Genomic DNA, 57671 nt, shown 5'->3' on the forward strand with positions numbered 1-57671 from the left:
TGCGTGCAGCTTGCCCGCCCCCGCCTTGCCGACCGCCCGCTCCAGCACCGGCGCCGGCGTGTGCGCGAGATCGAAGACCGTGTGGATGCCGATGCCGCGCAGCTTCGCCTCGCTCTTCTCGCCCACACCCCAGAGCGCGCCGACCGGCAGGTGGTGCAGGAACGGGATCGTCTCCTCGTGCGGGATCACGAGCATGCCGTCCGGTTTGCATTTGCCGGACGCGAGCTTCGCCACGAACTTGGTGGATGCGGCGCCCACCGAACAGGTCAGCCCCGTCTGCGCCTTCACCCGCGCGCGAAGGCTCGCCGCGATCTCACCCGGCGAGCCGAACAGCAGGCTCGCGCCGGACACGTCGAGGAACGCCTCGTCGATCGAGAGAGGCTCGACGAGCGGCGTGAACTCGCGGAAGATCTCCATGACCTGCTGCGAAGCATCACGGTACTTGCCCATATTGCCCTGCAGCACCACCGCCTCCGGGCAGCGGGCGATCGCCTGATGCATCGGCATGGCGCTGCGGACGCCCCTGGCCCGCGCCTCGTAGCTGGCGCTCGACACCACGCCCCGCTCCCGAGTGCCGCCGACGATCACCGGCTTGCCGACGAGATCGGGCCGCTCGAGCAGCTCGACGGCCACGAAGAACGCGTCCATGTCGACATGGAGGATGCTCGCGGACGCGTCGCGGTCGGACGCCGCACCCGTCTGCCGCACCCCCATGTCTTTCCTGGTCATGCATCCATTGTGCGTCGCCCCACCGACATCTGCTGGACGCTCTGCGCGAATAGACTCTGCGCATGCAGCTGAACGAGTCTCGCGCCTGGACCGCCTTCTACGCACCCGGAACCCCGAAGGACATCGAAGTCCCCACAGGATCACTCCCAGACATGCTCGCGGAGATCGCCGAGCGATTCCCGGACAAGCCCGCGATCGAGTTCTTCGGCGCCCAGACGACCTTCTCGGAGCTGCAGGACCAGGTGCTGCGGTTCGCGCAGGGCCTCCGCCGGATCGGGGTGAAGCGAGGCGACAGGGTGGCGCTCATCATGCCGAACGCGCCGCAGCATGTCGTCGCCTTCTACGCGGTGCTGCGGCTCGGCGCCGTCGTCGTGGAGCACAACCCGCTGTACACGCGCGACGAGCTCCGGACTCAGTTCGAAGACCACGGTGCCGAGATCGTCATCGCCTGGGACAAGGCCGCTCCGACCGTGCAGTCCCTGCCCCACAGCCTCGGCATCCGCCACGTCATCGCCGTCGATGTGACGAAGGGCATGCCGCTCAAGACGCAGCTGCTCCTCCGCCTGCCGATCGCCAAGGCGCGCGCGTCGCGCGCCAAGCTCAGCGCCAAGGCTCCGGGAACGGTGCCGTTCGAGAAGCTCGCGAAGCAGCAGCTCCTCGATGCGAGCATCCCGACGCCCGGACCCGAGGATCTCGCGAGCCTGCAGTACACGAGCGGGACGACCGGCAACCCCAAGGGCGCCATGCTCACGCACCGCAACCTGTGGTCCAACGCCCGTCAGGGCGCGGCGTGGATGCCCGAGTTCACGGCAGGCAACGAGACCATCTACGGCGTCCTCCCCATGTTCCACGCGTTCGGCGTGCTGCTGTCGGTCATCTACTCCGTGAGCGTCGGCGCGAAGGCCGTGCTCTTCCCGACGTTCGACCCCGAGCTCGTCATCGAGGCGTCCAAGAAGTCGCCGGCGACGTTCATCCCTGCCGTCCCGCCCATGTACGACCGGCTCGCTCGCGTCGCGAAGGACGGCAAGCTCGACCTCTCCGGCGTCATCTACGCGATCTCCGGCGCGATGACGCTCAACGACGGCATCGTGCACCGGTGGGAGGCCGTCGCAGGCGGACAGCTCGTCGAGGGCTACGGCCTCACGGAGACCTCCCCCGTGGCGCTCGGGAACCCCTTCACCGACAAGCGCAAGACCGGCACCATCGGCATCCCCTTCCCGTCCACGCACATCAAGGTCACCGACCCCAGCGACCCGAGCACGGAGGTAGAGCTCGGCGAGGTCGGCGAGCTGCTCATCCAGGGGCCGCAGACCTTCCAGGGGTACTGGAACCGCCCCCAGGAGACCGCTGAGGTACTCATCGAGGGTGGCTGGGTGCGCTCCGGTGATCTGGTCGTGCAGGACGAGGATGGATTCGTGACGGTCGTCGATCGCAAGAAGGAGCTCATCATCACGGGCGGCTTCAACGTCTCGCCCTCCGAGGTCGAGCGGGTGGTCACCGAGATCCCTGGTATCGCCGAGGTTGCCGTCGTCGGGATCAAGCGCGGCGGGGGTGCTGAGGCGGTCACCGCCGTGGTGGTGCTCGACGCGGGGGCGACGTTCGACGAGGCGGCGGCCCGCGCCTTCGTTCGCGAGCGACTCTCGGAGCACAAGGTGCCTCGCTCCTACGTCGTGTGGGAGGAGCTCCCGAAGTCGCTCATCGGGAAGGTGCTGCGCAAGAAGGTGCGCGATGCGCTCCAGCAGAACCGCAAGGCGACAGCTGCGCCAGCCGATGACAGCGCCGCTCCGGATGCGGATGGCGGAGCTGCGGCCGAGTCAGCCTCCGACACGACCGCAAAGTAGCGGGTGGCCCGCCCCTGCGACGCACGGGGCGGGCCACAGCCTCGGGAGGCGCTCAGCCCCCTGCGACGTACCGTTCGCCGTCTTCACTCAGGCGGGTCCCCGTGGGGCCTTCGAGCTCGATCAGGCCGGCTCGTGCTGCCTGCCGGACCGATGCGGCGAGGTTGACGGGGACACGCCACGTCATGCGCTCGAACGCGTTGGCGATCGCTGCCGCGGAGACCTCACCATCGGCGCTGAGGATGGCGGCGACCGCGATCGCGATGCGCTGCCCGTTGTTCGTCGGCTTGAGGTCGGAAGCGAGGTCGTCGAGACTGCGCCTCGCCTGCGAGGCGGCACGGGATCGGCTCGACGCGGCGCCGCGCGCGCCCGCCCTCGTGCGGGATGCGATGGGGGTGCTGGTGCTCCCACCGAGGCTGTCTGGGGCTGAGTCGTCGGCGCGTCCTGCAGCGGACGCTCGCCCTTGACCAGCACGGACTCGAGTCGACGCGCGCACGGACGAGCCCGGGTTTCGCACCCGGCCGGGCTTCGCCGCTTCATCCTCGACTCGCACCGGCGCACCGGTCGCGGACGCGGGCGAGACGGCTTCCGGGGTCTTGGCGCTGTTGATCCCGGAGGGGCGGCGCGCGCGTCTGGCGCTGGACTGCGCCCCCGAATCGACGCTGGCGGCACCGGAGCCGCTCCGGCCGGACGACCTGGTGGGCGCCTCGTCCACCGTCGGCGCATCGGGAGCCACCGTGCGGATGTCGATGGGAGAGAGATCTGCCGCATCGACGCCGAACTCGACGACGGCGGTCACGTAGGTATCGAAGACCGCACGGTGCACGGAGGTGTCGTGCTGCTCGACAAGCGCAACGATGCCAGGGATGGCGCGGATGAGGCGTGCGAAACCGTGCGCCTCGTCGCCCTCGTCGGAGAGCAGCGCCGCGTCGCGAACGGTGCGCTCACGCGCGCTCGGTTCGGTCTTGCCCGGCTTCTTCTTGCCAGCTGCAGGAGCGAAGCTGCCTGGCGTCTTCGCGCCTGGCTTCCGTACTTCAGGCTGCGGTGTCGTGCTGAGCCCGTCGTCCGGAGCTGACGCGCGAGTCTCGGCAGACGAGTCCTGCTCGAGGGAGCTCTTGCCGATCTGCTTGGCTTCGCGGCCGGGCTTGCCGATCTTGCTCTTCTTGCCCGACTTCGCCTTTTCGTCCGATTTCGCTTTCTTGTCCGACTTGCTCTTCTTGTCTGACTTGCTCTTCTTGTCTGACTTGGCTTTCTTGTCCGACTTGGCCTTCTTGTCCGACTTGCTCTTCGTGGCGGACTCGGCGTGCTGCTTGTTGCCCTTGGGCTCTGCCGCGGCGACGGGCTCGGCAGCTGACGTCGCGGCCACGTCTTCGAGGGAAGCCGGCCGCAGCACCGTCTTGGGCGGCTGCACGCGCTCCTTCTTGACCTTCGCCCGAGGGCCGCCCTGGGTGGCGTCGGGTCGCTCGACCGGCGTGTTCTTGCCTGACTTCTTGTTCGACTTCTTGCCCATACGACTCACTGCTCCGTTCACCGAGGCTCTGTGGCTCTGACGCTAGCGCCAGAGCCACAGAGGCACCTCAGTCGTGCCCGACAATTCCTCGGTGTACGACGTGGGTCCTACGAGTTCTGCGCGCGCTCCAACACGAGCTCGCGCACGCGTGCCGCGTCTGCCTTGCCCTTCATCGCCTTCATGACGGCGCCGATGACGGCGCCTGCGGCCTGCACCTTGCCGTCGCGGATCTTGGCGAGCACGTCGGGCTGCTGCGCGAGGGCAGCGTCGATGGCCTCGATGAGCGGACCGTCATCGCTGACGACGGCGAGTCCACGTGACTCGACGACCTCCGCGGGTGACCCCTCGCCTGCGAGCACACCCTCGAGCACGTCTCGCGCGAGTCGGTCGTTGACGGTGCCCGCGGTGATGAGCCCGTCGAGCTCCGCGATCTGCGCCGGCGTCGCGAGGTCGGTCGCCTGCACGCCGCGGTCGTTGGCGATGCGCGAGAGCTCGCCCATCCACCACTTCTTCGCACCGGCAGCCGTGGCGCCGGCGGCGACGGTCGCGTGGACGACGTCGAGGAGGCCCGCGTTGGCGATGTCCTGGAACTCCTGGTCGGCGAAGCCCCACTCCGCCTTGAGGCGGCGACGGCGAGCGACGGGTGCCTCTGGGAGCGTGGCGCGCAGCTCCTCGACCAGCTCGCGGCTCGGGCGCAGCGGCATGAGGTCGGGCTCCGGGAAGTACCGGTAGTCGTCGGCATCCGACTTCGGACGACCGGACGAGGTGCGTCCCGTGTCCTCGTGCCAGTGCCGAGTCTCCTGCGTGATGCTGCCCCCTGCCGCGAGGAGCGCGGCCTGGCGCTGGATCTCGTAGCGGACGGCTCGCTCGATGGACCGGAAGGAGTTGACGTTCTTCGTCTCCGTGCGGGTGCCGAGCTTCTCCTCACCGCGCGGACGCAGCGAGACGTTCGCGTCACAGCGGAGGTTGCCACGTTCCATGCGGGCCTCGGAGACGCCGAGGGCGCGAACGATGTCGCGGATCGTCGAGACGTAGGCCGCCGCGAGCTGCGGAGTCTGCGCTTCGCCGCCGAAGATGGGCCGCGTCACGATCTCGACGAGTGGGACGCCAGCGCGGTTGTAGTCGACCAGGGAGTACTCGGCGCCCTGGATGCGCCCGGTGGAGCCGCCAACGTGGGTCAGCTTCCCTGCATCCTCTTCCATGTGGGCGCGCTCGATGGGCACGTGGAACACGGTGCCGTCTTCCAGCTCCACCTCGACCTCGCCGTCGAACGCGATGGGGTCGTCGTACTGCGAGATCTGGTAGTTCTTCGGGTTGTCCGGGTAGAAGTAGTTCTTCCGAGCGAAGCCCGAGACCTCCGCGATCTCGCAGCCGAGCGCGAGCCCGAGTGCGATCGAGTAGCGGACTGCCTGCTCGTTGACGACGGGCAGGGTGCCCGGGAGGCCGAGGTCGACGGGCCCGATGTTGGTGTTGGGCTCTCCGCCCACCTCGTTGCCCGAGTGGTTCGGGGTGTCCGAGAACATCTTGGTCTTGGTGCCGAGTTCGACGTGCACCTCGAGACCGATGACGGGCTCGTAGAGTTCGAGTGCGCGGTCGTAGTCCATGAGCTCTGGCTTGGCCATCAGCGTGCACCTGCCTTCAGCTGGGGGGCCTGCGAGAGCAGGGGCCCACCCCAGCGGTCTTCGAGAGTCTGTTCGAGTGCCGCGGCCACCGTGTAGAGGCGCGCGTCGTCACGGGCGGCTGCCATGAACTGGATGCCGACGGGCAGGCCGTTCTCCGGCGCGAGGCCGCCCGGAACGGAGATGCCGGGGACGCCGGCGAGGTTCGCCGGGATCGTCGTGAGGTCGGCCAGGTACATGGCCGTCGGGTCTTCCGCCTTCTCGCCGAGCTTGTAGGCGGTCGTCGGCGAGGTGGGTGCTGCGAGCACGTCGACCTCGGCGAACGCGGCGGCGAAGTCCTGCTGCACGAGTGTGCGCACCTTCTGCGCCGAGCCGTAGAACGCGTCGTAGTAGCCGGCGGAGAGCGCGTACGTGCCGAGGAGGATGCGACGCTTGGCTTCGTCGCCGAAGCCCTTGCTGCGCGTCGCGGACATGACTCGCTCGACGGTGGTCCCCGAGGGGTCGGTGACCCGCAGGCCGAAGCGCACGGAGTCGTAGCGCGCGAGGTTGCTGGAGGCCTCCGCTGGCATGATCAGGTAGTACGCGGCCACGGCGTACTCGAAGTGCGGGGTCTCGATCCAGGAGATGATCGCGCCGCGTTCCTCGAGGGCTGCGAGCGCCTCCTGGAATCGCTGCGTGACGCCGGCCTCGAAGCCGGCTCCGTCGGCGATCTGCTTGGGGACGCCGATGCGGAGGCCACGGACGGAGTCGTCCGCTCGGCCCGCCAGCGCCGCCTGCGTGAACGACGGCCACTCGCCCGTGAGGGAGGTCGAGTCGCGTCGGTCGTGGCCTGCGAGGACGTCGTGCAGTGCGGCGGTGTCGAGCACGCCGCGTGCTGCCGGCCCGATCTGGTCGAGCGACGAGCCGAGCGCAAGCGCGCCGTAGCGGCTCACGCCACCGTAGGTGGGCTTCATGCCGACGGTTCCGGTGACGGATGCGGGCTGACGGATGGACCCGCCCGTGTCGGTGCCGAGCGCGAGCGGCGCCTCGTAGGCGGCGACGGCAGCGGCAGAACCGCCACCGGACCCGCCTGGGATGCGCTCGAGGTCCCACGGGTTGTGGGTCGGCCCGTAGGCGGAGTGCTCCGTGGAGGAGCCCATCGCGAACTCGTCGAGGTTGGTCTTGCCGATGATGACGAGGTCGTTGTCGCGGAGACGCTCGACGACGGTCGCGTCGTACGGAGGCACCCACCCTTCGAGGATGCGCGAGCCTGCGGTCGTCGGGGTGCCCTTGGTCGCGATGTTGTCCTTGACTGCGACGGGGACGCCGGCCAGCGGTGAGAGCTTCTCCCCCGCGTGGCGCTTCGCGTCGACACGTCCGGCAGCGGCGAGCGCGGAGTCGGCGTCGACGTGGAGGAAGGCGTGGACGTCTCCGTCGACCGCCTCGATGCGCTCGAGGTGCGCGGTGGTCGCCTCGATGGAGCTGATGCTGCCGTCGGCGATCGCCGCGGCGAGGTCGGTCGCGCTCAGGCGCGTGATGTCGGTGCTCACTGCTCTTCCCCCAGGATCGCGGTCACGCGGAAGCGAGTTCCGTCGCTGTCCGGCGCACCTGCGAGTGCGGCGTCGCGGTCCAGCGGCTCACCGACCTCGTCGGCTCGCGTCACGTTGTGCATGGCGATGGGGTGGGTCGTCACCTTGACGTCAGGCGTCGCAACCTCCTGCACTTTCTGGATGAGGTGCTGGATCTCGATGAGTTCGCCGGTGACGCGCTCGATCTCGCCTTCGGCGAGGTCTATGCGCGCGAGCTGAGCGAGGTGCTCAACGTCGGCGGCAGTGATGTCGGTCATTCGTCTCCGATAGTGAGTCGGCCAGGGCTGGACAAGTCTAGGCCGCGTGCTGACGCGGCCGTGCTCCATCCGTGGCTACTGGCGTGGTGGCTGCTGCTGGGGAGGCTGGGACGATGGCCCATTGCCCTGCCAGCGGGGGTCGTATCCGGGCTGCCCCGGCTGGGCGGGCTGCTGTCCCGGGTACTGCGGCTGACCCTGGTAGGGCGGCTGCGCAGGGTAAGGCGGCTGGCCTGACTGGCCTGGCTGTTGCCCCGGGTACTGCGGCTGTCCCGGATACTGCGGTTGCCCCTGGTAGGGCGGCTGTCCTGGCTGGGGTTGCGCGTGCGGAGGCTGGCCGTTCCATCCGCCCGGCTGCTGGCTCTGCTGTGGGGCGCGCGTCTGCGGGAACTGCTGCGGGCCGCCCTGCTGGCGGGGATCGAAGCCCCCGGGGCCAGGGTTGGGATTGCCCGGGTACGGCTGGCCCGGCTGCTGCTGTCCGGGGTACGGCTGGCCCGGGTTGGGCTGACCCTGGTTGGGCTGACCCTGGTTGGGCTGACCCTGGTTGGGCTGACCTGGATACTGCGGCTGGCCCTGGCGTGGGTCACGCTGCTGCTGGTACGGCGCCCGGCCGAAGTCGTTGCCGACTGCCGGCTGCTGCCCCTGCTGGCGCTGCCAGGAGCCCCCCTGCTGCGGCGGCTGACCCTGCGGCGGATACCCCTGCTGGCCCTGCGGCCCTGGCTGCTGACCCTGTCCGGCGCTCGCTCCGCCCCAGGGAGCCTGAGGCTGGTAGCCGCCTGCCGAGCCAGGCAGCCCCTGGCCCTGGGATCCCTGATTCTGCTGCCCCGGGAACTGCTGACCTGGAGCCTGCTGACCCGTGAACTGCTGCCCCGGGAACTGCTGTGCGGGCGCCTGCTGGCCCGGGAACTGCCGTCCCGGCGCCTGCTGACCTGGGAATGGCTGCCCTGCCGGGTAGATCTGTCCGGGATTCTGCTGCGGCTGAGGTTGCTGCCACGCTCCCTGGCCTTGGCCAGGCCCGGGCTGGGCGCCTGGCTGCGGCCAGCCCTGACGAGGAGGCTGGCCCGGGTTACTCGGCTGCCCGAACTGCGTCGGCTGAGCCACCTGCGGTGGGTTGGCCAGGTGCGGCGGCAGGAACCCCTGGGCCGCACCCTCACCCGGCGCAGGTGCTGGCACGGGCGGAGGTCCGCCGTTGGGAGGAGCGACGGCGGATGCTGGTGTGCGCTCCCACCGGGGCGAGGCGTCGAAGGGCTGCCAGGGAGCGCTTGGCGCCTGCTGCTGCTCGACTGCCGAGGAGGTTTCTGGCGCTCGCGACGCCGACGCCGCGCTCGGCTGCTCGCGTCGCTGCGGGATGGGCACGTACGGAGCCGAAGCCGGCACGACGGGCGGAGGCGGCGTCGGGAGCCCCGCCGGCGGCACGACCGGGACGGGCGCGGGCTGGTGGGCGTCGAACGACGGCTCCTCGCGAGGCGGCGCCGGCGGCGCATCCGTCGAGGAAGCGGTGGGGCTGGCGGGCAGCTCGACTGGAGCTTGGCTGTCCGGTGACGTCTCGGTCACGGGGCCCTGCTCGACGTCGGTGTGCGAGTCGAGGGTGGTCGATGGAACGGTCAGCGAATGGGAGGCTGCCTCCGCGACTGATTCGGGAGCCGGATCGGGGTCCGCGGCGGTGCTGTGCTCGACACCGGAATCCGGAGCGGGCGCAGGCTCTGAACTGGGCGCGGGCTCACGAGCGTGCTCGGGCTCCAGAAGGGGCTCAGGCTCCGGAATCGGCTCGTGCTCAGAAATGGGTGCAGGCTCGACTGCGGCCTCGGGAGCAGTGTCGTCTCCGGTTGGGACCGTGGCGGCGGGCGCCACGCGCACCACGAGCACCTGCTGGGCGTCGTCGAGTGTGATCTCGACCAGCCCGTCGCCGGTCGCCAACTCGTAGCTGGAGGCTCCCGTGCGCTGGAGCTGCGAGTGCGTCCGCGCCGCGTAGGAGTGCAGAGCACGCACGTGGTCGCCCAGGACACCCGCGTCGACGGCGTCGAGGATGGCGCGCGTCGCGCGTTCTGCTGTTGTGGCCGCGTCGGGCCCCGCCTGCACCATGAGGTGCACCTGAACGCCGGGAGCCGCTTCGACGACGACGCTGTCGCGCGAACGCGTCAGCGCCTTGGCCGCGAGGACAAGGTGAAGCGGAGACGCCTCGTCGGTCTTCACGACCGACGAGGAGAGCTGCTCTGGCCCGCCGTCGAGCACAAACGAACGCACCCGGCCGGCAAGCTCGATGGCCTGCTCCGGGAAGCCGTTGACGTTGTTCCAGCCCCACATCCACGTGCCGGCGCTCTGCGCGACGCTGCCGATGAGCTGCACCGGAAGCACCGTCGCGGCGGGTTGGGTCTGATACGTGATCGACGGGGCGGTGAGGTCGACGTCCCATCCGGCGTCGCCGAGCTGCTCCGTGAGCTGCGCGTGCGCGTCGAAGTGGAGGATGGCGGCGTCGTCCGCCAGATCTTGCAAGCTCACGCTGAGCATGGTTCCCCGTTCCCCCGCGGCGAGCCATTGCCACGGCCTGCACACTGTAGCCGAGCGACCGGTCCGCCGCCTCGGAGTCCGCTTCCTGTCGTCGGTGCGCGCCGAGCTCTCATTCCGCGTCGACTCGCAGGTGCTCGACCGCGCTGGGTCCGCCTTCGAGGAGCAGCCGGAAGCCGTCCGCGTCGAGGATGGGGATGCCGAGCTCCTCGGCCTTCGTCAGCTTCGAGCCCGCTCCGGGCCCTGCCGCGACGAAGTCGGTCTTCTTCGACACGCTGCCAGCGGCCTTCCCACCAGCGGCGATGATCGCCTCCTTGGCCCCGTCCCGCGTGAACCCCTCGAGGGTTCCCGTCGCCACGACGCTCAGGCCAGAGAGCGGCCCCTCGGTGCTGGTCCGCGCGCCGGGGCCCGGATGGTCCGGCGTCGCGAAGCGCACACCGGCAGCCCGCCAGGCCTCGACGATGTCACGGTGCCAGTCTTCCGCGAGCCACTCGACGATCGCGTCCGCGATGGTCGGACCGACGCCCTCGACCTGGGCGAGCTCCTCGGCCGGAGCCGCCTCGATCGCCTCGAGGGAACCGAACCAGTCCGCGAGTGCCCGGGCGGCAACTGGTCCGACGTGGCGGATGTTGAGCGAGACGAGCTGACGCCAGAGGTCTTTCGTCTTGGCGACCTCGAGCTGCTCGAGGAGGGTCGTCGCCTGCTTGGAAGGCTCGACGAGCCTGAAGTCCTTCTTGATTCCGGCCTTGCGTCGTTCGGCCGGCGTCATCTCCTCAGAGCCCGGCGGGTAGACGAGCGAGACCTTCTGGAACGGAGCCCTGCGGATGAGCTCGCCCGTCTCACTGTCGGTCTTCGGCTCTCCCGTCTCGGAGTCGCGGACGACGACCTCGATGGGGACGATCTCCTCGAGGGTGAGCGCGAAGAGACGGGCCTCGGTCTCAAGCGGTGGCAGCTCGGGCACCGTCGGCTGGGTCAGCGCTGCGGCGGTCACCTCACCGAGCGCATCGATGTCGAGCCCCCCGCGCGAGCCGATGTGCTCGACTCGGCCTCGGACCTGGGCCGGACATGAGCGGGCGTTCGGGCAGCGCAGGTCGACGTCGCCCTCCTTCATGGGACGCAGCGGGGTCCCGCACTCCGGGCAATCGCTCGGCATGACGAAGTCGCGCACGTCGTCTCCGCGCAGCTCGAGCACCGGTCCGAGCACCTCCGGGATGACGTCTCCGGCCTTGCGCAGCACGACCGTGTCGCCGATCTTGACGCCCTTGACCCGCACGACGTCCTGGTTGTGGAGGGTTGCCATCCGCACGACGCTGCCCGCCACCTTGACGGGTGCCATGATCGCGAAGGGCGTGACGCGCCCGGTGCGCCCAACGCTCGCCGCGATGTCGAGGAGCTTCGTGTGCACCTCTTCTGGCGGGTACTTGTAGGCGATGGCCCAGCGCGGCGCGCGACTGGTCATGCCGAGCTCGTCGTGCAGCTCGAGCTCGTCGACCTTCACGACGATGCCGTCCAGCTCGTGCTCGACGGAGTGGCGTTCGGCCCCGTAGTGCTCGACGAAGTCGACGACATCGTCGACCGCCTCGGCGACCTTGGCGTACGGGGTGACGGGCAGGCCCCATCCGGCCAGGAGCTCGTAGACCTGACTCTGAGAATCGACTGGTGGTGAGGGCCACGCGCCGATCCCGTGGACGTACATCCGCAGGGAGTGGAGTCGGAGCTCACCGGCCTCGCGCTCGAGGCCGCTCTTCTTCTCGAGCTGCTGCCGCAGGCCTCCGCTGGCCGCGTTGCGCGGGTTCGCGAAGTCGGGGAAACGCTTCGTGGCCCTCTCCAGCTCGGCCTGTTCGTCGAACTCACCGCGCGTGGCGGCGGGCCGGGCTTCCCACCTCGCCCGGTACTCGTCGACGGCACGGGGGCGCAGCGACGCCTGGAACTCGTTGAGCTGCGTGAACGCGGCGACCGGGATGAACACCTCGCCGCGGACCTCGACGATCGGCGGATGCCCCTCCCCCGCGAGCGCTTCGGGGATGCCGTCGATCTGCAGCGCGTTCTGCGTGACTTCCTCGCCCGTTCGGCCGTCACCGCGGGTTGCCGCGGTGACGAGCTTGCCGTGCTCGTAGCGCAGGGCGATGGCGAGCCCGTCGATTTTCAGCTCCGTGAGCCAGGCGACTCGGCGACCCGCGGCCGCCTCCGTCTTGGCGCACCACTCGCGCAGCTCCTCGATCGAGAAGACGTTGTCGAGGGAGAGCATGCGCTCCGCATGCTCGATGGGCCGCAGGCCGTCAGCGACGCCGCCGCCGACCGTCTGTGTCGGGGAGTCCTGCGACTGCAGCTCGGGATGCTCGCGCTCCAGCTCGTCGAGCTCGCGGACGAGGGTGTCGTACTCGGCATCGGAGACGAGCTGCGCGTCGCGCTCGTAGTACGCCGCCTGGTACTCGGCGACGAGCTCCCGCACCTCGGCGACGCGCTCCCGTGCATCGTCGAAGCTCGTCACGCTGTCGCTCCTGCGCGGGAGCTGAGCGTCGCCATCGCGGCCTTGCGGCTCACCGAGAGGAGCCAGTCCTTCTTGCCCGCGAGGCGCTTGGCTGCGCGCCGCTCGCTGGTCGTCTCGAGGTAGCTCTGCACGATGCCGACGACGGCGATGAGCACCGCGAAGACGGCGAACACGATCTGCCAGGTGGGTTCGAGCTGCATGAGGAAGTTCGAGGCGAGGAACACCGTGCCGCCGATGAGGAACCAGAGCACGAGGGCGAGGATCCAGTCCTTCGCTCCGAACGGGCGCGCCTCGAGGGTGCAGCGCTTCGCGAGCTGGAGGGCTGGCGCCTCGAAGTGCTCGTCGTAGTCACTGCGCCAGCGCTCCGAGTCGGAGAGGTTCTTGTACTTCGCCGCCCAGCGTTCTGCTCGGTCGGTGAGCATGTCCATCGCCTCACCGTCTTTCAGGACCGAGCCCTCAGCCTGCTTGCTCATGCCGCCTCCTGCCCGTCTGCGCTGCCTGCAACGCCATCTTGCGCGGTGCTCTCCTGCACGGCGCTCACGGTTCGGTCGATCGTGAACTGGCCGAGCACGCTCGTGCCGACGTAGACCACGGCAGTCTGGCCCGGTGCGACGCCGACAAGCGGCTCGTCGACGACCACGCTCCACTCGACGCCCGGGATGGTGGCGTCGTCGCGCGTGCTCGCAGCGCTCGTGCTCACGCGCGCGGTGGCGGGGACCGGATCGGCGTGGGCGCGGATCTGGACGTCGCAGCGGAACGCGCCGTCGGCCTCCGTCTTCGCGGCGCCCGTCCAGCTCATCCGCTGGCCGGCGATCTCCGCGATGTTGAGCGCCTCCTTCGGCCCCACGACGACCTCGTTGGTCTTCGGCCGGATCTCGAGCACGAACCGCGGCTTCCCGTCCGGGGCTGGAACGCCGAGCCGGAGCCCCTTGCGCTGGCCGACGGTGTACGCCGTCGCTCCGTCGTGCTCGCCGAGCTTCGCCCCGCCGCTGTCGACGACCTCGCCGGTCGCGGTGCCGATGCGGTCACCGAGCCATCCCCTGGTATCACCGTCGGGGATGAAGCAGATGTCGTGCGAGTCGGGCTTCTGCGCGACGCTGATTCCACGCTCGGCGGCCTCCGCACGGACGAGGTCCTTGGAGGGCGTGTCTCCGAGCGGGAAGTAGCAGTGCTCGAGCTGCTGCTGGGTGAGCACGCCGAGCACATACGACTGGTCTTTCGCCCAGGCACTCGCTCGGTGCAGTTCGACGAGTCCGTCCTCGCCCGTCGCGAGGGTGGCATAGTGCCCGGTGCACACGGCATCGAACCCGAGGTCGATGGCCTTCTCCAGGAGCGCTGCGAACTTGATCTTCTCGTTGCAGCGCATGCAGGGATTCGGCGTGCGGCCGGCACTGTACTCCGCGATGAAGTCGTCGACGACGTCGAGCTTGAACCGCTCGGAGAAGTCCCACACGTAGAACGGGATGCCGAGGAGGTCGGCGGCACGACGGGCGTCCATCGAGTCCTCGATGGTGCAGCACCCTCGAGACCCCGTGCGAAGCGTGCCTGGCATTCGGGAGAGCGCGAGGTGCACGCCGATGACTTCGTGCCCGGCCTCGACGGCTCGGGCTGCTGCAACGGCGGAATCGACCCCGCCGCTCATGGCGGCTAGAACTTTCACCGGATAAGTGTACGTCGGGCCTCCGACACCGCCCCGTGTGCGGAACAGGCGGCGTCAGCCGACGTGCGTCGCCGAGGTTGTCGTCGCCGGCTCGGCACCGGTCGCGAGCGGCTTCTCCTTCAGGAAGGACAGCGCGATGATGGAGATGACCGTCAGGGGCACAAGCGCGAGGAAGATCGGGATGAGCGCCTCGTTGTACGAGCCGACGATGATGGCCCTGAGCTGATCGGGCAGCTCAGCGATCGCCGCCGGCGTGAAGGAGCTCGCTCCATCCTCGGCGGCAGCCCCGTCCGGGAGACGGTCGGCCACCATCTGCGTCAGCCGCGCTGCGAAGACCGAGCCCACAACCGCGGAGCCGAGCGTCGCGCCGACCTGGCGGAAGTAGTTGTTGGCCGCCGTCGCGGTGCCCACGATGCGAGCGGGGAACGAGTTCTGCACGATGAGCGTGAGCAGCTGCATGCTCCCGCCGAGTCCGATTCCCATGATGCCGAGCGCGACGCAGATCATCCAGACCGGGCTGTCGACCGTGACGAACGAGAGCACCAGGAGCCCGGCACCGAGCACGGCGGACCCCGCGATGGGCACCCACTTGTAGCGGCCCGTGCGTGAGACGTACTGGCCGCTCAGGATCGACGTGATCAGCAGCGCACCCATCATGGGGGTCATGAGGAGGCCGGACACCGTGGGTCCGGAACCCGTCACCATCTGCAGGTAGGTCGGCATGTAGCCGAGCGTGCCGAACATGATGACGCCCGTGGAGAGGCTGGCGATCGTGGTCAGGATGAAGTTGCGGTCGCGGAACATGCCGAGCGGCATGATCGGGTTTGCGGCGCCGCGCTCCACGAAGACGAAGGCCGTGGCCGAGACGATGGCAAGCGCCGCGAGCAGCAGGATCGTCGGCGACGTCCACGCGTACTGCGACCCGCCCCACGTTCCGACGAGCACGAGCGCCGTCGTGGCGAGGGAGATGAGGGCCATGCCGCTGACATCGATCCGAGTGCGCTCCTGCGCGGGACGCTTGGGGAGCCGAAGGAGGAAGATCGTCGCCAGCAGCGCCAGAGCACCGAGCGGCAGGTTGATCCAGAACACCCAGCGCCATCCTGGCCCTTCCGTGAACCAACCACCGAGCAGCGGGCCCGCCACGGAGGAGAAGGCGAAGACCGCGCCCATGACCCCCATGTACTTGCCACGCTCGCGCGCGGGGACGACGTCGGCGATGGCGGCCTGCGACAGGATCATGAGCCCTCCGCCGCCGAGCCCCTGGACGATGCGCGCGCCGATGAGCAGCTCGATCGAGGGAGCCAGACCGCCGAGCACCGAGCCGGCGATGAACAGCCCGATGGCGATGAGCAGCAGCGGCTTGCGTCCGAACAGGTCGGAGAGGTTGCCGTAGACGGGCATCATGACGGTCGACGCCAGGATGAACGACGTCACGACCCAGCTCATGTGCTCGACTCCGTGGAGCTCCCCCACGATGGTCGGCATGGCGCTGGAGAGGACCGTGTTGTTGAGCGACGCCATGAGCATCGTGACCATCAGGCCAAGGAAGAGCGGAACGATGCTCCGCTTGTGGGACTTGCCGGTCGTCGCGCCAGCCGCGGGCCTCGCTGCGCGCGCGCCGTCGCCCACGCCGGTGCCTGTGCCGGTCTCGGCGTCGGCGCGGGCCTGCGAGTCGATGCTGGGGGGAGTCGTCATAGGGATTCTGAGATCGCTTTCCTGAATACGTCGATAGAGCGGTTGATGGCGGCTTCCCGGTCGACCAAGATGCCGTGGGGGTCGTTCCTGCTGGTGAAGCGAAGGATGGTGGCGGCGAGCGACAGGAGTGCCTTGGCGGACTCGATGCCGTCAGGCAGCGGCTCCGTCGAGCTGTCGCCGTCCTGCTCGGTTAGGATCGCGAGCACGATGTCCTCCGCCGCGCTGATGTGGCGCCTGAGGCGCTCCTCGAGCACTGGGTTCTGATCCGCGAGCGTGCGACGCCGTGGGAAGTCGTCGTGATCGGGGATCGCCGAATCGAGGACAGCCAGCATGAGCCGCATCGTTCGGCCGAACGAGTCACCCGCGCTTGCGCGGAAGTCCTCGAGGGCGCCGTCGGGCAGGGTCGGTGCCTGCATGCCGAGCACCGCATCCTCTTTGCTCGGGAAGTAGTTGAAGAAGGTTCGGCGTGAGACGCCGGCGCGATCGCTGATCGCATCGATCGTCGTCTCGTCGAGGCCCCGCTCGATCGTGAGGTCGGCAGCGGCATCGTGGATGGCGTGCCAGCAGTCGATGCGGTTGCGTTCGCGGAGGGAGAGGGCTGGGTTCGACACCACTCAACAATATGCATGAGTGCAAAGTTTCACAAGTGCAACTTTCCTGTGCAGGTCCTGGGTACAGTGGCACCTCGTGTCGTCTCTCCCCGCTCCAAACCCCTCAGGCAGCGCACGGTCCCCGTGGTTCTGGACGGCACTCGCCGTCCTCGCGCTGGTGCTCCTCGCACTGAACCTGAGGACCGCCGTCACCAACGCCTCGCCGATCTTCGACCTCATCTCCGTCGATCTCCCGCTCCAGGGCGCCACCACCGGGCTCCTCACGATGCTGCCTCCCGTCGCCTTCGCCCTCGCGGGCCTCATCACCCCGTGGCTGCTGCGTCGCGTGCGCCTCGAACTGCTCATCGTCCTCGCCCTGGCCGCCATCATCGCCGGGCACCTGCTCCGAGGATCAGCCCCCAACGTCCCCACCCTCCTCGGCGGCAGCGGCATCGCCCTCCTCGGCATGGGCATCGGCAACATCCTTCTGCCACCGGTCGTCGTCACGTACTTCCGGTCGCGCATCCCGGTCATGACCTCCACCTACGCGATCGTTGTCGCGCTCGGCACGATGCTGCCTCCGCTGCTCGCGGCGCCCGTCGCCCTGGCCTCAGGCTGGCGGACCTCGCTCTCGATGTGGGGCATCGTCGCGGCCTCGGCAGCCGTGCCGTGGCTCATCCTCCTCGTCCGCGCCCAGGTGCGAGCGGCCCGCGGACACGTGCCCCCGACGACGGGCGCCGTGACGCTGCCGAACGGCAGGCCCGCACGGCCCGCACGCTCCATCTGGCGCTCCAAGCGGGCTTGGGCGCTCGCGACGACCTTCGCGATCTCGTCGATGAACGCGTACTGCTGCTTCGGCTGGCTCCCCACGATCCTGCAGGAACGGGCGGGGGCAGACACGGTCGCCGCGGCGGGCTACCTCTCACTGTTCGCGGCCATGGGCATCCCGCTCTCGCTGGCGACCCCGCTTGTCATCAAGCATCTCGGCACCACGTGGCCGCTCATCTCCGCGGCAGCCGGCTTCGCGCTCGGCTACCTGGGCCTCATCCTGGCACCGACGGCAGCCCCCGTCGTCTGGGTGCTGCTCATCGGCTTCGGGCAGCTGATCTTCCCCATCTGCCTCACGCTCATCGGCCTTCGCGCATCGGGCCAGCGCGGTTCGGCGATCCTCAGCGGCTTCGTCCAGCTCGTCGGCTACGCCCTCGCTGCCCTCGCGCCGTTCACGGTCGGCGTGCTGGCAACGGCGACGGGCAACTGGTCGATCTCGCTCGGCCTCCTCGCCGTGCTCACCCTCGGCGTCATCCCACTCGCGCCAGCGCTTGCTGGCAAGTGGAAGATCGAAGACGAGATCCAGCTGGCCCGCTGAATCAGGACTCGAGCTCGGGCTCGACGTCGGTGCGCTGTTCCTCGTGGAGCGCGGCGTAGAGCCCGCCGCCGGCCATGAGCTCTGCGTGGCTGCCACGCTCGACGATGCGGCCCTCGTCGAGGACGCAGATCACATCGGCGTCCTTCACCGTCGAGAGGCGGTGCGCGATGGCAAGCACCGTGCGCCCACGCGATGCGGCGTCCAGCGCACGCTGCACGAATCGCTCGGACCGCGTATCCAGAGCACTGGTCGCCTCGTCGAGGACCAGGACGGCCGGGTCCTTGAGGAGAACTCGCGCGATGGCGACGCGCTGCTTCTCACCTCCGGAGAGCCGATACCCTCGCTCCCCCACCAGTGTCTCGTACCCCTCGGGGAACTTCGAGATGGTCTCGTGGATGTTGGCCTGGCGGCACGCATCCTCGATCTCCGCCTGCGTCGCCTCGGGCTTCGCGAAGCGCAGATTCTCTGCGATCGACGCGTGGAACAGGTAGCTCTCCTGGCTCACGATGCCCGTGTTGGCGATGAGCGCGTCGTGGTCGAGGTCTCGCACGTCGGTGCCGGCGAACCTCACAGCTCCGGATGACGCCTCGTAGAGACGCGGCACCAGATAGCCGATGGTCGTCTTCCCGGCACCGCTCGGCCCGACGAACGCGACGAACTCACCGGGACGGACCGTGAACGAGACGTCGTCGAGCGTCGGGGCTGTGTCGGTCTCGGCGTCCGGGTAGCGGAACGACACGTTCTCGAACGTCACCTCGCCGAGCTTCGACTCGTCGAGAGGCGTTGGCGAGGGCGAGGGCGTGATGGCGGGCGCCAGGTCGAGGTACTCGAAGATTCGGGCGAAGAGCGCCTTCGACGTCTGCACCTCGAGACCGATGCGCATGAGTCCGATAAGCGGCATCGTGAGTCTCGTCTGCACCGTCGTGAAGGCGACGATCGCACCGGCCGTGAGATCGACGCCACCCGTGATGAGGTACGCGGCGACGATGTAGACGGCCGCGGGAACGAGCGAGAACACGATCGACACGAACGCGAAGAAGCTCTGGCCGCTCATGGTCTGCTTGACCTGGAGGCCGATCTGCTTGAGGTTCTCAGCGCGATACCGCTGCCCCTCGGCCTCCTCACGACCGAACGACTTCGCGAGCAGGATGCCGGAGACGCTCAGCGATTCCTGCGTGATCGCGGTCATCTCGGAGAGTGACTCCTGCGTCTTCGTCGCGATCCGGGCACGCACCTGGCCGACCCGACGCTGCGCCCAGACGAGGGCGGGCATGAGCACGAAGGCGATGATCGTGAGCTGCCACGAGAGCAGCGCCATCGCGACGACGGCTGCGAGGACGGTGACGATGTTCCCGACGACGCTCGTGATCATCGACTGCAGCGTGGATGCGACGCCACCGACGTCGTTCTGCAGGCGGGACTGGATGACGCCGGTCTTCGTGCGCGTGAAGAACGCGAGCTCCATGCGCTGGAGGTGCTCGAAGAGCCGCACGCGGAGGTCGCCCATGACCGAGTTGCCGACGCTGGCCGTGAAGTAGGTCTGCACGACCCCGAGCGCGCTCGAGGCGACCCACAGCAGCGCCATGAGCCCGACGATCTTCCACAGCTCGCCGATGTTCGGCCCCGCCCCATCGGGCGGGAACAGGCCGACATCGAACGCCTGCTCCGTGAGGAGCGGAGGCAGCACCGAGATGGCGGCGGTGACGAGAACCAGCGCCAGCGCGATGGCGATCTTCCGCCGGTAGGGCGAGAACAGCCGGATGACCCGCTGCCACAGGTCGTCGATCTGTGGGGCCTGCTCGTTCGCCGCGCGAAGCACGGACTCGTCGCGCACGCGGCCTCCAGCAGGGGGCCCGCCTCCAGCGCCTCGCATCGTCATGGCGCCAGCGTAGGCGCATCCGCCGACACTGAGGCGAGAGCCGAGGCCCGCTCAGCGGAGACGGCTCGAAATCAGACGGCGCGGTCGGAGAAACCGGCCGTGCGCGCCTGCTCCACGATCCTTGGCAGCACTGCGAGGAGGGCGTAGATGTCCGCAGCGGACGTCGAGGCGCCCAGGGTGAAGCGCAGCGCGCTGAGCGCGGCACGCTCGTCGAGGCCCATGCCGAGCAGCACGTGAGACGGCTCCGCGATGCCGGCCTGGCAGGCCGAGCCCGTCGAGACGGAGAACCCTGCCATGTCGAGCAGGAAGAGCAGCGAGTCGCCCTGGCAGCCGTCGAAGGTGACGTGGACGTTCCCGGGCACCCGCGCCCTGACCTCCACGCCGCGGTCGACGAGCACGCCGTCCAGCCGTGCCCCTCGGAGCTGTGCGCCCGGAATGTGCGCGAGGCCCTCCGAGAGCTGCAGCGCGAGGCCGTCGAGGCGAGCCCCCTCCGCAGCCATGCGGGTCATCGCGGCATCGGCGGCCGCTGCGAAGGCGAGCGCCGCCGGCACGTCCTGCGTGCCCGAGCGCACACCCCGCTGCTGCCCTCCCCCGTGGATGAGCGCCTCGACCGTGTGGGCGCGTGCGAGGGCGAGTGCCCCCATCGCGACGGGTCCGCCGATCTTGTGCGCGGAGACGCTGAGCGCCGCGACGCCCAGATCGCGGAGGGAGACGGGAATGTGCCCGAATGCCGCGACTGCGTCGACGTGCACGGGAATGCCCTGCTCGTTCGCGAGCTCGGCGAGCGCACGCACGGGCTGCACCGAGCCCACCTCGTTGTTCGCGAGGATGACCGTGACCAGGGCGATCTCGTCGGCGTGCTCGCGCATCCTCGCGGCCGCGACCTCGAGATTGACGAGGCCTGCTGCATCGACAGGCAGCCAGTCGATGACCGCTCCCTCGTGCGCGGCGAGCCATTCGAGCGCGTCCACCGTCGCATGGTGCTCACCTCGAGGCGCCAGGATGCGCGTTCGGGTCGGCCGCTGCCGCAGCCTGGACCAGTAGAGGCCCTTGACGCCGAGGTTGATGGCCTCGGTCCCGCCAGAGGTGAACACGACCTCGATGGGGTCTGCGCCGAGCGCTGACGCGACGCGCTCTCGTGCCCCTTCGAGCATCCGCTTCGCCGCCTGCCCGTGGCCGTGAATCGACGATGGATTCCCCGTCAGCTCGAGTCCGGCGAGCAGCGCAGCCCTCGCTTCCGGCACCATCGGCGTCGTCGCAGCGTGGTCGAGGTAAACGGCCATTTCGCTCCTCGCCTCACTCTCGACATAGACTTGCGCGATCTGTGCGCACCAGGACGCACGCATGTGACCAGGAAGCCGCCGGACGGTGCCCGGCCGCTCGACTCGAACAGTTTAGGCCTCATGCTCGACTCCCAGACCCGCTCAGACCTCGGCGTGACCCATCGCCAGGGAATCGCGCGCCTCCGCGTGTTCTCGATGCACGCGACCTCGATGACGCTGTGCCTCGTGGCCGCCGACGGCACGGTCACGCGGACCATCGAGATGGCCAGCATGCCCGGCGGCGTCTGGCAGGCAGAATGCGCAGAGCTCGTGAACGGGCAGCGGTACGCCGTGCGCGCCGACGGACCGTCGAGCGGCACCAACGCCTTCGACAAGCACCGGCTGCTCGTCGAGCCATACGCCAGGCAGGTCGCGAACGTCGGCAGCATGGCCGTCCCGGTCTGGACTGCCCAGGTCGTCGAGTCCGAGCCCTTCGACTGGGGTCAGGTGCGAGCTCCGCTGCTCCCCCTCCGCGACGTCGTCGTCTACGAGGCGCACGTCAGGGGATTCACGCAGCTCGCCCCGCACATGCCGGAAGACCTGCGTGGCAGCTACGCCGGCCTCGCGCACGAGGACACGATCGCCCACCTTCAATCGGTCGGCGTCACGGCGGTGGAGCTGCTTCCCGTGCACGCGTTCGCGTCCGAGTCGTTCCTGCGACGCCAGGGCATGGCGAACTACTGGGGCTACAACACGCTCGGCTTCTTCGCCCCGCATGCCGACTACGCCTCCCCCGCCGCCCGTGCTGCGGGCCCGCACGCGATCGCGCGCGAGTTCAAGGGCATGGTCAAGCACCTGCACGCGGCAGGCATCGAGGTGTACCTCGACGTCGTCTACAACCACACCTCGGAGGGTGGGCGTGGCGATGAGACGTCCATGTTCCGCGGCCTCGACAACGCCACCTACTACCGGCACGACATGCACGGCAACCCGGTCGACCAGACCGGCTGCGGCAATTCGCTCGATACGTCGGAGGCGATCGTGCGCGAGCTCATCCTCGACTCGCTCAGGTACTGGGTGGAGGAGTTCCGCATCGATGGCTTCCGCTTCGACCTGGCGGCGACCCTCGGCCGAAATGCGCACCATGCCTTCGAGACGCATCACCCGCTGCTCGAGGCGATCGTCAGCGACGACCGTCTGGCCGACACGAAGCTCATCGCGGAGCCGTGGGACGTCGGCATGGGCGGCTGGCAGACGGGCAACTTCCCGGAGGACTGGTCGGAATGGAACGACAGCTTCCGCGACCACGCACGCTCGTTCTGGGTTCGGGACATCGCCGAGGCGCGCAGCTCCGGCGTGCATCCTGAGGGGGCTGGCGCGTTCAGCACCTCGCTCGCCGGCTCGTCCGACATGTTCAGCGACGATCGCGGGCCCCTCGCCTCCGTCAACTTCGTGACGGCCCACGACGGCTTCACGCTTCGCGATCTCGTCTCCTACAACGTCAAGCACAACCTGCAGAACGCGGAGCTCGGCCGCGACGGCACCGGCGACAACCGCTCCTGGAACTTCGGCGTCGAGGGGCCGAGCGACCGCGGCGACATCGAGGCGCTGCGCAGGCGCTCCATGCGCAACCTCCTCGGCACCCTGCTTCTGAGCGCAGGTGTGCCCATGCTGACGGCGGGCGACGAGGTCGCACGGTCGCAGAAGGGAAACAACAATCCGTACAACCAGGATTCGCCCCTCACCTGGTTCTCCTGGGAGCTGAGCGAGGTCCAGCTGGCCCAGCTCGCGCACACGCGCAGGCTCATCGAGCTGCGTTCCCAGCACCAGGTGCTGCGTCCGAGCAGCTTCAACCACGGGCACGCGCTCAGCGAGCACGGCACCAGGCGCCGGTGGTTCGACGCACTCGGCAACCCCATGGGCGACGGCTCCTGGCAGGGGCCGGGCGGGCGAACCCTCCAGGTGCTGCTCGACGCCTACATCCCGGAAGCCGATGCCGACTTCACGGGCGACGCAGAGCTCGTCGACGGGGTGCGGATGCTCACCGACCGGCTCCTGCTCGTCGTGCACGGCAGCGAGGACGACGCGGCGCTCCGCCCGCCGGCCGTCGACGAGATCACCGGGTACCGGCTCCTCTGGGATTCGACGCACGAGCACCCGGACGAGGCACTCAGCGCCAGTCGCGTGCTCGTCCCCGGTCAGCTCACCGGTCTCGAGGGGCCCTCCGTGCAGGTCTACGCCGTGGACGTCGAGCCGGGACACCACCACTTCTAGCCCACGGCGTGGGGCTCGTTCGCATTCCGTGACACGCGAACAGCCCCGATGCGGGTGGGTGTTGGTAGCGTTCGGATGTGGCAACGACACCAGCGTCAGACGACCAGATTCCACCGAGCCGCCCACGTCGGGCAGCCTCGAAGCGAGCGAGCACCTCGCCGAAGCCTGCCCCAGCGGCGCAGGACGCGCCAGTGAGCGCAGCGGCAGCGCCCGAGCTCGCCTCGGCCAAGGCACCCCGGGCGCGCAAGCCGAAGGCTCCAGCGGCGAAGCCGGCAGCAGCCGCGGCCGTCGCGACGGCGCTCCCGCCGACCGGCGACGCCTTCCCGGGCTCCGGCTACGTCCCGGTGATCGGCCGCATCCCCATCCTCGACCTGCAGCCGCAGCTCGTCGACAACCTGTTCCCGACGAAGGGATACGTAGGCGATGTCGTGCCCTTCTCCTGCGTCGCCTTCCGCGAGGGACACGACATCATCGGCGTCGAGCTCGTGCTCACAGAGCCAGATGCCGAATCCACGCGCATCCGCATGCAGCCTGGTCCCAAGGGCACCGACTCCTGGCTTGCCGAGGCGCAGGTCACCTCCGCGGGGACCCACGAGTGGTGGGTCGAAGCCTGGAACGACGACTTCGCGACCTGGCAGCACAACGCGGAGATCAAGATCCCGGCCGGCATCGATGTCGACGTCATGCTCGAGCTCGGCGCGATGGTCGTCGACCGTGCCGCCAGCAATCCTGAGCTCACCGCGCATCAGAGCGCCGTGCTGCGCGACGCTGCGACCGCGTCGCGCTTCACCTCCCGGTCCGCCTCGTTCCGCCTCGCCTCGCTGCTCGCCGAAGATGTGCTGGAGGTCGTCGAGGCTCACCCCGTCCGCTCCCTCGTGACGCGCTCGGCCAAGCGCAGCATCCAAGTCGACCGCGCGCTCGCCGGAAACGCAGCCTGGTACGAGTTCTTCCCCCGCTCGGAGGGCGCAAGGCAGGCGGCAGACGGCAGCTGGACCTCCGGAACGTTCCGCACCGCCGCCGAGCGAGTGTCTGCGGTCGCAGCCATGAACTTCGACGTGCTCTACGTTCCGCCGATCCACCCGATCGGGCACACCAACCGCAAGGGGCCAAACAACTCCCTCACGACGGAGCCTGGAGACCCGGGCTCCCCGTGGGCGATCGGGTCCGCAGAAGGCGGCCACCGCGACATCCACCCCGACCTGGGCACCGTCGAGGACTTCCGGTACTTTGTCAGCGAGGTCGAGAAGAACGGCATGGAACTCGCCCTCGACCTCGCCCTGCAGGCGACACCCGATCACCCATGGGTGGCCGAGCATCCTGATTGGTTCACGCAGCTGCCAGACGGCAGCATCGCCTACGCCGAGAACCCGCCGAAGAAGTACCAGGACATCTACCCGATCAACTTCGACGGCGACCGCAACGGCCTGTACGCGGAGGTCCTCGACACGGTCGAGTACTGGATCGGCCTCGGCGTCAAGATCTTCCGCGTCGACAACCCGCACACGAAGCCTCTGCAGTTCTGGGAATGGCTGATCCACGAGGTCAACGCCAAGCACCCCGAGGTCATCTTCCTCGCCGAGGCGTTCACCCGGCCTGCCATCATGCACGCGCTCGCGAAGGCCGGCTTCCAGCAGTCGTACACCTACTTCACCTGGCGCAACACGAAGACGGAGCTCGAGGAGTACCTCACCGAGGTGTCGAAGGAGTCAAGCGACTTCCTTCGCCCGAACTTCTTCGTCAACACGCCGGACATCCTCACCGAGTACCTGCAGAAGGGTGGGCGCAACGCAGCGAAGATCCGAGCGATCGTCGCCGCCACCTCTTCCCCGCTGTGGGGGGTGTACGCCGGATTCGAGCTCGCCGAGAACGTGGCCCGCCCCGGCTCGGAGGAGAACATCGACAACGAGAAGTACGAGTTCAAGCAGCGCGACTGGGCGGCCCAGGAAGCGAGCGGCTACTCCCTCGCTCCGCTCCTGACGAAGCTCAACGAGCTGAGGCGCGCCAACCCGGCGCTCCAGCAGCTGCGCAACTTCGAGGTGCAGTTCAGCGACAACGAGAACGTGCTCGTCTTCTCCAAGCACCTGCCCGCCGAGTACGCCCCCGACGGCGTCTCCAACACGGTGATCGTCGCGGTGAACCTCAACCACTCCGGTATCGAGGAGGCGACCGTCTACATCGACCAGACGAAGTTCGGGTTCGCGTCCGACACGGAGTTCGGCGTGGAAGACCTCCTCAGCGGCCACGAATGGGTCTGGGGCGGCGCGAACTACGTGCGCCTCGACCCATCCACCCTCCCCGCGCACATCCTGCGCGTCAGGCATTCGGCACTCTGACCCGTCGTCCGGTCTCGCCAGGCGGCGCGACCGGACGATCTCGAGAACGGAAACACCATGACCGACGAACTCAAGCCCGCCGCTCCCGCACCGATCGGCGTCCCCGAGGGTGAGCTGCGCTCGGTCGCCGAGGGCACGCACTCCGGCCCGCACGCGATCCTCGGACAGCACCTGCAGGAAGACGGGAGCACGCTCATCCGAGCGCGTCGCCCCCTCGCAGAGCGCGTCACCGCGATCCTCGAGTCCAGCGGCGAGCGGGTCGAGCTGCAGCACCTCGCCCACGGCATCTGGCAGGGTGTGCACGATCACGGCCTCGACGACTACCGCATCGAGACGGTCTACAGCGACGGCGTTCCGCACATCGTCGACGACCCCTACCGCTTCCTTCCCGTCGTGGGCGAGGTCGACCAGTTCCTCTTCGGCGAAGGGCGCCACGAGCGCCTCTGGCACGTCTTCGGCGCCCACCACCGCGAGCACTGGGGCACCAACTCCGCCGTCTGGGGCACCTCGTTCGTCGTGTGGGCTCCCCACGCCCAGGCCGTGCGCGTCATCGGCTCGTTCAACGGCTGGGATGGCCGGGCGCACGCCCTGCGCCGCCTCGACGCACTCGGCATCTGGGAGCTCTTCGTGCCAGGCGTCACACCGCACGAGACCTACAAGTTCCAGATCCGCACCGCCTCCGGCGACTGGGTCGAGAAGGCAGACCCCCTCGCGCTGCACGCGGAGCAGCCGCCGCAGACCGCGTCGGTCATCGCGAACCCCAGCACGTACGAGTGGGGCGACGGCGACTGGATGACGTCTCGCGCGCAGAAGGACCCGCACACGGGACCCATGACCACCTACGAGCTCCACGCCATGTCCTGGCGTCCCGGACTCGGCTACCGCGAGCTCGCCGACCAGCTCGTCGAGTACCTCGACGGCCTCGAGTTCACCCACGTGGAGTTCATGCCGCTCTCGGAGCACCCCTTCGGCGGCTCGTGGGGCTACCAGGTCACCGGCTACTACGCGCCGACCTCGCGCCTCGGCTCACCCGACGACCTGCGCTACCTCATCGACCGGCTTCACCAGGCCGGTTACGGCGTCATCATGGACTGGGTGCCCGGCCACTTCCCGAAGGACAGCTTCGGCCTCGCGGAGTTCGATGGTCAGGCGCTTTACGAGCACGCCGACCCTCGCCTCGGCGAGCAGCTCGACTGGGGCACGAAGGTCTTCAACTTCGGTGACTCCCAGGTGCGCAACTTCCTCGTCGCCAACGCGCTGTACTGGCTCGAGGAGTTCCACATCGACGGGCTGCGCGTCGACGCCGTCGCGTCGATCCTCTACCTCGACTACTCGCGCGAGGAGTGGGTGCCGAACATCCACGGCGGGCGCGAGAATCTCGAGGCCATCGCCTTCCTGCAGGAGGTCAACGCGACGGCCTACAAGCTCTACCCCGGTATCGCGATGATCGCCGAGGAGTCCACGAGCTGGGCGGGCGTCACGAAGCCGACCGAATGGGGCGGCCTCGGCTTCGGCCTCAAATGGAACATGGGCTGGATGAACGACAGCCTCAGGTACGTCGAGCGCGACCCCATCTACCGCTCCCACCACCAGGGAGACCTGACGTTCTCGTTCGTGTACGCGTGGAGTGAGCGGTTCCTGCTTCCGATCAGCCACGACGAGGTCGTCCACGGCAAGGGGTCCCTGTACTCGAAGATGCCAGGCGACGAGTGGCAGAAGCTCGCCGGCACGCGCCTCTTCCTGGCGTACCAGTGGGGTCACCCGGGCAAGCAACTGCTCTTCATGGGGCAGGAGTTCGCGCAGCAGACCGAGTGGAGCGAGTCTCGCGGCCTCGACTGGTGGGAGCTCGACAACCCCGGCCACGCTGGCGTCCAGCGTCTCGTTGGAGACCTCAACCGTCTCGCGAAGAACGAGGGCGCGCTCTGGGAGCTCGACGACGACTCGTCCGGCATGGTGTGGCTCAGCGGCGACGACGCAGCGAACAGCGTCCTCGCCTTCGCTCGCCGTGGCTTCGACGGCACTCCAGACGTCGCGATGATCTTCAACTTCTCGAACCAGGCCATCGGTGGCTACCGCCTCGGCCTGCCGCACGCAGGGCGCTGGTCGGAGGTGCTCAACACCGACGCGGAGACCTACGCGGGTTCGGGAGCCGGCAACTACGGATCCGTCACGACCGAGGACGTCGCGTCCCACGGTTTCGCGCAGTCGGCGGCCATCACGCTGCCGCCGCTCGCGGCAGTCTGGCTCAAGTTCGAGGGCTAGGAGACCTGCAGGCCCAACGGAGCGAGGCCCGGATGCGATCAGATCGCATCCGGGCCTCGCTCCGTTCCCCAGCTCAGGTCAGAACAGCAGGTTCGTGAGCCGTGCCCGCGCAACCCCCACGCGGGGGTCCGCGACGCCCACGACGAGGAACAGATCGAGGAGGCGCTCGCGCACCGTCGTCTTGCCCTCGGCGTCGAGCTTCGGGAACAGCGTCAGCAGGCGGTCGAACGCGTCGTCGATGTGACCGCCCGACAGGTCGAGGTCGGCGACGTCGAGCTGCGCATCGAGGTCGTCCGCGTTGGCGGCACCTCGCTGCCGGATCTCTTCGAGCGTCTTGCCCTGGAGCCGGACGAGGAGCTGCACCTGGGCGAGGCCGGCGCGAGCCTCGTCATCGGCGGGGCGCTCAGCGAGGGCGCGCTCATAGGCGTCGATGGCTGCGGGATAGTCCCCGCGCTCGAGCGCCTCGAAGGCTTCAGCGTGCAGCGGCGGGAGCGGCGGTGCGGCAGGCTCGGCCTGGTCCTGGGCCTCGGCCTCAGGTGCTGCATCGACCGCGACGTGGCCTGTGAGCCCCTGCTGGGCGGCGACCTGGAGGATCTCACCGACGATCTGCGTGATCTGCTCCTGGGGCGGGTTGCCGGAGAAGAGCTGCAGCGGCCGACCGCCGATGATCGCGATGACCTGCGGCTGCTGCCCGAGCTGCGGATGCGCATCCAGGTCGACCCGCACGAGCACGATGCGTCCTTCAGCGCTGCGGACGATGTTCGCGAGCACGGGCGAGAGGGCCTGCGCATCGCTCGACCAGGCGGCGTGCATCTCGACGATGACGGGCAGGAACTGCGAGAGCTGCATGAACTGCTCGAGCGTCTGCTCATCAGCGTCGACAACGAGGTCCGGCAGCGTCGCGACCGGCTCTCCGGTCGCTGGCTGGGTGGGCTGTCCTGGTGCGCCGGCCGCCGGAGCTCCGGGCTCCTGACCTGCCGGCGTGTTCGCGCGCTGGACGAGCGAGGAGAGATCGACGGCTCCGTAGAGACTTGCTGGGTTGAGTGGAGGGGTTTCAGCCATAGGTAACCTCGTTGGCGTTGAGCTGGCGTGCGCCGGTCATGGTGTTGGCGTAGCCGAGCAGTTGGACTGCGCCGCCTGTCGCTTCAGACGGCACGTAGAACATGAGCTGGTTCGTGTAGAGCGTCTCGAATCCGAGCGACGAAGAGCTGGCACCTGCAAGAGCGGCGGTGCGCCCCTGGACGCTCAGCGTCGCGAGCTGCGTGCGTGCGCTCAGCTTCTCGACTTCCTCGATGGAGACCGCGATGATCGCTCCCCCGTCGAGCGTCTGCACTCCGAAGGGAGGGTCGTCGCTCTGCCGCGTCTGGAACTCGATCCGCGCCGCGTTCGCGTCGATCTCGCCCGAGACCGTCGCCCTGGCATCCGCGATCTGGGTGCGCAGGGAGTCTCCGTCCGGCGAGAAGAGTGCGGCGAACTGCGAGCCATCCCCGTTGCTGATGACATCGGCGTACGCCGCAGCGAGTTCCTCGGGGGCGATGACGAGCGGCTGCTCGAGACCGTCGATACCGGGGGCCCCGATCTCGACTGGGGCCGCCTCCGGCAGCGTCACGTCGGGAGTGAGCTGCACGATGGACGCGACCTTGAAGCTGTCGCGGGCCGACGACTGCGTGAGCATCATGCCGAACGGTGCCGTCGGCGTCTCTCCGCCGGCTTCACGAACGACGAAGATCGACTTCGGCCATGCCTCGGAGGCTTGCGGAACGGCATAGACGATCTCGCCGGTGGGGAAGGCCACGGGGCCTGGCAGCGCGTTGTCGGCGGCCTTCGCCTGGTACTCGGCAGCGCGCTCCTGGTAGGCGGCCTGGGTGAATCGCGGCGCCAGCCCGTCCGCCTTGTTGGCGGCGTCGGCTTCCTGGGCGAGCTTGGCGGCGTCGTCGAGGATCTCCGTGAGCTGCTGCGCGTTCACCGCGGGGAGTGCCTCGCCTTCGGTGAGCAGCGCTTGGTCGATCGAGGAGGTCGGCGTCGGCGTCGTCGGCGCGCTCGTCGACCCGCCGAACTGCTCTGGCCAGAAATCGGCGGAGCATCCGGAGAGCGCGATCGATCCGACGAGAAGCACCGGGATGAGCCTGAAGAGTCGCTTCGGGGCCTGGCTCCGGTCGCGACCGCGGGGTCGACGCCACTGCTGGGGCTCAGCAGCGGGCGCGTCGCCGGATGGTGCGGTCGCATCGGGCCCGGGTGCACCGCCAGCGGGAGGCTCCCCGCCGCCGTTGGAGTCGTCGTCCGACTTGTCTGCGTCGGGTGTGTCTGTGTCATCGCCCATCGACGGCGCTGCCGACTCAGCCGGGGCGTCGCCCGCATCGGGTGACGTCGCTTCTTCCTGGCCGCTCCAGCTGAACGGGTCGTCGACCGCCGGAGCATCAGGTGCCTGGCCCATTGCGGGTGCCTCAGCGCTCGGGGCCCGGAAGGAGGGGAAGGCGGCAGCCTGGGTCTGCTGATCTGCATCGTCGACGGTGGAGGCCGGCGGTGCCCAGGTGGGCACGGGCTCCTCAACCGGCTTGAAGCGTTCGTGGTCTGCCTCGGCGGCACGCACGTCTTCTTCGGAGAGCCGGACAGATTCGGCCACGACGCTCTGAGACTGCTCGATCGGATCGACGTCAGACGAATCGAGCCCGTCGTCCGCTACCTGCGTCGACCCCTCGAAGGAGAACGCCGGCGTAGCCGCGGTTCCCCCGTCAGAGGCGGGAACGACCACGGGGATCTCGGAGTCGAGCTCCTCGCGAGCCTGTCGTTGCGGCTTGGAGCGGCGGCGCATGCTCAGCAGCGCCCAGAGCAGCAGGCCGAGAGAGATCAGCAGGAGGACTCCGCCGCCGAGCAGCAGAGGACCGGCCATGGGCGCGCGTCCGTCGAGCGGCCAGGAGATGGAGACCTCGTTGGGCGCGGAAGCCTCGCCGTCTGACTGGACGAGCAGGGCGAAGCCGACGGGAAGCGTCTGCTGCATCTCGAGCTGACCCTCCCCCTCGTACTCCTCGAACCAGAGGTCGTTGCCGAGGATGTTGGGGGCTGTCGTCTCATCCGCAGAAGCCTCGCCCGGTGTGAAGACGAGGGCTCCGCTCGTGTCGTCGAGGGTGACGATCTCGTGCTGCGTCGTGCCGACCCAGCCTGCGATGTCCGCCTGGCGCCCGATCGCGACGCGAATGGGGCCATCGCCGCTGATCGTGATGGATTGCGTGCCCGCGTGCTCGATGAGCGTGTCGCTGGGGATGACCAGCAACGGCGACTCTTGGGTCAGCGTGCCCGACGCGACGACCGTGTCAGCGGCCCTCGCTTCCGTGACCTGCAGCCAGCCGACGACAAGCAGCGCCGCACTTCCGAGGAATGCGATCGCGGCTAGGATGAATCTCACTGAGTGACTCCTTCTCGAGTGATTGCGCCGTGCATCGTTTGTGCGCTCGACGTGCTCCTCTCGCGAGGGTGCCGTCGTCTTCCATGAGGTTCATGAAGACTCTCGACCCCTCAATCTAACGCACCGTGCCCGCACTTCCCCTGGAATACGCCGGTTTCGCCCCGGAAAGCGGTGAAAGCTCCGGCGGTCCCGTCTCGCGAAGCGGCGATTTCAGAAGAGATGTCTCCGCCATTCCGCGCCTCATCAGGGCGCTGCTCGGAGCCGCCGTCTAGACTTCAGGACGTGCGCAGGCGGTCGGCGCGCACCTGCACCCTGACTCACGCGGAGGCGTCCTTGGCATTCGACGACATCAACTTCAACACGGCGATGCGCGGCTACAACCGCGAAGAAGTCGACGAGGTCATCAGGTCACTGCGCACGCAGCTCGCCCAGGCCGGCAACCAGGATTCCGGTGCGAGCCGCGAGATCGCAGCGATGCGGACCCGCATCAAGCAGCTCGAGTCCGAGCTCAACGAGGTCGGGAACCCCACCTACTCCGGCCTCGGCACCAAGCTCGCGGGTACGCTCGCGACGGCTGAGCAGCAGGCGCAGAAGCTCACTGCCGAGGCGCAGCGCGAGGCAGACAAGATCCTCAGCGAAGCGCACCGGAACGCGGCCCGCATCCACCAGGAAGCCAACGACTACGCGGAGCGTGTGACTCGTGAAGCGGATGTGCGCGCCTCGCGGGTGCTGAGCGATTCCCGCTCCGAGGCCGACAGCCTCCTCGAGAACGCGAAGCAGGAGGCCGATCTCACGCGGACCAACCAGGAGCGCGAGATCGAGACGGTCAAGGACCAGGTCACGACCGAGCTGCGCGAGCTGCGTCACTCGACCGACCTCGAGATCAGCGCGTTGCGCGCATCGGTCGACGAGGAGCTGGCCACGAAGCGTCAGGCCGTGGAGAACGAGATCGCCGAGTCTGCGGCTCGCCTCGCCGAGCGGCAGCGGGAGATGGAGAAGGCCCGCGCCGATTTCGAGCGGGAAGCCGCGGCTCGCCGCACGCAGATGGAGCACGAGCAGGAGGCGGAGCGTCAGGCCGCGAAGGGCGAGCTCGACGCACTCCGCGAAGGTTCCGTGCGGGAGATGAACGCGAAGCGCACGGAGCTCGATGTCGAACTCTCGAAGCGCCGCAACGCGTTCGAGCAGCAGCTCGTGGCCGCTGGCCGCAAGGCCGAGGCCGCCGCGAAGAAGCTCATCGACGATGCGACCGAGCAGCTCGCCGACCTCAACCAGCGCAGCGAGCAGGTTCGACGCGAAGCGGGCAAGATCATGGCGGATGCGCGTCGCCGCGCGCAGGAGACGCAGGACCAGGCGGAGCGCAAGGCAGCCGACCTGCTCGAGACCAGCAACAAGCAGGCTCGCGAGCGCAACACGGAGGTCGAGCAGCACACGCAGAGCCTGCTCGACAACGCCGAGCAGCGCCTCTCGGAGCTCCGCGAGGAGCGCGACCAGGTGCAGAGTTACCTCGACCAGCTCAAGCGGGCCTTCTCGCGCACCGACTTCAGCCTTCCCGAGGCCGACGAGCAGATCACGAAGCGGCCCGCCGCGGACGAGAGCGAGGCGGCAGCTTCGGGCGCAGACGGCGCCGAGGCGCATGCCTTCGCGCTCTCGAGCAGCGGCTCGCAGCAGGAGCCTGAGGCTGGGACCGACGACGACAGCGCGACGTCCGAGACGTCAAGCGAGCGCTCCGACGAGAGCATCTCGAAGGAAGAGCCGGTCCCTGCTCAGGCCGCGGGCCAGGGCGGCGGACAGAACCCGAACCAGAAGCGCGGAGCGCCCCGCCAGCGGTAGGCCCAGCGTGCCATCTCGACTCGCCCCGCGCGTCTAGACTCGGATCCCGGCCATCGGCCGGGATCCGACCAGGGGGAATACCGCATGCGCATCGAGAATCCGTTCAGGCTCGGCTTCGTCGCGACGGTCGGCGTGCTCGTAGCCCTTGTCCTCGGTGGCATGATCGCTTCGCTGAGCACGATCCTCACGTACATCGGCGCAGCACTGTTCCTGGCGCTCGGCTTCGAGCCGATCATCGCGTTCCTGGAGCGCCACCGCTGGCCCAGGTGGGCGGCGATCATCTCCTCGCTGGGAGGCGCTGCGCTCGCCCTCGGTCTCGTCGTGTGGGCGCTCATCCCGAGCATCTCGACCCAGGTCGAGCAGCTCTCGGCGCGCTACACGTCGATCGTGAACGACCTCGCGGGCTCGAACGTCATCGAGTGGGTTGACGAGCGCTTCCCTGATCTCCAGGCTCAGGAGTTCGTGACCGACGCACTCGAGTGGCTGCGCAACAACCTTGCCGCGATCGGCGGCGGCGTGCTCGAGGTCGGCTTCGGCATCGTGAACGCCTTCTTCGGCGTGCTCATCGTCTTCATCCTCATGCTCTACTTCGTCTCGAGCATGAACAGCATCAAGCGCGGCTTCTACCAGCTCCTGCCGGCCTCGCGCCGAGCCCGCACGGCCGAGCTGACTGAGCAGATCACGGCGTCCGTCGGGAAGTTCGTCCTCGGGCAGCTCGCGCTGGGCCTCGCGAACGGGATCCTGTCCTTCACGTTCCTCTCCATCATCGGCGCTTCGATGCCCGCCGTGTTCGCCATCATCGCCTTCCTCGGCTCGCTCATCCCCCTCGTGGGAACCCTGTCGGCGTCGGTCATCATCGTCGTGCTGCAGCTGGCGCTCATGCCGGTCGACAGCAGCGTGTGGTGGATGGCCGCCATCTACTACGTCGTCTACATGCAGGTCGAGGCTTACGTCATCAGCCCTCGCATCATGAGCTCGGCCGTGCAGGTACCCGGCGCCATCGTGGTCATCGCCGCACTCACCGGAGGTACGCTCCTGGGGCTCCTCGGTGCTCTCGTGGCGATCCCGATCGCGGCGGCCATCCTCCTCATCGTCAAGGAAGTCTGGATACCGGCGCAGAACGAGCGCTAGCCTCACGGCGGGGCAGGCCGAGCGCGGCACGGCTCGTTCTCCACCTATGATTCGAGACGTGCAGAGCATCCAGTGCCCCCGTTGCGCGTCGCTCGTCATGCTCGAGTCGCTGTCCTGCGACGCCTGTGCGACGCCGATCGCCTTCCACGACGAGAGGCAGGCCTTCGTCGATGTCAGCGGCGGCGCCGTCCTCGTCGGCGGCAAGTTGTGGCGGGAGTGCGGCAATCGGAGCTGGCGGTGCAACTGGCTCGTGGAGGACGGCATCGCGACCTCGTCGTGCCTGTCGTGCAGGCTCGTTCGCAAGCGCCCTGAGTCCGACGACACCCTCGCGCTCGAGAAGCTGGCAGAGGCGAACGCCGACAGGCGGCGCCTCCTCGCGCAGTGCCTGCACCTGCGCCTCCCCATCGAGAGCTACGCGGAACGTGACGGGGGTCTCGGATTCGACCTGCTCTCGAGCAGGAGCTCAGGCCAGCGAGTGTCCATCGGCCACGCGAATGGCATCATCACGATCGACCTTGCCGAGACCCTGGATGCACACCGCGAGGCCCTCCGAGTGCGTCTGGGCGAGCCGTACCGCACCCTGCTCGGTCATTTCAGGCACGAGATCGGCCACTACTACCAGTCGATCCTGCTCGACGACGAGACGCTCCTCGACGAGTGCCGCGAACTGTTCGGGGACGAGCGCGCGAGCTACCGGGAGGCGCTCGAGCGCCACTACCGCCTGGGCGCCCCCGAGGGCTGGTCGGCGTCGTACATCTCCGAGTACGCGACGATGCACCCCTGGGAGGACTTCGCCGAGACTTTCGCGCACTACCTGCACATCCTCGGATCGCTGTGGACCGCCGCCGCGTCGAACGTGGTGCTGCAGCCGGCGACGAGCCCGCTCATCGACTACACGGAGGAGCCCATCGAGCGGGTGCTCGCCGACTGGCACGAGGTCTCGCTGCTCCTGAACCGCTTCAGCAGAGCGATGGGCCAGAACGACCTCTACCCGTTCGTGTTGAACGCACCCACCGAGGTGAAGCTCGGCTTCATGCACCGGATCGTGACGCGGATCACTCGCCGCTCGGCCACGACGAGCTGAGCGGAAGCGCCGCGGGGTTCATGCGCTGCACGATCTCCGTGAGCACTCGCTTTGTCTGCTTCTCCCCCACCCACAGGTGCCTGCCGTCGTCGACGGGCACGAGCTCGAGGTTGGGAAGATGCGCGATACGCTGCGCCGCCTCGTCGGGCTTGAGGAAGTCGTCGTGCTCGGGCACCACCATGACAACCGGGATGCGCGCATCCGCCCAGCGGTCGAGCTCGGCTTGGCTCGTGCGCCTCAGGGGCGGGGACAGCAGGATGAGGCCCTTGACGTCCGTATGCTCGTGGCCGTGCCTGAGCGCGAGCTCGGTGCCGAACGACCAGCCGACCAGCCACGGGTTCGGCAGTCGGCGCTCGCGGACGAACGCCATGGCGGCTTCGACGTCGGCGCGCTCGGTCTCGCCATCGCCGAACTCACCGTCGCTCGTGCCTCGTGGGGAGCTCGTGCCTCGCGTGTTGAAGCGAAGCACAGCCAGGTCCGCCTGCGCGGGCAGACGCAGCGATGCCTTGCGCAGCACGTGCGAGTCCATGAACCCGCCCGCGGTGGGCAGGGGGTGCAGGGTGACAAGTGTCGCGACCGGCTCGCGGTCGAGGGGCAACGCCAGCTCCCCCACGAGCGTCAGGCCGTCACTCGTGTGCAGCTCGATCTCTTCGCGGCGAGCTGGCAGCTCCGTTCCGCTCCTGATCTCGATGGACTCGCCCGCTTCTCGGGCCGTCGATGCGTCGGTCATGCCATCCTCCAACAGTGGTTGTGCCAGTGGCGGCGGGCCGCCAAGGCGTGCTCGTCTCCGAGGATGCCCTCGGCCCGCCAGACGACGACGTGCGCGACTCCCGCCTCGACGGGGATAGAGCAGCCGGGGCACACGTAGTCCTTGACCGCGCGCACCGCTGAGATCGGCTGCACCGTGTAGGAGACGCCGCGGCGCACCTCCGTGCGGCGCCAGCCGTCGCGGAGACGCTCCAGCTCGTCGGCCTGGCCGGCAGCGCGGTCGGCGGCAGCCTGCTGCCTCTTCGCCGCGCGACCCCCCTTCGTCCTCGGGGACGGATCACCGCCTGGACGGCGGGATCGGTTCGAGCGGGGCATGACAACCATTCTAGGAAGCTCGTGGGAACCGAGCTGACAGACAACGCCGCGTGACCCTGAGGTCACGCGGCGTCGTGTGGCTGAGCCCAGCGGGCTCGAGACGTGCATCAGTACCAGTTGTTGGCTTCCGAGTGCGCCCACGCGCCGCACGGGGTGCCGTAGCGGCCCTTGATGTAGTCGATGCCCCAGCGGATCTGCGTCTCGGGGTTGGTGCGCCAGTCGGAGCCGTGCGTGGCCATCTTGCTGCCGGGAAGCGACTGGGGGATGCCGTAGGCCCCGGACGAGGGGTTCTCGGCCGCCGCGTTCCAGCCGGACTCGCGCTGCCAGAGCTTCTCGAGGCAGGCGAACTCGCCAGTACCCCAGCCCATGGACGCAACGACGTCGGCGGCAACCGCCTTCGAGGTGCCCGGGTCGGGCGCAACGTAATCGGGGCTGCTGTTCGACGACGAAGAAGAAGACGAGGACGAGGACGAGGACGAGGAAGAGCTGGACTCTTCCTCGGTCGGCGTCGGAGTGGGGGTCGGCGTCGGGGTCGGGGTCGTCACGACGATGCCGGCCAGATCGTTGTCTCGCGGAGTCGCAGTCGGGGCGGCGGCGCCCTCGTCCTCGACCACTGCGTCATCGCTCGCATCAACGGCGGAGACGAGGCTGACCTCGTATCCCTGGGCCCCGGCGGCGGTCAGGTCCGCAACGCTCGGCGCGATCGCAAGAGCTGGGGAGGCGCCGCCGGCGACACCCGCCTGCAGGATGGCCGTGAGCGCAAGGGCGCCGACAGCGGTGCTCGCGGCGATGGGGACGATGATCTTCGCCCGTGAGCGTCGTGCGGCTGTCGGACGCGCTGCTCGCGTCGAGCCTGTGCGCTGCAACGTGGTCATTGATCTCCCGGGGTTGGAACTAGGGACTCACCGAGGATAACGGAATGGTCACGGAATGGCAACGAAAACGGCACCAGCCGCCCGCCGCATCCCGTCGCCGCTCCCCCGATCAGTAGCAGCTCCACTGCCCCCAGCCGGCCTTCGCCTGCAGCATCTTTGCGCGCATCGTCTGCTCTTCACGCGATGCGTCGGATGGGAGGCCCGTCCCACCGACGGACTGCCAGGTCGGAATCGAGAACTGGTACAGACCGTAGTAGCCGGCAGGATTGATGGCCTTCGGATTGTTCGTCGACTCGCACTGCGCGATGCGCGCCAGCGTGGCGTCGATGCTCGGGTCGGAGGAGACGTCGACCTCTTCGTAGGAGGATCCGCCGGATGAGGAGTTCTTGCTCGAGTTCGAGGGTGCGGGCTCCGGCTCGGGCTCCGGCTCGGGAGTCGGGGTCGGGGTCGGCGTGACCACGACGATGCTGGCGATGTCACTCGTGCGGCTCGTGTCCGCCGGTGCCGCATCCACTGCGGAGACGAGGCTCACGGCGTAGCCCTGCGCCCCAGCGGCGGTCAGCTCGTCGACGGATGCGACGGAGACGACTTCGCTCTCACCATCGCCCTGGACCCCCAGCTGGACGGTCGCAGTGACCGCGAGAGCAGCGATCGCGATCCCTGCCAGGGTCGGAACGATCACGCGAGCTCCCGCACGTCGGCGGAGGCCTGCGGGCCGTGAGGCCCGCGTCGAGCCGGTGCGGATGGCGGTGGTGGTCATGCGGGTACTCCCAGGTGGTTCGCGGTGGCGAGGTGCTCAGCCGAAGGTGACGCTGCGGTCGTGCCGGGCAGCTTGTCCGAGGTCAATAGGAGCCGTTGTGCTGGTTCCAGGCGGCGCACGGGGTGCCCCACGCTCGGTCGATGTAGTCGATCCCCCACTTGATCTGCGTCAGCGGGTTCGTCTTCCAGTCGGCGCCCATCGTGGCGAGCTTCTCAGCAGGCCACGACTGCGGGATGCCGTACGCGCCGGATTCGGCGTTCTCGGCCAGGTAGTTCCAGCCGGATTCCTTCATCCACAGCTTGTCGAGGCAGGACATCTGGTCAGCACCCCAGCCGTACTGGGTCTTGACCATCTCCTCGGTGATCTTCTTGAGCGAGGCGGGGTCGGTCGGCACGACGTCGATGCTGACGCTCGAGCCCCGGTCGTCGATGGTGGTCCCTTGCGAGCTCTCCCCCGAGACGGCGAGGACCGCGTAGGCCTGGGCCTGCTCCTGCGACAGCTCCTGAATGCTGGGGCTCAGCGATGCGTCGGCCGAGGCTGTGGCCCCGGCACCCGTGAGGGTGGTCACTGCGATGGCCCCCGCTGCGACGACGCCGAGCGCCGATGAGCCGAAGATCGCGGCGCGGCGCTTGGCGCGAGTCTTGCGACGCTGGCGTGCACGCTCTCCGCGAGTTGCAGTGGTTTCCGGCATGGAGCTCCAACCGATGGGCCTAGGGGACCACGCAATCGTAACGGGGAGGTCACGATTTGACAACGCTCAGGCTCAGCTGAGGTGGCAGGTGTACCTAACGAATGGCGAGCATGACGTCGATGACGGCGTCGATGAGCAGGTCGACCTGCGTCTCCTTGTAGCCGTGGCGCTTCGGCGTGAACGCGACCCCGCGGACCTCGCGGAGCGACATGGCGGTTCCACCGCGCAGGAAGTCAGCGAGCCTGCTGGAGAACTCGTCGACCTCCTTGACGTCGTATCCACGCTGCAGGACGGAGACGCGATCGAAGCGCTCACCGTCTTCGCGACGGAGCCGAGCGAGGACCGCCCGAGCCGTCGTCTTCGTCTCGCGCAGGAAGACATCACGGCCGACCCGGTCGATGTGCTCGTCGCGTTCGCGGATGGCGACGGCGTCCTCGAGACGCTCGAGTGCCGCGTCGACGTGCGGGGCGGAGTACCCGCCCTTGCGCATCGTGAACGCCGTGTGGCGGATGCTGCTCGTCGAGAGGCGCTTGCCCTGCGTGCCGTTGTCGAAGTTGTCGTAGCGCTGCCGGGCGACGCGGAATGCACGGTCGACCTCTTCGGCGTCGTAGCCGAGGGTGCCACGAGATGCCAGAGGGAATGAAGTGCTGCTCACGCGGACCATTCTGCCGCATCACGGGCGAACATGTCGCACGCCTCCCCGATGGGGCGTCACCAGAGCGTCGAGTCTGCGCTCCAGAAGTACAGCGCGAACGCCATAGCTCCCGACGGGAGGATCGAGTCGATGCGATCGAAGAACCCGCCGTGCCCGGGCAGCCAGGAGCTCATGTCCTTGATCTTGAGGTCGCGCTTGATCATCGACTCGGTCAGGTCACCGGCCGTGGCGGTGATGAGCAGCAGTGGCCCCATGATCAGGCCGAACCACCAGGCCTGATCGAGGAGGAAGATGCTGACGAGGATGCCTACGACGATCGAGGTGAGGCCGGCTCCTGCGAACCCCTCCCAGGTCTTGCCTGGGCTGATCTTCGGCGCGAGCTTGTGCTTGCCGAAGTTGAGGCCGAAGACGTACGCGCCCACGTCCACGGCCACGACGATGATGAGGAAGCCGAGCACCCACCACTGGCCGTCCTCCTGCGAGGTGAGGAGCACCGTGAACGAGCCGAGGTACGAGACGTAGATGAGGATGAGCGCGGCGGCCAGGAAGTCAGCCCAGACGGCTTTCCGCGGTGGCCGATCGCTGGCTACCGAGGCTTCCACGAGTCGCCACACCGTGACGACGAAGACGCCGATGAGCAGCGCGAGCCACTGCCCGACGACGTCGAAGTAGTAGGCGACAGGTTGGATGGCGACGGCTGCGACGACAAGCGGGATGCGCGGCACGTCGCGCCCGGCCCCGCGCATGGCGCTCGCGAGCTCGATCGTCGCGAAGATGACCATCGCGACCGCGAACGGGATGAAGAGCTGCTTGATGAAGATGAGGCTCGAGATGAGCAGCGCCCCGAGCACGACGCCGAAGAAGATCGCGAAGGCAAGGTTCCGCCCGCTTCGAGCGTTGATCGCGTCGTTGCGTGCCCGCAGCTTGTCGCGCTGCTCCCTCACCTGGGTCCGTGCCTGCTGTGCGCGCGATTCCAGATCGTGGAGGATGTTCGTCCCGGTGTCACTCAGGCGCGATGATGAGCGGAGCGGGGTCAGGGGCGGCGCCGGAGCGCCATCGCCCATGACCGGGAGATCGTCGGCAGCCGCGGAGGCTTCGGCCGCTGACGCGGCGTCGCCCTCGCTGGCGGCGGGACCGAAAGCGCTCGGCGTCTCGCGCGCTTCGGACTCCGCCTCTGTTTCCCGGACCTCGCGGTCCAGGCGCTCGCCGGGGTCTGCCCCGTCACTCCCAGTCGTGGACACGAGCGACTAGACCTCGAGAAGCTCGGCTTCCTTGTGCTTGGAGGCCTCGTCGATGCGATCGATGTGCGCCTTCGTGAAGGTCTCGAGTTCCTTCTCGCCGCGAGCGATATCGTCCTCGCCCACTTCGTCCTTCAGCGCTTCGAGGTCGGTCTTCGCCTTGCGACGGATGTTGCGGACGGCGACGCGCGCCTCCTCCGCCTTCGTCTGCACGAGCTTGACGTACTCCTTGCGGCGGTCGGCCGTGAGCTCCGGCATGACCACGCGAATGAGGTTGCCGTCGTTGCTCGGCGTGACACCGAGGTTCGGCCGCGACACGATGGCCTTCTCGATCTCCTTGAGCGCCGACTTGTCGTATGGCGTGATCACGAGAACGCGAGCCTCGGGCACGGCGATCGACGCGAGCTGCTCGAGCGGCGTCGCGGTGCCGTAGTAGTCAACGGGGATCTTCGTGAAGAGCTGGGGGTTCGCCCGCCCCGTTCGCACTGTCGAGAAGTCTTCCTTCGCGTGGTCGACGGCCTTCGCCATCTTGTCTTTGGTCTCGGTGAGCACGTCGTTGATCACGGGGTGTCCTTTCCAGGGCGTTCTGCATCATCCTACCGAGATGGTCGGATGCGCACGCCACGCTCGAAGGCGCGGCGCGCTGACGAAATTGTCGCGGGGTGGCGCTTGCGGTCGGAGCCCTCGACTAGTCGAGGCTCGACGTGACGAGCGTCCCGATGTCCTCGCCGAGGATGGCGCGGGCGATGTTGCCCTCTGGACTCATGCCGAAGACGCGCATGTCCATGCCGTTGTCCATGCAGAGGCTGAAGGCGGTCGAGTCGACGACCTTGAGACCACGCTGGAGCGCGTCCTGGTAGGTGACCGAGTGCAGCAGCTCGGCGCTGGGGTCCTGGCGCGGGTCGGCGGTGTAGACGCCATCGACGCCGTTCTTCGCGACGAGCACCACATCTGCCCCGACTTCGAGCGCGCGCTGTGCGGCGACCGTGTCGGTCGAGAAGTACGGGAGGCCGGCGCCTGCGCCGAAGATGACGACGCGGCCCTTCTCCATGTGGCGCTTGGAGCGGAGCGGAATGTACGGCTCGGCGACCTGGCGCATCTCGATGGCGGACTGCACACGAGCGGGGGTGCCCGCCTGCTCGATGAAGTCCTGCAGTGCGAGGGCGTTCATGACGGTGCCGAGCATGCCCATGTAGTCGGCTCGCGCGCGGTCCATGCCGGCGTTCGCGAGCTGGGCGCCGCGGAAGAAGTTCCCTCCGCCGACGACGATGGCGACTTCCACGTCGCGTGCAGCAGCGGCGATCTCCTTGGAGATGCTCGTGAGCACCTCGGGATCGACACCCATCTTGCCTGCACCGAACGCTTCGCCAGAGAGTTTGAGGAGAACGCGTCTGCGCGGGGCCTGTGGTGACATTTGTGCTCCTTGTGGGATCGCTGATCGTCCACGAGCCTACCTTGTGCGGAGCGCGCACGAGTCTCAGCGGGGCTCCTCGAGCAGACTCCGGGAACACGAAACGGGGCCGGATGCTTGCGCATCCGGCCCCGAATTCGTGTGCGTCTGGCGTTAGGCGCCGACGCGGATGCGACCGAAGTCGACGACGTTGACGCCTGCGGCGTCAGCGATCTTCTTCACGGTCTGCTTGTTGTCGCGAGCGTAGTCCTGCTCGAGGAGCACGATCTGCTTGAAGAAGCCGGTCAGGCGTCCCTCGATGATCTTCGGAAGGGCTGCCTCTGGCTTGCCCTCGCTCCGAGAGATCTCCTCGACGATGACCCGCTCCTTGTCGATTGCCTCGACAGGAACGTCCTCACGGGTGAGGTACTGGGGGTCGAACATCGCGATGTGCTGAGCGATGCCGCGAGCCGTAGCCGCGTCGTCGCCCTCGTACGCCACGACGACGCCGACCTGCGGTGGCAGGTCCTGCGAGGTGCGGTGCAGGTAGATCTCGAAGTTGGCGCCCTTGAGGAGGCTCACCTTGCGGAGTTCCATCTTCTCGCCCAGGATCGCGGCGACGCCATCGATGGTCTCCTTGACGGTCGTGCCGTCGACGGGGGCGGCAAGCGCCTCGTCGACGTTCGACGCGCCAGCGGCGGCCACAGCATCGAGCACCTTCTCGGAGAGGGCGATGAACTTGTCGCCCTTGGCAACGAAGTCGGTCTCGGTTGCGAGCTCGATGAGCGTCGCGGTGCCGTTTCCGTTGTCCTTCGCGGCGACGAGGCCTTCGCTGGTGGAGCGGTCAGCGCGCTTCGCGTTGCCCTTCGCACCCTTGAGGCGGAGGATCTCGACGGCCTTTTCCTTGTCGCCGTCGGCCTCTTCGAGCGCCTTCTTCGTGTCGACCATGCCAGTACCGAGCTGCTCGCGCAGCTCCTTGACATCAGCGAGGGTGAAGTTAGCCATGTGTGGGGTTCTCCCTAGTGCTTGAAGTTACTTGGACTCTTCGACGGCTTCGACAGCCTCGGCTGCTTCAGCAGGCTCGGCGGCCTCGGCAGGCTCAGCTGCCTCGACAGCCTCGGCCTCGGCAGGAGCCTCGGTCTCAGCAGGAGCTTCGACGACGGCCTCAGCAGCAGGAGCGTCGCCCTGCAGCAGGTCGTTCTCCCACTCAGCCAGCGGCTCGACCTCGGCCTGGCCTTCGGTCGGCTTCTGGTGGCGCTGGATCAGGCCCTCAGCTGCTGCGTCGGCGATGATGCGCGTCAGCAGCGCAACGGAGCGGATGGCGTCGTCGTTGCCCGGGATCGGGTAGTTGACGTCGTCCGGGTCGCAGTTCGTGTCGAGGATCGCGATGACCGGGATGCCAAGCTTCTTGGCCTCGTCGATCGCGAGGTGCTCCTTCTTGGTGTCGACAACCCAGAGCGCCGAAGGCGTCTTCGAGAGGTTGCGGATACCACCGAGCGACTTCTCGAGCTTGTCACGCTCGCGACGCTGGATGAGGAGTTCCTTCTTCGTGAAGCCGCGCGTCGTGTCGTCGAAGTCGACGAGGTCGAGCTCCTTGAGACGGTTGAGGCGCTTCTGGACGGTGCCGAAGTTCGTGAGGAGGCCACCGAGCCAGCGCTGGTTCACGTAGGGCTGGCCCACGCGCGTCGCCTGCTCGGAGATGGACTCCTGAGCCTGCTTCTTGGTGCCGACGAAGAGGATGGTTCCGCCGTGTGCGACGGTCTCCTTGACGAAGTCGAAAGCAGCATCGATGTAGCCCAGCGACTGCTGGAGGTCGATGATGTAGATGCCGGACCGCTCGGTGAAGATGAATCGCTTCATCTTCGGGTTCCAGCGACGGGTCTGGTGCCCGAAGTGCACGCCGCTGTCAAGCAGCTGGCGGATGGTGACGACAGCCATGGTCGTTCTCCCTATTCGAATGCGCATTCCTGCGCGCGGTTGTTCTCTGCGACCGGCGGCCGCACAGCCTGGTGCCCAGCGCGCATCCGCTCTCGCACCGAAGTGCTGGAGACCGATGGATGCACGCCTCGATGGGCACGCGAAGTCAGCCCGCATGGCGGGCTGCTGGCGTCAGTCTACACACGAGCGGTGGCGCAGGGAACCGGTGCACGGACTCAGTTGCAGCCGACCCTGTGGACAGGCGTCCTCCACACCTCGTGGTCGCCTGCCGCGGGGCCCGCGCAGCGAGCACCACGATGACAGCATGCACCGCGCCCCAGACTCCCCAGCGTCCGCCGACCACCCCCGGCGCGGTCTCGCGACGCTCACCCTCCTCCTGCTCATGGTCAGCGCGGGCCTGGGCGGCGCTCCGCACGCATCCGCGACTCCGAGGATGTGGAGCTGGCCCGTCGAAGCGCCTCCGAACGTCGCTCGCGGATTCGATCTCGCCGCCCGGTACGGGGCGGGCCACCGTGGCATCGACATCTCCGCGGCACCAGGCGATGACGTCCGCTCCCCTGCCTCGGGAACCGTCACGTTCGCTGGCTTCGTCGTCGACCGACCGGTGCTGTCGATCCAGCATGCCGACGGCCTGCTCGCCAGCTATGAGCCGGTCGTCACACAGCTGCGACCCGGAGACGTCGTGTCCTCCGGCCAGCGCATCGGTGAGCTGAGCACATCACATCGCCATACGCCCGAAGGGGCCCTGCACCTCGGAGTTCGACGGGACGGCGCCTACCTCGACCCCGCCCCGCTGTTCGAGGTGCTGCGACCTCCTGCGGCTGTCCTGCTTCCCCTCTACCGATGAACAGCCGACGCTCGCCACGACTCACATCAGAAAGGCACCACATGTCTCCTCTCCACCAGCAGCGACCGCCCTCGCACGCCGAGGCTGCCCATCACACCGCGCACTCCCCATCACGCTGGGTCACTCGGCATCCTCGCGCCGCGGCTGGCCTCTTCATGCTCGCCATGACCGCGTCGTTCCTGCTGTTCTCCGGAGCGCAGACGGCGAGCGCCGCCGGCTACGGCCCCGGCTTCGACGACGCCCAGAACGGCGGACAGGGACGTATCGGGGCCTACAGCTTCGAGGGACGCAGCGTCTACTGCCTGCAGCCGTGGCTGCCCCGCCCGCTCGATCAGACGACGAAGGGAAGCATCGTCGATGGCGAGCAGTTCAAGATGAGCGACGACGACACAGCCCGCGTGAACTGGGCCATCTCGACCCACGGGCAGTCCGCAGACCCGACGGTGACCAGCGCCGTCGCCATGTTCGTCTGGTCGCTGGCGGCCCCCGGAAGCTACTCGGGCCACGCGGTGAGCGGAGACGAGCACTACCTCGGACGTGTGCCCGAGGAGAAGCGGGCGGACGTCGGCAGCACCCTCGCGGCCATTCGCGCGGATGCGGCAAAGGTCGGCGCCAGTGCGCCGGTCGACCTCAAGGGGAGCCTTGCGTTCACGACCGACGGGGCAGATTCGAGAACGGGCACCGTCACCCTGGCAACGGAGGTACCCGGAGCCACGGGAACAGTGGTGCTGAGCGGCGCGACCTTCGTCGCCACCAGCGCCGAGACCTCGACGCTTCGAGGCGGAGAATCGGCTCCGATCGTCGTCGCCCCCGCGGCCTTCGACCGCGGACCTGTCACGGTGAGCGGCACCGCGAGCGTCACCTCCCCGTCTCAGCCCTGGGCCGCGAAGATCCTCGTCCTGCACACGCCAGGCGCTCAGCTGCTCGGCGGGAGCAGCGGCACCCTGCCTGGGGAGTTCACGGCTGTCGGCCAGGACCGAGTTCCTCGCGTGCCCGTCGCGACGCCGACCCCAAAACCCACGCCGACACCGACACCCACGGCCACGCCGACCTCAACACCCAAGCCGACACCCACGGCAACGGCAACGCACACACCAACGACTCCGCCCACACCAACGGCCACACCGACAGCCACAGCCACGGCCACACCGGCACCGAGCGTGACCCCGAGCGCTCCTCCGATCCCTGCGAGCTCTGCCCCGACGAGCCCGCCCGTCAGCGCCGCGCCGCCCACGGCCCCTCCGGTGACGGCGCCTCCAGAGAATTCAAACCCACCGCAGGGCTCGAACCCTCCGGAGATCCCCAGGCCGAGCACGACTCCCACGGCAACGCAGGGTGCCACCGCGTCGCCGCCGGCGTCCACGACGCCGGTGCCCAGCGCGAAGGCGGGCACTCCAGCGCCGAGCACGGCGCCCGCGTCACCGCCGGCCGCCAGTTCGGCAGCCGCAGAACCATTGCCGTCGAGCTCGCCAGACGCCCTTGCCCAGACCGGCGCCGCAGGTATCGGCTGGCCCCTGCTTCTGGGCGCCGGAGCGCTTGTCATCGGCATCGGAGCACTCGCCTGGGGGCTGCTGAGCCGCCGACGCCAGGCCTGACCCGCCTCGACCCAGCGGAGCCAGATCCGCGAGGACGCAGGCACGCCTCGACGGCCAGCCCCGGCCGTCGAGGCGTGCCTGCCCGCTGGCGTGCTGGCGTGCTGGCGTGCATCGACCAGCGACCGGCGACCGGCATCCAGCGTCCGGGGTCCAGCCAGATCGACCCCGGCTTCAGGCGCGGGGATGCGCCTGAAGGTATGACGCCTTCAGGCGCTCCGCGGAGACGTGGGTGTAGATCTGCGTCGTCCCCAGGTCGGAGTGGCCCAGGATCTCCTGGACGGCGCGAAGGTCCGCTCCCCCATCCAGCAGGTGCGTCGCCGCAGTATGGCGGAACGTGTGCGGCCCCGAGGGGCCACCGCCGGGTGCAGCCCCCAGCACCTCACGGGAGAGCGCATACACGGTGCGCGCATCCAACCGCCCGCCGCGAGCACCGAGGAACAGCGCCTGCCCAGAACGCGGCTGCTCGAGGACCCGCCTGCCGACCTCGAGCCAGCGCTCGATCGCCTTCGCGGCGTGCGCCCCGAACGGCACCACCCGCTCCTTGTCGCCCTTGCCGACGACCCTCACCACGCGCCGCCCCAGATCGACGGACCCGACATCGAGCGAGCAGCACTCCGAGACACGAATACCCGACGCGTACAGCAACTCGATAATCGCGACATCACGCTGCTCCACCGGGTCACCCGAGGACGCTCGCTCGGCGAGCGCGTCCAGGATCCCCCGCATCCCGTCAGCCGACACCACCCGTGGCAACGTCGACCCCGCCTTCGGGCTCTTCAGGCGCCGCGCCGAATCCGAGCCGCGGCCGGTCTCCTCGAGCCACGACGTGAACCCGCGAAACGACGCCGCCATGCGGGCGATGCTCGACGCGGCCTTGCCCGCCTGCGTCTGCTGCCACAGCAGATCCCTGAAGACCTCCAAGCTGAGCACACCCGGCCCGTCGATCCCCGCACGCTCGCAGTAGTCGAGCAGGATGCCGAGATCGCCCGCATACGCCTGCGCGGTCCGCGGCGACAGCCCACGCTCGGAGCGCAGCGAGCGCAGGTAGGCATCGACCGCGACCGAGAGCTCCTGCATGCCGACCATCGTAGGTCGCGACCCAGGCGCCACGGCTGCGACGCGACCTGGCAGCCTACGACTTGGCGTGGGCCGGCTTCGAATGCGCAGGCTTCGCGTGGTGCGAGCCCCCGCCCACCTGGCCAGGATGAGCCGACTCGGCATGCGCTGGCCTCGAGTTCCCCGGGATGCCCTTGCTCGGCCACCAGAAGCGGTCACCGGTGAGGAAGGCGAGCGCCGGCACGATGACCGTTCGAACCAGGAGGGTGTCGAGGAGCACGCCGACGCACACGATGATGCCGATCTGCGTGAGCGTGATGAGCGGCAGGACGCCGAGCGCCGCGAACACGGCGGCGAGCAGGATCCCCGCGCTCGTGATCACGCCGCCCGTCGCCGAGAGCGAGCGGATCATTCCGTCCTTCGTTCCATGCTTCACCGCCTCCTCGCGCGCCCTTGTGACGAGGAAGATGTTGTAGTCGACGCCGAGGGCGACGAGGAAGAGGAAGCTGAACAGCAGCACCGAGGTGTCCAGAGCCGGGAAGCCGAACACGTTCTCGAACAGCAGCCAGCTCGCACCCACCGACGCGAAGAACGAGCCGACGACGGTGAGGAGCAGCAGGATCGGGGCGACCAGCGACCGCAGGAGGAGCAGGAGCACGACGAACACGACCGCGAGGATGAGGGGGAACAGCAGCAGCTGGTCCCGGTCCTGAGCCGCCTGCTCGTCGAGGGCCTGAGCATCCAAGCCGCCGACGATCGCGTCGGCGCCGTTGACCTGGGACAGCTCCGCACGCAGGCGCTCGACGGTGGCGAGTGCCTCCTCCGTCTCCGCCGGGGAGGAGAGCCCGACATCGATGCGCGTGATCTCGCCGTTGGAGTCACCCACCGACGCGGAGGCGACACCCTCGATCTCGGCGGCACGATCGGCCACCGCCTGTGCCGCACCGGAATTCGCGACGACGACCGCCGGTGCGCCTGCCAGGTCGGGGAAATGGTCGTTGAGCAGCTCCTGCCCGACAACCGCCTCCGGCGTGGACGTGAACCGCTCCGTCTGAGCGAGCCCCACCTTGATGCTGGGTGCGATGGCGGCAAGCGCTATGAGCACGACGATGCCGGCGCCCGCGACGATGGCCGGGCGCTTCGAGACGCCGGTTCCGAGCTTGAACCAGAAGCCCTTGCCGTGCTGATCGTCGCCGACGCGTGGCACGACCGGCCAGAAGATACCGCGAGGGAAGAGCACGAGGGTGGCCGGCAGGAGCACGAGCGCGAACACCATGGCGATGACGACGCCGATCGCGCAGGCGAGGCCGAGGACGACGTTGCCGCCGAGCGAGGCGAAGAGCAGCGTCGCGAGGCTCAGCGCCACCGTCCCACCACTCGCGATGATGGCGGGGCCCGCGCCGCGCAGGGCCGTTGCCATGGCCTCCCGCCTGTCGGCCGAGACCCGGAGTTCGTCTCGATACCTGGCGATGAGGAGCAGCGCGTAGTTCGTGCCCGCGCCGAAGACCAGCACGGAGAGGATGCCCTTGATCGACGCATCCATCGTCAGCCCGAACGCGCCGACGATGCGGGTGGCGACGATACCGGCGACGCCGTCGGCGAGCCCCACGACGGAGAGCGGGATGAGCCAGAGGACGGGGCTGCGGTAGGTGACGATGAGGAGGAAGGCGACGACGAGCACGGTGACCGTGAGCAGCGTGAAGTTGGCGCCCTCGAAGACTGCGGCGATATCGACCGCGAAGCCCTCTGGGCCCGTCATGACCGGGATGAGCCCGTCCGGCAGCCCGTCGGCCGCGGCGGCCCGCATGGCTTCGGCGCGCGCGGACTGCGCCTCGACATTGGTGGTCGCCTCGAGCGGCACCGTGAGGATCATGGCCTCGCCGTCTTCGGCTGGGAAGGCCGGCGGCAGCGCGTCGACGCCCGCGGCGTCGGCGATGCCCGAGCTGGCCGCGGAGACGGCCGCCAGATCGTCGGGAGTGAGCGCTTCGCCGTCGCGGTGGAACACGAAGAGCGCGGCACTGCTGTCCTCGGTCTCGAACGTGGCGAGCGCTTCCTCGACCTTCGCGGACTCAGCGGATGCGGGAAGATCTCCGGCTGGCGCGACGTCGCCGCCCTCACCCGAGCCCCAGAAGAACGCGAGGCCGCTCAAGGCGACGAAGACGGCGATGACGATCGCACCGCTCGCCTTGCCGGTGATGAATCGGATGATGCCACGCATGAACGAACCGCCTAAATCCACTAGTAATCAATTTGCTTAGCTAACCTAGCGCTAGGATGTGTTCCATGCAATCCGGGGATGAACGGGGTCGCGCGTTTCCGCGCGTCCATGAGTCGACGGCGCTGCTGCGCGAGATCCTCACGATCTCCGACGAGTACGAGGTCGTCGTGGCGAAGGAGCTCGAGGTCAATCACACCGACCTCGTGGCGATGCAGCACCTGATCTCCTCGGGTCACCTCACCCCATCCGATATCGCACGCCGGCTCGGCATAACGACGGCGGCAGTGACGGTCGTGGTGGATCGACTCGTGAAGGCGGGGCACGTGCGTCGCGAGCCGAACCCGAGCGATCGCCGCGGTGTGCTCGTCTTCCCAGAAGAGGATTCAACGGCGAAGGCCCGCGGCCTGCTGGCGCCGATGATCATGGACATCGACTCGGTCGCCCAGGACTTCGACGAGGCCGAACGTGCCGTCATCGTGCGCTACCTGGAGGGGGTCGTCGCGAGCTACCGGGAGCACCTTCAGCCTCCGAGCTGACCCGGTCGACGCGCACCGCCCGCACCCCATCCCCTTTCGTCAGCGCTTTGCCCGGGTGGTCCTGGTCCACCCTGCGGCGCCCTCTTGGGCGAGGCCGTTGAGTTCGAGCTCCGCCAGACCCGCCGCCGTCTCTGCGACCGTGAGTCCCGCCGCCGATGCGATCTCAGCGCTGCGCTGGGGCCGCCCGACTCGGAGTGCGTCCCTCGCTCGCACCGCGTTGGATGAGGGTCGATCACCATCAGCTCGCTCGCGGCCGCGCTCGCCTGGCCACGCGGCTCCGTCCGGCAGTTCGAGCTCGCTTCCCCGGTGATCGCCGAGGAGCTCGACGATGTCGTCGACCGAGGTGATGAGCGATGCATCGGACTCGCGCAGCAGCCGGTGGCAGCCGACAGAAGCCGCACTCGTGACTGGGCCGGGCACGGCGCCCAGTGGCCGACCGAGCGTCAGCGCGTGGGCAGCGGTGTTCGCGGCTCCGGACCTGCGCCCTGCCTCGACGACGACGGTCGCCGAGGCGAGGGCGCTGATGATGCGGTTGCGCTGCAGGAACCTCCATCGCGTGGGCGCTTGCCCGATCGGGAGCTCGCTGACGAGTGCGCCGTGCGCGATGATCCGCTCCAGGAGGGAGCGGTTGCCCTGCGGGTAGAGCCGATCAGGACCGCCGGCGAGCACCGCCACCGTTGGCGCCCCCTCCGCGAGGGCCACCCGGTGCGCGACGGCGTCGATGCCATACGCGCCTCCGGAGACGAGTCCGAAGCCGCGGTTGGCGAGTCCGCTCGCGAGGCGCACCGTGACCTCCTCGCCGTAGCTGGTGGAGGCCCGGGCACCCACGAGCGCGACGGACGGCGTGAGCTGGCGGAGCGTGTCGAGTGAGCCGCGAACCCAGAGCGCGCATGGCGCATGCGGGCCGAGGTCGCCGAGCTGCGTCGGCCATTCGCGGTCTCCGGGGAGAACGGCGTGCACTCCGAGCCGCGCCGAACTGCGCAGGATGGCCACGGTGCGCTCGAGGTCGAGCCGGTGGCGCCACCGTTCGACTGCCGTCGCGAGTTCGTCGAACGGAATGCCCGCACCCGAGCCACGCGCCCTGGCCCTCCGGAGCAGAGCCCCAGAGCCGACCGCTTCCAGGGCCTCGACGGGGCCGAGCGCCCCGATGAGCAGCCCGGCTGTGGCATCACCGGGCTCGACCGTGCAGGACCAGGCAAGCTGCGCGATGCGCGTCTGCACAGCTGCGTCGCCGAGATCGTCGACCTGCCCGCCGCTGACTCCGGCCAGCGCGTCTCGCAATGCAACCGCGTCGGGCCACGACTCGCGTGCCTGGCCGTCTGCTCGACGGACGTGGTCGGGACCGCGATCGTGCGCGCCGCCCTGTGGTTCCTGTGCTGACATCTCCACCTACCCCAGCCTGATTCGATAGGACAGGGCTTCGTGCACGTGGTGCACTTCGGGGCGCGATGCTCCGTCGAGGTCGGCGATGGTCCAGGCGACCCGGAGGACACGATCATGTCCGCGCATCGTGACCTGACCGCGTTCGAGGGCGATTGCGAGCGGTGCATAGGCGTCGCGCCTCGGGCGGTGCTCTGGGGCGCGCAGCCACCGCGAGACGATCCGGGCATTGATCGTCCACGGCGTCGACTCGAGTCGCCTCCTGGCGCGTCCGCGAGCTTCCTCGACCAGCCCGCGCGCCGTGGCTGTGCTGATGCTCGGGTGCGCGGCCTCCTGCCCGGTGTGGCCCAGCTGCGCCTCGTGGTCCACGAGTCGGGCCCGAGCGGCCGAGACGCGTTCGACCCGCAGCTGGAGGTCGATTCGGTCGAGCAGCGGACCGGAGAGGCGAGCGAGATAGCGTCGCGGAGCGGAGGCATCACAGCGGCACTCCGCGTCGGGGTCGCCGTGGTTGCCGCAGGGGCAGGGATTCGCGGCGAGCACGAGCTGCATCTCGGCGGGGTACGCGGCCCGGCCCTGGGCACGATGGATCTCGATGACGCCGTTCTCGAGCGGCTGGCGCATCGAGTCCAGCGTGTGGCGCGCGAACTCGGGCGCCTCGTCGAGGAAGAGCACCCCGCCCGTCGCGAGCGAGATGGCACCTGGCCTGATCAGGCCACTTCCACCGCCCAGCAGCGCGACGGCCGACGCGGTGTGGTGGGGCGCTTCGAATGGCGGCCTGCGGTCGAGGCGCGCGGCGAGCGGCATTCCTCTGAGCGAGCGCACCGCGGCGAGGGTCACGGCGGCCTCGGGCTCGAGGTCGGGGAGGATGCCGGGCAGTCGTTCCGCGAGCATGGTCTTGCCCGCGCCCGGCGGCCCCAGCATGAGCAGGTGGTGGCCGCCGGCTGCCGCGATGATGAGGGTCCGGACAGCGGCGTCGCTGCCGACCACGTCGGACAGATCGAGCGCCGACCCCGCGCTGAGCGCCCCGGTCGGGTCCTCGCTGCGCTCGCGCTCCCGCACCGCGACGGACCGCCCTGCCGAGCTCGAGGGATACTCCAGCTCCTCGGTGAGCTCATCCGCATCAGCCCCGTAGTGCAGTGCCACGGCCCGCAGCGAGGTGACGGCGACGACTCGGATGTCCTCCACGAGCTCCGCCTCCGCCTTCGAGTCCGCTGGCACGACGACGGTATCGAAGCCCGCGGCTCGCGCGGCGGCCACGGCCGGCAGGACACCGACGACGGCGCGCACCTGCCCGGTGAGCGAGAGCTCGCCGATGTGCACGGCGCGCGTCGGCGACTCGGCCGAGATGATCCCGGCAGCGGCGAGGAACGACACCGCGATCGCGAGGTCGAAGCCGGCCCCGTGCTTGCGCAACGAGGCGGGATACATGTTCGTGACGACGCGGCTCGCCGGCAGCGGGCATCCCGAGCTCTGCAGCGCCGCCCTGACGCGCTCGCGTGCCTCCCCCAGCGAGGTGTCCGGCAGCCCGACGAGCTTGAAGAACGGAAGGCCCGGGCTGATCTGCGTCTCCACCTCGACGAGCTCCCCGCCGAGCCCCTCGAGCGCGATCGCCACGGAGTGGCCGACCGTGCCCTGCGTCACGCGCCCACCCCCACGACGTGCTGCACGGTCGGTGTGCGATCGCTCGGGGCGATCACCGCGATCACGTCGAGCCGCATCGCACCGCGCTCGTCCGGGTGCGCGAGCATCCAGAGCCCCGCCAGCCGCCGCATACGGGCCAGCTTCGTCGGCGTGATCGCCTCGAGCGGATGCCCCGCCGCCGTCGACCGCCGCGCCTTCACCTCCGTGAACACGATGAACCCGCCCCGACGCGAGACGACATCGATCTCCCCCTCGCGGCACCGCCAGTTCCGCTCCAGCACATCGTGGCCGCGCTCCTCGAGATACGCGGTCGCGAGATTCTCCCCGAGCCGCCCCAGCTGATCCTTGGCACGCATCCGCACCACCTCCCTTGCCGGGAGTCTGGACCGCCACGCACCGCTCGCCCACGTCGAGGCCAGCAGCTGTGGAGCGCCGGGTGTCCACAGGACGAGCGTCAGCAGAGTCGCCGACCGACGCCGGACGCACCGCGGTCCGGAACGCGGTCCGGAACGCGGGTGCCCGCCGGCCTGGCTGCGCGTCAGCCGCGCTGCGCGAGGGCCAACGGCAGCACGGCGCTCGCGCCCGCACGACGGAGCTCACGCGAGCAGACCGTCATGGTCCAACCGCTGTCGACGAAGTCGTCGATGAGGAGCACGGGCCCCGCCGGGATATCGAGCGACCCCGCCGAGAAACGTCCCTCGACGCTGGAGAGCCGGAACGCACTGTTGCCACCCGGCTGGCCCGCCGGCCCGCCGCGAACGAGATCAAGCGACCCCAGGAGCGGCAGACGCCCCGCACTGGCGATGCCCTCGGCAAGCGAAGCGCTCAGGCGGGGCCTCGAGCGCGAGGGAACGAATACGACTCCCTGCGGCCGCGCCGCCCACTTCCACTCGGACAGGATGCGGATGCACGCCTGCAGCAACGGCCCCGTCACGGTCGTCTCCGGCCCGGCCGAGTCGAAGAGCTCACGCAGCGGACCTCCCCAGCCGAGGTCGCTGAGGCGCGCGAGCACCCGGCCCTCTGACGCCTGCTCCTCCTTGGGGATGCGCCCCTTCAGCTCGACACCGAGGCTCGCCATGCCGCTCGGCCATTGGCGCCTCGGCGCGATGTCGGCGCCGACACGATCGAGCGCGGCCCCCGCTCTCGCCTGCACCGCCGCATCCGTCGTCGAGTCGAACCAGATGCCCGCGCAGTTGTCGCAGCGCCCGCACGGCGCGGCAGTCGAGTCGTCGAGCTGACGTTGCAGGAACTCCATGCGACAGCCGTCGGTGCGCTCGTAGTCGATCATCGACTGCGCCTCCGCCGAGCGGGCCGAGGCGATACGGGCGTACCGCTCGCCGTCGTAGCTCCACGGCTGGCCGGTCGAGACCCAGCCGCCCTGCTCGCGCCGCACAGCGCCGTCGACGTCGAGCACCTTGAGCAGCAGCTCGAGGCGAGAGCGTCGGAGGTCGACCGCCGACTCGAGCGCGACCGTCGACCGCGGTGAGCCGCCAAGTGCCCCGAGGACAGCCTGCGCGCGCTCCTCGTCCGGCATCGAGACCGTCGCGAAGTACTCCCAGATCGCGCGGTCCTCCTCGCCCGGCAGCAGCAGCACGTCGGCCGACGCGCTCGAACGACCGGCTCGGCCGACCTGCTGGTAGTACGCGACCGGCGACGACGGAGCCCCGAGGTGCACGACGAACCCGAGGTCGGGCTTGTCGAACCCCATGCCGAGGGCGCTTGTGGCGACCAGGGCCTTGACCTCATTGCGCTTGAGTGCGCCCTCGAGGCGCTCGCGCTCGTCAGGGTCGGTCTTGCCCGTGTACGCGGGCGCGTGGATTCCGGCTTCCCGGAGGGCCGCAGACGTGTCTTCGGCCCCCGCGACCGTGAGGGTGTAGATGATGCCGGATCCCGGCAGCTCTTCGAGATGCTGCAGGAGCCACGCCAGCCGCTCACGAGCATTGCCGAGTCGGAGCACGCCGAGTCGGAGGCTGGCTCGCGCGAGCGGGCCGCGGATCGTGAGGATGCCGCTGCGGCCGAGCTGCTCCTCGATGTCGTGGACGACCCGCTCGTTCGCGGTCGCCGTCGTCGCGAGGACGGGGATGTCGGTGCCGAGCCCGGAGATGAGAGACGCGATGCGACGGTAGTCGGGCCGGAAGTCGTGACCCCAGTCGGAGATGCAGTGCGCCTCGTCGACCACGACAAGACCCGTGCGGTTGAGGAGCTCCGGCAGCTGCGTGTCTCGGAACTCCGGGTTGTTGAGGCGCTCGGGTGAGACGAGCAGGACGTCGATCTCGTCGGCGGCGAGCTGCTCTCGGATGCTCGCCCACTCGTGCGCGTTCGCCGACGACATGGACACCGCTCGCACGCCCGCGCGACTCGCCGCCTCGACCTGGTCGCGCATGAGGGCGAGCAGCGGCGAGATGAGGATCGTCGGCCCGGCGCCGCGGGCACGCAGCATGAGGCTCGAGATGAAGTACACGGCCGACTTGCCCCAGCCTGTGCGCTGCACGACGAGGACTCGTCGCCGCTCGTCGACGATCGCCGAGATCGCCTCGAGCTGTCCGTCGTGGAAGACCGCGTCGTCTCTGCCGACAAGCGCCCTCAGGATCTGAGTGGCTGCGGATGCGGTGGCCTCGGGAATCATCGTCTCTGTCACTCCACGAGGCTCCCATGGACCACCGACAACAGCGTCCAGTCGGCGCGTCGCGGCAAACCCGCTATTCGTCGAGCGCGAGCTCCTTGGGAAGCTCGAACTCCTTCGAGCCCGTTTCCTCGACGTTGACGTCCTTGAACGTCAGCACGCGAACCTGCTTGACGAAGCGGTCGGAACGGTAGATGTCCCACACCCACACGTCTTTCATCGTGAGCTCGAAGTAGAAATCGTGCTCGGTGTCGCGCCGCACCAGGTCCACGCTGTTCGCAAGGTAGAAGCGGCGCTCGGTCTCGATCACGTATTTGAACTGCCCCGCGACGTCGCGGTACTCGCGAAACAGGGAAAGCTCCTGCTCGCGCTCGTAATCGTCGAAATTCTCGTCGTCCATGATCCGCCCAGTCTACGGGGTCGCGGCGCGAAGCCAGGTGTGCCGGTGGAGCTCGCTCGGGCCCGCCGCGGCGATCGCCGCGAGGTGGGCCGCGCTGCCGTATCCCTTGTTCGATTCCCAGAGGTATTCGGGATGCGCCTCGCCGGCCGAGACCATGAGGGCATCTCGTTCGAGCTTCGCGATCACGGACGCTGCTGCGACCGAGGTGCAGTCCCTGTCGGCCTTCGGGCGCACCACGACACGGAGCGGCGTCGAGAGACACGGCGAGAGCCAGTCGTGCGAGCCGTCGAGCAGCACGACGGCGTCCGCGACCGGGACCCCGCTCGCGTGGAGTTCGGCGAGCGCCCGCTTGGCGGCGGCCCCGAGGCAGGCAGTGATGCCGCGCTCGTCGATCTCGATGGCGCTCGCGTACCCGACGCCGACGCTCATCGCCCATGCCTCGATGCCCGCGCGTGCTTCGAGCCGGCGCTTCGCGCTCAGCAGCTTGGAGTCGCGGACGCCTGCCGGGGGCCCGAGCTCGATTCTGCTGGCATCGATTGCGCAGGCTCCCACAGCGACAGGCCCGGCGATGGCTCCGCGCCCGACCTCGTCGACGCCGATGACGACGGGGGCGGTGAGCAGCAGCTCTCGCTCGACGTCGAGCGTCGGGTCAACGGGTGGTGTCACTCCTGGTCCGTCCGCTCAGGGACGCGGTCGAAGACCTCGGGGTAGTTGCCGAGGAAGGTGAAGCGATCGAGCGGCCAGTTCAGCAGGAACGCCTTGCCGACGACGTCGTCGACGGGCACGAAGCCGCCTCCCGGCTCGTCCTGGTGGTACCGGGAGTCCTCCGAGTTGTAGCGGTTGTCGCCCATGACCCAGAGGTGCCCCTCCGGGACGGTCACATCGAACGGCAGCCCGGAAGCCGCCTGCCCGTCCTGGAGCAGCAGGTAGGGCTCACCGACCGGCAGGCCGTTGATGAGCACCTGGCCGTACTCGTTGCAGCACGAGACCGTATCGCCAGGCAGCCCGATGACCCGCTTGATGAGGTGGTTGCTCGTCTCTTCCGGCTTGAGGCCCACGAACTCGAGGGCGCCGTCGACCGCGGCCTGCGACGGGGACTTCTCCGTCGGCGCGACGACCGGGAGCCATCCGCCCGGATCCTCGAACACGACGATGTCGCCGCGCTCGATGCCGATCATGTCCGGGACGAGGAGGTTGACGAGCACGCGGTCCTCGACGACGAGCGTGTCGTTCATCGACGCGGAGGGAATGTAGAAGGGCCGCAGCAGGAAGGTCTTGATGAGCATCGACATGACGATCGCGAGGACCGCGACGATGACGAGGTCGCGCGCGAACGAGAGCATCGCCTTGCCGAGACGGCCGGTGCGCTCCGGCGCGGGCTCATCAGCGGCGATGAGCCCCGTCGCGTGGATGGGCGCGTCGGCGATCTCGGACCCGCCCAGTCCCGCGGGACGATCGGTGC

The 57671-nt window shown here is 68.9% G+C and carries 46 protein-coding genes (1 of these 46 only partly in view); 11 read left to right on the forward strand and 35 right to left on the reverse strand.

Annotated elements, in window-relative coordinates; all coding sequences use genetic code 11:
• On the reverse strand, positions 1–729 hold a 729-nt coding region (gene dinB, locus GV007_RS10615), incomplete at its 3' end, for a DNA polymerase IV (RefSeq protein WP_160072439.1).
• Between the two features lie 62 nt (positions 730–791).
• Between dinB and GV007_RS10620 the strand changes: the two genes are divergently transcribed.
• Positions 792–2570: a long-chain-fatty-acid--CoA ligase gene (locus GV007_RS10620; RefSeq protein WP_160072441.1), complete on the forward strand. Its 1779-nt coding sequence runs from the start codon at positions 792–794 to the stop codon at positions 2568–2570.
• A gap of 52 nt (positions 2571–2622) precedes the next feature.
• Here the strand turns inward: GV007_RS10620 and GV007_RS10625 are convergent, their stop codons facing one another.
• The 10 genes from GV007_RS10625 to GV007_RS10670 form a co-directional block, all read right to left on the reverse strand.
• Positions 2623–4077: a hypothetical protein gene (locus GV007_RS10625; protein WP_160072443.1), complete on the reverse strand. Its 1455-nt coding sequence runs from the start codon at positions 4075–4077 to the stop codon at positions 2623–2625.
• A gap of 107 nt (positions 4078–4184) precedes the next feature.
• A complete protein-coding gene (gene gatB, locus GV007_RS10630) occupies positions 4185–5699 on the reverse strand; it encodes an Asp-tRNA(Asn)/Glu-tRNA(Gln) amidotransferase subunit GatB (protein ID WP_160072445.1) in 1515 nt (504 codons plus the stop codon).
• Positions 5699–7225, reverse strand: a complete 1527-nt coding sequence (gatA, locus tag GV007_RS10635) for an Asp-tRNA(Asn)/Glu-tRNA(Gln) amidotransferase subunit GatA (protein WP_160072447.1) — start codon at positions 7223–7225, stop codon at positions 5699–5701. The genes gatB and gatA overlap by 1 nt, the downstream gene beginning before the upstream one ends.
• On the reverse strand, positions 7222–7521 hold the full coding sequence (gene gatC / locus GV007_RS10640) for an Asp-tRNA(Asn)/Glu-tRNA(Gln) amidotransferase subunit GatC (protein WP_104298847.1): 300 nt from the start codon (positions 7519–7521) through the stop codon (positions 7222–7224). Before gatC ends, gatA begins: the two co-directional genes overlap by 4 nt.
• A 75-nt stretch (positions 7522–7596) precedes the next feature.
• Positions 7597–10017, reverse strand: coding sequence for a DUF6882 domain-containing protein (locus GV007_RS10645; protein WP_160072449.1), 2421 nt, complete (start codon positions 10015–10017; stop codon positions 7597–7599).
• 118 nt (positions 10018–10135) lie between these two features.
• Positions 10136–12514 (reverse strand): NAD-dependent DNA ligase LigA, encoded by a 2379-nt coding sequence (gene ligA, locus GV007_RS10650; RefSeq protein ID WP_160072451.1) that lies wholly within the window; start codon positions 12512–12514, stop codon positions 10136–10138.
• Complete coding sequence (locus tag GV007_RS10655) at positions 12511–12987, reverse strand: hypothetical protein (RefSeq protein WP_160072453.1); 477 nt, start codon at positions 12985–12987, stop codon at positions 12511–12513. Before GV007_RS10655 ends, ligA begins: the two co-directional genes overlap by 4 nt.
• Complete coding sequence (gene mnmA / locus GV007_RS10660; RefSeq protein WP_268893488.1) at positions 12984–14174, reverse strand: tRNA 2-thiouridine(34) synthase MnmA; 1191 nt, start codon at positions 14172–14174, stop codon at positions 12984–12986. Before mnmA ends, GV007_RS10655 begins: the two co-directional genes overlap by 4 nt.
• A gap of 54 nt (positions 14175–14228) precedes the next feature.
• Entirely contained in the window at positions 14229–15869 is a 1641-nt protein-coding gene (locus GV007_RS10665) for an MDR family MFS transporter (protein WP_160072455.1), read from the reverse strand.
• Entirely contained in the window at positions 15866–16480 is a 615-nt protein-coding gene (locus GV007_RS10670) for a TetR/AcrR family transcriptional regulator (RefSeq protein ID WP_160072457.1), read from the reverse strand. Before GV007_RS10670 ends, GV007_RS10665 begins: the two co-directional genes overlap by 4 nt.
• Positions 16481–16556: 76 nt before the next feature.
• Here GV007_RS10670 and GV007_RS10675 point away from each other — a divergent pair, with 76 nt between their 5' ends.
• Positions 16557–17825 carry an MFS transporter gene (locus GV007_RS10675; RefSeq protein ID WP_160072459.1) on the forward strand — a complete coding sequence of 423 codons (1269 nt, stop codon included), beginning with the start codon at positions 16557–16559 and terminating at the stop codon, positions 17823–17825.
• A 1-nt stretch (position 17826) separates the two neighbouring features.
• Here GV007_RS10675 and GV007_RS10680 read toward each other — a convergent pair whose 3' ends face one another.
• Together GV007_RS10680 and GV007_RS10685 are read right to left on the reverse strand one after the other, a co-directional pair.
• Positions 17827–19698, reverse strand: coding sequence for an ABC transporter ATP-binding protein (locus GV007_RS10680; RefSeq protein ID WP_201297735.1), 1872 nt, complete (start codon positions 19696–19698; stop codon positions 17827–17829).
• A gap of 77 nt (positions 19699–19775) precedes the next feature.
• Positions 19776–20987: a cysteine desulfurase family protein gene (locus GV007_RS10685; protein WP_160072463.1), complete on the reverse strand. Its 1212-nt coding sequence runs from the start codon at positions 20985–20987 to the stop codon at positions 19776–19778.
• 120 nt (positions 20988–21107) lie between these two features.
• On the opposite strand from GV007_RS10685, the gene glgX reads away from it, so the two are divergent.
• The 3 genes from glgX (at position 21108) to glgB (ending at position 27835) form a co-directional block, all read left to right on the forward strand.
• Positions 21108–23240, forward strand: coding sequence for a glycogen debranching protein GlgX (glgX, locus tag GV007_RS10690; protein WP_160072465.1), 2133 nt, complete (start codon positions 21108–21110; stop codon positions 23238–23240).
• A 191-nt stretch (positions 23241–23431) separates the two neighbouring features.
• Positions 23432–25573 carry an alpha-1,4-glucan--maltose-1-phosphate maltosyltransferase gene (locus GV007_RS10695; protein WP_236558462.1) on the forward strand — a complete coding sequence of 714 codons (2142 nt, stop codon included), beginning with the start codon at positions 23432–23434 and terminating at the stop codon, positions 25571–25573.
• Between the two features lie 57 nt (positions 25574–25630).
• A complete protein-coding gene (glgB, locus tag GV007_RS10700) occupies positions 25631–27835 on the forward strand; it encodes a 1,4-alpha-glucan branching protein GlgB (protein ID WP_160072467.1) in 2205 nt (734 codons plus the stop codon).
• 78 nt (positions 27836–27913) lie between these two features.
• On the opposite strand, the gene GV007_RS10705 is transcribed toward glgB, so the two are convergent.
• Positions 27914–28897 (reverse strand): tetratricopeptide repeat protein, encoded by a 984-nt coding sequence (locus GV007_RS10705; protein ID WP_160072469.1) that lies wholly within the window; start codon positions 28895–28897, stop codon positions 27914–27916.
• Positions 28890–31238 (reverse strand): hypothetical protein, encoded by a 2349-nt coding sequence (locus tag GV007_RS10710; RefSeq protein WP_160072471.1) that lies wholly within the window; start codon positions 31236–31238, stop codon positions 28890–28892. Before GV007_RS10710 ends, GV007_RS10705 begins: the two co-directional genes overlap by 8 nt.
• 333 nt (positions 31239–31571) lie before the next feature.
• Here GV007_RS10710 and GV007_RS10715 point away from each other — a divergent pair, with 333 nt between their 5' ends.
• The 3 genes from GV007_RS10715 to GV007_RS10725 all read left to right on the forward strand — a co-directional run bounded on the left by GV007_RS10715 (position 31572) and on the right by GV007_RS10725 (position 35283).
• Positions 31572–33068: a DivIVA domain-containing protein gene (locus GV007_RS10715; RefSeq protein ID WP_160072473.1), complete on the forward strand. Its 1497-nt coding sequence runs from the start codon at positions 31572–31574 to the stop codon at positions 33066–33068.
• 84 nt (positions 33069–33152) lie between these two features.
• Positions 33153–34199 carry an AI-2E family transporter gene (locus GV007_RS10720; RefSeq protein WP_160072475.1) on the forward strand — a complete coding sequence of 349 codons (1047 nt, stop codon included), beginning with the start codon at positions 33153–33155 and terminating at the stop codon, positions 34197–34199.
• Positions 34200–34257: 58 nt separating this feature from the next.
• Positions 34258–35283, forward strand: a complete 1026-nt coding sequence (locus GV007_RS10725) for a zinc-binding metallopeptidase family protein (protein ID WP_236558463.1) — start codon at positions 34258–34260, stop codon at positions 35281–35283.
• Here the strand turns inward: GV007_RS10725 and GV007_RS10730 are convergent.
• The 11 genes from GV007_RS10730 to rpsB all read right to left on the reverse strand — a co-directional run bounded on the left by GV007_RS10730 (position 35255) and on the right by rpsB (position 43913).
• Positions 35255–36013, reverse strand: coding sequence for an alpha/beta hydrolase (locus GV007_RS10730; RefSeq protein ID WP_160072479.1), 759 nt, complete (start codon positions 36011–36013; stop codon positions 35255–35257). The genes GV007_RS10725 and GV007_RS10730 overlap by 29 nt on opposite strands.
• The gene (locus GV007_RS10735; protein ID WP_236558464.1) at positions 36010–36366 is read right to left on the reverse strand and encodes a hypothetical protein; all 357 of its coding nucleotides are present in this window, start codon (positions 36364–36366) and stop codon (positions 36010–36012) included. Before GV007_RS10735 ends, GV007_RS10730 begins: the two co-directional genes overlap by 4 nt.
• 107 nt (positions 36367–36473) lie before the next feature.
• Complete coding sequence (locus GV007_RS10740) at positions 36474–37241, reverse strand: transglycosylase SLT domain-containing protein (RefSeq protein ID WP_160072481.1); 768 nt, start codon at positions 37239–37241, stop codon at positions 36474–36476.
• A 109-nt stretch (positions 37242–37350) separates the two neighbouring features.
• A complete protein-coding gene (locus GV007_RS10745; RefSeq protein WP_160072483.1) occupies positions 37351–38001 on the reverse strand; it encodes a transglycosylase family protein in 651 nt (216 codons plus the stop codon).
• Between the two features lie 82 nt (positions 38002–38083).
• Positions 38084–38692 carry a lytic transglycosylase domain-containing protein gene (locus tag GV007_RS19395; RefSeq protein ID WP_160072485.1) on the reverse strand — a complete coding sequence of 203 codons (609 nt, stop codon included), beginning with the start codon at positions 38690–38692 and terminating at the stop codon, positions 38084–38086.
• 94 nt (positions 38693–38786) lie between these two features.
• On the reverse strand, positions 38787–39347 hold the full coding sequence (locus GV007_RS10755; protein WP_374953083.1) for a DivIVA domain-containing protein: 561 nt from the start codon (positions 39345–39347) through the stop codon (positions 38787–38789).
• Positions 39348–39403: 56 nt separating this feature from the next.
• Positions 39404–40588, reverse strand: coding sequence for a phosphatidate cytidylyltransferase (locus GV007_RS10760; RefSeq protein WP_236558465.1), 1185 nt, complete (start codon positions 40586–40588; stop codon positions 39404–39406).
• A 6-nt stretch (positions 40589–40594) separates the two neighbouring features.
• Entirely contained in the window at positions 40595–41149 is a 555-nt protein-coding gene (frr, locus tag GV007_RS10765) for a ribosome recycling factor (protein ID WP_104240689.1), read from the reverse strand.
• A gap of 124 nt (positions 41150–41273) precedes the next feature.
• Entirely contained in the window at positions 41274–41999 is a 726-nt protein-coding gene (gene pyrH, locus GV007_RS10770; RefSeq protein WP_104240688.1) for a UMP kinase, read from the reverse strand.
• Positions 42000–42149: 150 nt separating this feature from the next.
• The gene (gene tsf / locus GV007_RS10775) at positions 42150–42980 is read right to left on the reverse strand and encodes a translation elongation factor Ts (RefSeq protein ID WP_160072487.1); all 831 of its coding nucleotides are present in this window, start codon (positions 42978–42980) and stop codon (positions 42150–42152) included.
• Between the two features lie 27 nt (positions 42981–43007).
• Positions 43008–43913 (reverse strand): 30S ribosomal protein S2, encoded by a 906-nt coding sequence (gene rpsB, locus GV007_RS10780; protein ID WP_104298832.1) that lies wholly within the window; start codon positions 43911–43913, stop codon positions 43008–43010.
• 304 nt (positions 43914–44217) lie between these two features.
• On the opposite strand from rpsB, the gene GV007_RS10785 reads away from it, so the two are divergent.
• Positions 44218–44760, forward strand: coding sequence for a murein hydrolase activator EnvC family protein (locus GV007_RS10785; RefSeq protein ID WP_160072489.1), 543 nt, complete (start codon positions 44218–44220; stop codon positions 44758–44760).
• A 41-nt stretch (positions 44761–44801) separates the two neighbouring features.
• Positions 44802–46355, forward strand: coding sequence for a hypothetical protein (locus tag GV007_RS10790; RefSeq protein ID WP_160072491.1), 1554 nt, complete (start codon positions 44802–44804; stop codon positions 46353–46355).
• A 171-nt stretch (positions 46356–46526) separates the two neighbouring features.
• Here GV007_RS10790 and GV007_RS10795 read toward each other — a convergent pair whose 3' ends face one another.
• Together GV007_RS10795 and GV007_RS10800 are read right to left on the reverse strand one after the other, a co-directional pair.
• On the reverse strand, positions 46527–47432 hold the full coding sequence (locus GV007_RS10795) for a tyrosine recombinase XerC (RefSeq protein WP_236558466.1): 906 nt from the start codon (positions 47430–47432) through the stop codon (positions 46527–46529).
• A gap of 55 nt (positions 47433–47487) precedes the next feature.
• The gene (locus tag GV007_RS10800; RefSeq protein ID WP_160072495.1) at positions 47488–49629 is read right to left on the reverse strand and encodes an MMPL family transporter; all 2142 of its coding nucleotides are present in this window, start codon (positions 49627–49629) and stop codon (positions 47488–47490) included.
• A gap of 65 nt (positions 49630–49694) precedes the next feature.
• Between GV007_RS10800 and GV007_RS10805 the strand changes: the two genes are divergently transcribed.
• The gene (locus GV007_RS10805) at positions 49695–50165 is read left to right on the forward strand and encodes a MarR family winged helix-turn-helix transcriptional regulator (RefSeq protein WP_104240681.1); all 471 of its coding nucleotides are present in this window, start codon (positions 49695–49697) and stop codon (positions 50163–50165) included.
• Positions 50166–50204: 39 nt separating this feature from the next.
• Here GV007_RS10805 and dprA read toward each other — a convergent pair whose 3' ends face one another.
• From dprA to lepB, 7 genes are all read right to left on the reverse strand, one after another.
• On the reverse strand, positions 50205–51548 hold the full coding sequence (gene dprA / locus GV007_RS10810) for a DNA-processing protein DprA (protein ID WP_160072497.1): 1344 nt from the start codon (positions 51546–51548) through the stop codon (positions 50205–50207).
• Positions 51549–51554: 6 nt separating this feature from the next.
• Complete coding sequence (locus GV007_RS10815; protein ID WP_160072499.1) at positions 51555–53186, reverse strand: YifB family Mg chelatase-like AAA ATPase; 1632 nt, start codon at positions 53184–53186, stop codon at positions 51555–51557.
• On the reverse strand, positions 53183–53542 hold the full coding sequence (locus tag GV007_RS10820; RefSeq protein WP_104240678.1) for a YraN family protein: 360 nt from the start codon (positions 53540–53542) through the stop codon (positions 53183–53185). The genes GV007_RS10815 and GV007_RS10820 overlap by 4 nt, the downstream gene beginning before the upstream one ends.
• A 182-nt stretch (positions 53543–53724) precedes the next feature.
• Positions 53725–55812 (reverse strand): RecQ family ATP-dependent DNA helicase, encoded by a 2088-nt coding sequence (locus GV007_RS10825; protein ID WP_160074216.1) that lies wholly within the window; start codon positions 55810–55812, stop codon positions 53725–53727.
• A gap of 73 nt (positions 55813–55885) precedes the next feature.
• On the reverse strand, positions 55886–56209 hold the full coding sequence (locus GV007_RS10830) for a DUF2469 family protein (RefSeq protein WP_068484088.1): 324 nt from the start codon (positions 56207–56209) through the stop codon (positions 55886–55888).
• Positions 56210–56221: 12 nt separating this feature from the next.
• Positions 56222–56875, reverse strand: a complete 654-nt coding sequence (locus tag GV007_RS10835) for a ribonuclease HII (RefSeq protein WP_160072501.1) — start codon at positions 56873–56875, stop codon at positions 56222–56224.
• Positions 56872–57671, reverse strand: partial view of a signal peptidase I gene (lepB, locus tag GV007_RS10840; RefSeq protein ID WP_236558467.1) — the 3' portion only. The gene runs 79 nt beyond the window's last position; only the last 800 of its 879 coding nucleotides appear in the window; its start codon lies off the right edge, out of view; its stop codon occupies positions 56872–56874. The genes GV007_RS10835 and lepB overlap by 4 nt, the downstream gene beginning before the upstream one ends.

The sequence above is a fragment of the Pseudoclavibacter sp. 8L genome, from assembly GCF_902506465.1.
GTDB lineage: Bacteria > Actinomycetota > Actinomycetes > Actinomycetales > Microbacteriaceae > Pseudoclavibacter.

Coding starts and splice junctions, on each gene's coding strand:
- GV007_RS10620 (WP_160072441.1), top strand. CDS start 792: ATGCAGCTGAACGAGTCTCGCGCCTGGACCGCCTTCTACGCACCCGGA.
- GV007_RS10625 (WP_160072443.1), bottom strand. CDS start 4,077: ATGGGCAAGAAGTCGAACAAGAAGTCAGGCAAGAACACGCCGGTCGAG.
- gatB (WP_160072445.1), bottom strand. CDS start 5,699: ATGGCCAAGCCAGAGCTCATGGACTACGACCGCGCACTCGAACTCTAC.
- gatC (WP_104298847.1), bottom strand. CDS start 7,521: ATGACCGACATCACTGCCGCCGACGTTGAGCACCTCGCTCAGCTCGCG.
- GV007_RS10655 (WP_160072453.1), bottom strand. CDS start 12,987: ATGAGCAAGCAGGCTGAGGGCTCGGTCCTGAAAGACGGTGAGGCGATG.
- GV007_RS10665 (WP_160072455.1), bottom strand. CDS start 15,869: ATGACGACTCCCCCCAGCATCGACTCGCAGGCCCGCGCCGACGCCGAG.
- GV007_RS10680 (WP_201297735.1), bottom strand. CDS start 19,698: ATGCGAGGCGCTGGAGGCGGGCCCCCTGCTGGAGGCCGCGTGCGCGAC.
- GV007_RS10685 (WP_160072463.1), bottom strand. CDS start 20,987: ATGGCCGTTTACCTCGACCACGCTGCGACGACGCCGATGGTGCCGGAA.
- glgX (WP_160072465.1), top strand. CDS start 21,108: ATGCTCGACTCCCAGACCCGCTCAGACCTCGGCGTGACCCATCGCCAG.
- glgB (WP_160072467.1), top strand. CDS start 25,631: ATGACCGACGAACTCAAGCCCGCCGCTCCCGCACCGATCGGCGTCCCC.
- GV007_RS10705 (WP_160072469.1), bottom strand. CDS start 28,897: ATGGCTGAAACCCCTCCACTCAACCCAGCAAGTCTCTACGGAGCCGTC.
- GV007_RS10720 (WP_160072475.1), top strand. CDS start 33,153: ATGCGCATCGAGAATCCGTTCAGGCTCGGCTTCGTCGCGACGGTCGGC.
- GV007_RS10730 (WP_160072479.1), bottom strand. CDS start 36,013: ATGACCGACGCATCGACGGCCCGAGAAGCGGGCGAGTCCATCGAGATC.
- GV007_RS10735 (WP_236558464.1), bottom strand. CDS start 36,366: ATGCCCCGCTCGAACCGATCCCGCCGTCCAGGCGGTGATCCGTCCCCG.
- GV007_RS10740 (WP_160072481.1), bottom strand. CDS start 37,241: ATGACCACGTTGCAGCGCACAGGCTCGACGCGAGCAGCGCGTCCGACA.
- GV007_RS10745 (WP_160072483.1), bottom strand. CDS start 38,001: ATGACCACCACCGCCATCCGCACCGGCTCGACGCGGGCCTCACGGCCC.
- GV007_RS19395 (WP_160072485.1), bottom strand. CDS start 38,692: ATGCCGGAAACCACTGCAACTCGCGGAGAGCGTGCACGCCAGCGTCGC.
- pyrH (WP_104240688.1), bottom strand. CDS start 41,999: ATGTCACCACAGGCCCCGCGCAGACGCGTTCTCCTCAAACTCTCTGGC.
- tsf (WP_160072487.1), bottom strand. CDS start 42,980: ATGGCTAACTTCACCCTCGCTGATGTCAAGGAGCTGCGCGAGCAGCTC.
- rpsB (WP_104298832.1), bottom strand. CDS start 43,913: ATGGCTGTCGTCACCATCCGCCAGCTGCTTGACAGCGGCGTGCACTTC.
- GV007_RS10785 (WP_160072489.1), top strand. CDS start 44,218: ATGCACCGCGCCCCAGACTCCCCAGCGTCCGCCGACCACCCCCGGCGC.
- GV007_RS10790 (WP_160072491.1), top strand. CDS start 44,802: ATGTCTCCTCTCCACCAGCAGCGACCGCCCTCGCACGCCGAGGCTGCC.
- GV007_RS10795 (WP_236558466.1), bottom strand. CDS start 47,432: ATGCAGGAGCTCTCGGTCGCGGTCGATGCCTACCTGCGCTCGCTGCGC.
- GV007_RS10800 (WP_160072495.1), bottom strand. CDS start 49,629: ATGCGTGGCATCATCCGATTCATCACCGGCAAGGCGAGCGGTGCGATC.
- GV007_RS10805 (WP_104240681.1), top strand. CDS start 49,695: ATGCAATCCGGGGATGAACGGGGTCGCGCGTTTCCGCGCGTCCATGAG.
- dprA (WP_160072497.1), bottom strand. CDS start 51,548: ATGTCAGCACAGGAACCACAGGGCGGCGCGCACGATCGCGGTCCCGAC.
- GV007_RS10820 (WP_104240678.1), bottom strand. CDS start 53,542: ATGCGTGCCAAGGATCAGCTGGGGCGGCTCGGGGAGAATCTCGCGACC.
- GV007_RS10825 (WP_160074216.1), bottom strand. CDS start 55,812: ATGATTCCCGAGGCCACCGCATCCGCAGCCACTCAGATCCTGAGGGCG.
- GV007_RS10830 (WP_068484088.1), bottom strand. CDS start 56,209: ATGGACGACGAGAATTTCGACGATTACGAGCGCGAGCAGGAGCTTTCC.